This window comes from Halomicronema sp. CCY15110, from assembly GCF_016888165.1.
In the GTDB taxonomy this organism is placed as follows: Bacteria; Cyanobacteriota; Cyanobacteriia; order Phormidesmidales; family Phormidesmidaceae; genus Halomicronema.
Window position 1 is genome coordinate 1 of record NZ_JACSWC010000317.1, and the last position, 42,536, is coordinate 42,536.

Here is a 42,536-nt window from a genome sequence, read left to right on the forward strand (position 1 = left end):
GATTCTCCATCTCGATGACCCCATGTTTTCTGGCAGCATCCTACTACAACATGACTTGTGTGTACTTAGTAGCCCAGGTTTGGGAGAGGGGTTTGGGGTGAGGGCAAACGTAGGGTGCATTAGCGAAGCAATGCACCGCTAATTTTTAGGGTCATCCTGATTGTGTAGAGCTAGTTAAAAACAGCTTGTCGAAGCTGGGCAAGCGCTTGTTTCAGACTCATCAGGTCACGGCTGCAAATCGCATAAATCTCATCCGCGTCGATGTTGAAATAGTCGTGGGCTAGGATGTTGCGAATGCCTTTGACACTTTCCCAGTCAACACTGGAGTCTGCCGCCAGCAATTCATCACCAGCGGTTTTCTCGATGCGGCGGATGTTTTCGCTGATGGCGATCAGCATCATGCTAATGCCATCGAGGCGATCGAGCCCCTCGTCGTCGCGGGTAAAGTCGGCGGGTGACTGAATGCTGGTAAAGCGCCGCTCAATGCGCCGGATCGCTTCTTCGATTTCCAAAAATAATTCCAGCAGCAGCGAACGGTTATACATACCGGGCCTCTTGGTCGATTCGGGCCTTGAGGTAGGGGTTCATGCTGGGGCGATAGCGAATCACATCGACCGATTTGCCAAACAGGGATTCCAATTCGGTTTTGAGGCGTACCCGCTGGAGCAGGTCGGGCGTCATATGTACCACGATGTCGATATCGCTGTTGGGGGTCGCTTCACCCCGGGCGACGGAGCCAAAAATGCCGATGCGAGTCACGCCATAGCGCTCTTGCCAATCGGCTCGGCGCTGTTGTAACTGCTGCAAAATATCGGCTTGGGTGGTGGCGTTAACGCTCATGGCTGGCTCAGGCGATCGCTGTTTCTATCTTACTCAACGACCTAAATCCTCTACCGCGATCGCGACTGCCCCTAATCCTCCAGACCGTAACCGCGATCGCTCTCAAAACCCGCACGATCGCCCTCACAATATCGGCCCCACCGTCCTGGCGGCCACCTGAGGAATGGTCGGGGCCGCAGCTATGCAGGCGAGTTGCGACTCCAAAGCCCCAGGCGGTGGCAGCCTTCCAGAAAGGCGACCCTCAAAAAGTTGCTGTTCGCAGTCAGATCTTTCTCGGACTGCTTGCGCCAGCTAGCCAGAGCATCTATCGGTTCAATGCCGTGTTCATCTCGGAGGATCCTGACCTGCTCTAACCAATCCTTGGCATCGTTGCTACAGCATTTTGCTTGATAGCGTTCTTCAATGCCGTAAACGTCTTGCCAAGTGTCCAACTCTTCACTGATGGTGCTGGGGCCAAAGGAGAGCTGCACGTCTGAAGCAGCGAGGTTATCGACATCTGGGTTGCTGAAGTCGATGGAGATTTCAATACTGTCACCATCAGTGGTGTATGGGTAGAAAAACTTTCGGCGACGGGTCACTCCGGCTGGATCTTTGGGCGTAAAGGCCGTGTCTTTTGTGCCTTTATAACTGCTGTTGCAGTGATGACAAGCTGGGACAAGATTACGGAAATTAATTGAGTTAAATGGGTAAAGACCTTTAGGAAGATAGTGATCGTAGGCTTCCCGTTTGCTGTGGTAAATCCCAAAGACATCGCTAATGCCACAAAACGGGCATTTTCCTGCTTTGTTGACCGTCATAAAATTATGGTAGTGGTCATCGATTTCACCGATTTTTTCCCGGAGTGCCGCAAGGTTCAAGAGCTTTTGAGAGTAAAGCCCCTTAAAGAATGAGGCGAGCTTGTCATGCAGAGTGGGATAAGTGGTCTTGATGTCGGCATAGCGTACCAGGGGAAGAGCTGAATCTTTGGCACAGACTCTTTCGATGTTGTTATTGGCCTGATACCACTGTTGGAACTTGTCAATTTCTTCAGGGGTCAGCGGAGCAAACAAGTTATAGATGCGTTCGACATGGCCGTTAAAGAAATCTGCGCCTGCTGCATCGGAGTAGTGAAAGGCTTCTATGACTTCTTTGAGTTCGGCATTGCCGTCGAATAAGTCAAAGCCAAAAGGGTTGCCCTCAGGAGCTTTGCACCAAACTTCAAAAAAGATGTAGTCGATGAAGGACTGCATCTTTTCCATCGAATGGGGCACGTAGGTATAGGCAAACAGCACTAGTCCTGAGCCTCCATGCGATCGAGAATGGTTTTGATCAGCAGCATTTTCTCCACAGAGTCGCCGAGTTGCTGGTTGATTTCAGTGATCAGTTGTTCTTTGTCCTCGTTGGGTCTCGTCGACCTTTCTCTAAATTGCCCAAGTTCATCCTGAGCACGACGACCGATGGTTTCACGTTTGCTGAATGTATTCATCGTGATCTTGTTGATGGAAGCGCCAAAGGTGTTGTAATCAGGGTGGTTAACTGACACGATGCCATTTGTCTTGTCAAACACCAGAACCTTTTCCGGCTTACTGTCGGAGATCACGAAGGGCGTGTGGGTGGTGATGAGCATTTCTTGCCGATCGGCGTCGCCGAAGCTGTCGTAGAGGCGAGTGACAAAGTTGGCCCGCCAGTCGGGGTTGAAGTGGGTTTCGGGTTCATCCAGCAGAAACAGGCTGTGGGTGTTTTTGAACAGCAGGCAAAGCCCCAGGGTGTGCAGCAACTGGTGTTCACCATCGGAGAACGATTTTAGCAACACCGGCTCAGCCACATCGGTTTTGGTCAGCCAGACGTTCTTAAAGCGGATGATGCGCTCATCGGCGGCAAGGGTGGGAACGCTCTCGCTGACATAGAGGCTATCGGATTGGTACAGGTCTGCCTTTAGCTGGTCGCTGACGGAGTAGAGATTGAGCGTTAGCAATACTTGAAATGCTTGGAATAAACTTATGGGGGAGCCATTGATTGCAAAGTCAAAGTTTTCTCGGAATGCCTGACGGGTGGCGTCATTAACGTAATAGTCAAGGTAGAGAGTGTCGGTAGCAGCATCGACAAACCAGCAGGTAGCGCAGCGTTTGAGGCGCGGAATGATTTTGAGTTTGTCAGCTCGCTCTTTAAGAGATTCATTGTCGTTAGAGTCATCGCCGTCAGAGTCATCGCTGTCAAAGTCATCGCCGTCGAGTAGTTGTACTACGTTGACCCGGTAGCGATAGCCACCAACTCCATCGTCAACCGAATCAAGAGCTGGATGATTTCGGACAATATCTTCTACTGACTGCTGCTGGCTTGCGCTCTGGCTGCCAAAGGCCCATATCTGATCGATGTCTAACTCAAAGCTGAGCTGGATGACGATGCGAAACTCTCGCAAGGCTTCAATGCCGATGTCTTCCTGAAAGGGGCTCAAAGCCGCTGCTTCCTGGAGGAGAAGGTTGCAGAGTAAAATCGCCTGACTAAAGCCACTGTCAAGATAGACGAGACGCGATTCAGGCCTGTCGGAATAGGACAAATCCTGGGTCAGCGCTCGCCAATATTCGTCGAACTGGATGAAGCGCATTTTGAAAAATGGCAGGCTGAGAATTTCGTTCTCTCCGGAGGAGTAGCCAAGAACATACTCTGGCAATAGTGTGTACCGCAGCTTTCGACCCGCTTTCAATTCCTCCCAAGCTTCCTGACGTGTATTCCACAAAGTCCAGGCTGGGGCTTGCTCGGGCTGTTTAATGATTCTGATGCGGACTTGATCGTCTTCGCGATCCAGGTCTGGGGGCGGTGGCATGAGGTATTCAATCTCAAAGCCGTCTGGACTGGCTTGTTCGCTCCGAAAGCCGTTGGGATTGGCCTGCGCTTCATAGATGAAACTGTCCGGCTTGTCTTCGAGGTAGATGCACTCTAGATGGTAAAAAATGGCCGCGAGTGCCTCCAGCAGATTGGATTTGCCGCTGCCGTTGCGGCCAGCCAGGATAAAGGGTGCGAAGCCTCGCTCGTCTTGCAAGGCCCACTCAGTGCGAAAGTAATGTTCAAACCCGGCTTGCAGGCTGCGAAAGCCCTGATGAGCAGTAATTTTTAGGCGTAGTAGCTTCATGGATGCCAATCGGGGAAGGCCATACCGGGAGCAACAGCATCGGTCATCACTTATCTGCTGCCTTGATTAGGACACAGTTGTTGGCATCGTCGTAGCTTTGTGCCAGGCGACCACTTTTCAGGGATTCAAATATCCATGCTTTGAGGTGGTCATATTCCGCCGCACCTAATTCCACCGTACGCAATTCCTCTGTGTCCTCCTTTGGCTCCTCTGCGTTGTTCTCTAGCTCCTCTGCCAGTTTCCACAAGCGCTGCTGGGCAGCTTCCATAAAGTCCTGGGTAGAAAAAGGCGCGTTATTCAGGTGGTCAATCCAAGCCGCTAGCCACTGGTTGATTAGATCCTGGCGGCCCTTGGCGGAATGGAGGGTGGTCAGCTCTGGGGGAGCGGGCAGAGTGAAGGTCTCGGTTGCGGGCGGTGGTTCGCTGGTGTCGGGAGGTTCTGTTGCGGTGGTGTCGGTATCTTCAGAAGGTAAGGGAACCCGTGATAGATCCAGATCTCCTTTGAAGGCTTTTTGGCTGAGTGCGCCGTAGAGGTTTTCGAGATCGGTAAGACTTTGCTGGTAAGAAGTTTTAATGCTTTCAACTTTTTCGACTATAGTGGCAAATTCGTCTTGTAGCTCAATGGGTGGAATGGGAAAAGGTATCCGATTCATCGCACCAACATTGAAGTGCTTTTGAATGCCGCCAACCTCCTTTGATGCGACAAGAGCTATGCCCCTTTCCGAATTTAAGAGACTAGCTAAGTAGTGTGGATTGAGAACTCCTATTTTGGGCCTTACAAGGATAAGATCAATACAATTCGCTCCATCCAGTTCACGTGGAACAACAGCCGCAGTTCCTGTTTTACCAGTTCTGACAATAACTACATCGCCAGCACGCAAAATCGATTTCGCTAGTGGCCCTTCATTTGCCTGTTCAGAGAAGAAAACCAAGTTGTCAAGTTCGATTCGATTTGGCTTGATATTGAGCGATCTGAGTGCAATCACACCTTCTTCTACATAGTAAGAGGCTGGCTTGACTACAACGCCCACTGTGAGCCGAGTACTGTACGCTTTTCCAGTAAGCATTATCCATCCCTTCTCATTGCGAACTGGATCGCCGAACATCTCTAGGAAGACGCTTTTGAGTAGGTCGTCGAGTTGTTGCAGGTGTTGTTTGCGCTCGGCAATTAGCCCTTCCACCTTGCCAAGCACGTAAGCAATCCGCTTTTGGTCATCCAGCAATGGGAGAGGAATTTCTATTTTCGCTAAGGATTTAGAATTTAGCGTTTTCCCCATTACAGCCTGGTTAGAGCCGATAAGCTTGGCAACTTGTAGAGCAAAGAAAAGATAGTCTCTATTAAGTTGGTCTTTATCCTTAATTAATAGCGCGGCTATAGCTTCATTCGTATACAGATCGCAGCCTGCGAAGGCCATCTTGCCTATCGTTAACTTGAAGCTAAATAGCAATGTTCCTTTTGGAATTTTTCTGCACCGCTTTTGCTCAACTGCATAATCAGTGATTTCTTCTTTGGTTTCACAAACCACTTTTGAATTGAGATCGGAAATGGATACCCATTTATTTCCTTTTCCCCAATATTTTGCTTCCTTACGCGCCGGAGTACGACCAATAACAATATTACAGAGCTCAGAAAGAGATTTTGCTGGATAACTCATCCAATCATCTCCTTCAACTCAAGCAGTTCCCGCAGCATCCCACTTTGTACCTTGGCTAGATCCTCGTCGCCGATTTCACCCACCTCAGCCTGAATCAGCCTTTCCAAGATCACCTCTGGGGCTTCATAGATCTCCTCTTTATACACTTCTTCCTTGTAGCGGCTTAAACTCAGGTCATAGCCCTCAGCTTCAATATCGGCACGGGGCACGAAAAAGCATTTGCTTTCATCTGTAATTGTTCGGTCAGTATCCGTCTCTGGGTTGCGGGCTTGAAACTTGGCGACAATATCTTGCAAATCGCCATAGCCCTCTTGCTTGGTGCGTTTGTCATCCAGCGAGTAGCCGTCGCTCGCCATCTCGTAAAACCACACCTGCTCCGTGGCGGGCTCGGTGACCTTCTCTTTCGGTCCCCACACCTTGGTAAACAGCAAGATGGCGGTGCTGACCCCGGCATAGGGCTTAAACACACCGCTGGGCAGGGTGATCACGGCTTTGAGCTCGCAGCGCTCCACCAGCAGCTTCCGCAGATCCTTGAACGCCTTGCCCGAGCCAAACAGCACCCCCTGGGGCACAATCACACAGGCCTTGCCGCCTTTTTTCAGCAGGCGGTAAATATTCTCGACAAACAGCAGCTCTGTCTTGGTGGTCGAGAGGGTCAGGTTTTCGTTGATGTCGCCCTTGTCGATGCTGCCGGTAAACGGCGGGTTGGCCATGACGATGTCATATTCCCCCGCTTCGTCATAGCTTTTGCTCAGGGTGTCTTGATAGTCGATGTGGGGCTCGTCGATGCCGTGCATCATCAGGTTCATCAGGCCCAGGCGCACCATCGTGCCGTCGATGTCATAGCCATAGAGGCAGTTTTGCAGCATGGTTTGCGCGTCTTCGGTGAGGGCTGCCGCTACTGAGGTGCGGGTAAAGCCGTCTTCATCGGGGGCCAGATCCGTGGTCCCGGCTCGGATGGCGAGCTGGGTGACAATGTACTGATACGCCCCCAACAAAAATCCGCCAGAGCCACAGGCCGGGTCGGCAATTTTGTGGCCCAGCTGCGGCTGCACCAGTTCGGCCATCAGCTTGATGATGTGGCGCGGGGTGCGAAACTGACCGTTCTTGCCCGCGCTGGCAATCTCCGACAGCAGCATTTCATAGACATCCCCCTGGATATCTTGAAACGCCTGACCGTGTTCCTGGGAGTCTCGCTCCATGATGGCGAAGATCTGGTCGATGGTCTTCACCGCTTCCACCAGCAGCGTCGGTTTCGGGATGATGAACACCGCATTCTTCATATGATGGGAGAAGTTAGACTCCTCTCCATTCAGATCCTTCAGAAAGGGAAACACTTTGAGCTGAACATGCTGCAGCATACGATCAGCCGGACTGTAGAACTTAAATCGGTTCCAGCGAAGTTCGTCTTTTTCGATCGCGTGTTTCTCTGCTTCCTCAAGCTTCCGACGTTTTTCGTCCTCAGAATCGTTTTCATTCAGTTTTGCTCGGTGCTCTGGCGGAATCCAGGTGCCTGCAAATTTTGAGGTGTAAGATTCGCCAGTCCATTCAGCATCGGCCTGCTTTTTGAGATCGAGCTCATCTACCCGCTTCATGAACAGCAGGTAGGTGATCTGCTCGATGGCCGTGAGCGGGTTAGAAATGCCCCCCGACCAGAACTTATCCCAAAGCTGGTCGATTTGGCTTTTGAGTTCAGGGTTGTTTTGCAGCATGGCTTGAATTCTGAAAGGTTAGGGCCTTTCCGTCAAGCGGCCAGCCGCTCGGTGAGCTGTAAGATTTCGGTAATTTCCGCCGGGCTAAAGACGCCCCGAATGCCCTGGGGATGAATCACCGTAAACGGCGCGCTGATCAGATCCTTCTTCTCTACCGTCTCGCGATCGATGATGAAGGTCTTCAGCAAGTTCAGAAACTCCAGTTGACGGCTGCTCAGGTTGCTGTGCTGCTGGATGAACTGATCAAACGCCTCGCTAACCGAGTCCGGAAAGCTCTGTAGCGTTTCCAGGCCGAGGATGTGGCGGATGAACTGGATGAATCGCGCCTTGCGATTTTGATACACCTGGCGCAGCAGGTCTTCAGTGATGTGGGGATGCTCCGCGTGGAGGAGAGTGGCCAGGGCGTCGGCTTCCTCGGGGGCGATCGCCTCACCGTTTTTGAGCTTCATCAGCACCGGGTTACTTGCCGTCAGCTCAGCAATCACGGCTTCCACCATTTCCCGATAGCGGCTAATGCTGACCGATTCGTGCTGGGGGCCAAACTCCACCCGTTCCTTGTTGTGTAGCTCATCCACCAGGTTGAGATAGACCGGCCCAGCGCTGGTACTCGACTCGCGGAACTTCATCAGTGGCCCCAAGCGATCGTTGAGCTGATCGAGCGCCCGTTCCCGTTCTTGCTCACTGCCCTCGGCCCAGTAGCGGTTGGTTTGGGCGGCGCGAATCAGGTCTTCCTCTGCTTTCACAAAATTGACCGACAGCGGCAGCTCCCCAATGCGCTGCACAATGCTCTCCCGCAAGTTTTCGGCCTCTGCCGGGTCATCCTGGAGTCTGGCTAACCCGTAAGCCACCAGGTCACGCTCAAAGCGCATTGCCTTAAAGTCCACCTCAGAGACCGTGCGAAACAGCGGCTTGATGGTAGTCCGCAGGAACTCCAGCTTGGGATGGTTTAGGGTGACCCAAAAATTTTCCTCGTCGAGGCGGGCCAGAGCCGCAGCGGCATCCCTGATGACGACAGAGTTCGGGGGCAGCGCCGCAATCTGCTGACGGAGCTTGGCCACTTCCTGTTCGGCGATCGCGGCCAGGGTGCGATCGTTCGCAGCTTCAATCTTGTCGAGTCGCAGCCCCACCAACTGCACCGGCAAAGGCAGCTGGGGCTTCAGCTCCTTGCCTTTCGGCTGTAGCTTGAAATACTCGAAATTATCCCAGCAATCGAGAATCAAGAACACCTCTTTGGCCGGACACCAGGGCTTCGGTTTGCGGGCCTCCAGCAACCGCGTACCGCGCCCAATCATCTGCCAAAACTTGGTGAAAGAGTAGACCGGCTTAGCAAACACCAGATTGACGATTTCCCGCACGTCAATGCCGGTATCCAGCATGTCCACACTGATGGCCACGCGAGGCATGTCGTTGTTGGTGAACTGGTCTAGCAGCCCGCCTTTGCCGTAAACTCTAGGATCTTCCGAGACCAGTACCTTGGCCAACTCGCCTTTGTACTGCGGATACAGCTCGTCAAAAATTTCCTCCATGCGCCGGGCATGGGCTTTGGAAGAGCAGAAAAATATCGTCTTACCGGGCAGCACCCCGTTGGGATCTTTGATGCACTCCTCCATGAATTCCTTGACGATCAGGGTGTTGGTGCCCTTGTTGATCACCTGCTTTTCAAGCTGCGAGCCTTCAAAGTTAATTTCCTCGACTTCCTGGCCTTCTAGCAGTAGCTTCTTCTGGTCTTCCAGCGAGATCGTGCGCTTGCTGATGCCCTCCATCTGAAACTTGGTCTGAATCTTCATGACCTGAAAGTTGCACAGGTAAGGAGGAACGTTATTGACCGCTTCTTCAAAGGTGTAGGCAAAGGTGGGCAGACCATCCTCGCAGTGAAAGAGCTGAAAGGTGTTGTGGTCAATGATGTCGGTGGGGGTGGCCGTCAGCCCCAGGGTGATGGTTTTGAAATAGTTCAGGACTTCCTGATAGGTGTTGTAAATCGAGCGATGGCTTTCATCCACCACAATCAAGTCGAAAAAATGGGGCGATAGCGGCTGTAACCCATCCCGAATGATGTTGAGCATCGTGGGATAGGTCGAGACGTAGATGCGGCGGTCTTTGGCAATCAGTTTCTCGCCCACCTTGGGCCAGCGCGGCTCGTGGGGCAAATGTTCCTTAAAGGCAGCCAGCGCCTGTTCCCGCAGCGCAATGCGATCGACCAAAAACAACACTTTTTCAGCATGGCCAGCACGCATCAGGGCATCGACCAGGGCAATACAGGTGCGCGTTTTGCCAGTGCCGGTCGCCATCACCAGCAGAAAGTTGCGTTGCTGCCGGTCAATGCCTTCCAAAACGGCACGGATAGCGCGGATTTGATAGTCGCGACCGGCAATGTCGGTATTGATCAGCTCGTGGGTCAGATGTCTTCGGTTACGGCGGATATATTGGAACCGCTCAAGGTCATCGCGCGTGGGAAAACCGACCACCTTTCGAGGCGGATAGTTGTCCAAGTCCCAAAAGTAGATATCGTGACCGTTGGTGTAAAAACAGAACGGCAGTTCCCCGCCCTGTTGCTGCTGGATGTTGTAGCAATATTGCTTGGCCTGCTCACGACCAATCGCGGCGTCTTTGCTCGATTTCTTAGCTTCGATAACGGCCAGGGGTTTGCCATCTTTGCCGAGCAATACATAATCGCTGAATTGATGTCCCTGGTAGGACGCTCCCGTTTCGGCAGTCTTTCCAGACGGAGATGTCAGGATGTCAAATTCTTGAACAACCTGCATCGGATCTTTGACGTTCCAACCCGATTGGGCCAGAAGTTCATCAATCAACTCTATGCGGGTCTGCTTTTCACTGTTCATCCGCTCTATCGTTCGCTGAAATCAATCCGAGACGCAAACACCCTTGAGACAGTCATGGTGATGGCCGAGCAGCCCTTTTGGGTCTGTGGTTATAAGATTCCCAGGATCAACGTCTAACATTGATTCAAAGAAATCGACCATTCCGACACCCAATCTTTTTCTGTGTGGCGGTATTTCTCAATAGTTTATGTTCCTGACATCTTTACAGAGCACAGCGGTGGCCTAGCGCGCCAATGCCATCACCCAATGCGTTTAGAGTGCCCCACCTCTTCAGAATGAAACGCCAACCGTGAGCGACTGCAGCGCGATCGCTCTACAAAGCCAGTATCCATCTGCCCTACGTGGAGTTAGAGCCAGCCGCCATCAGCACCTCCCACCACGACCGCCTTACACTAGAGAGCAGTGAACCCGGCCTTGGTTCAGCCCATCACGAGGTAACCCATGATTGCTCAACCTCAACTGACACAGCGCCACACCCCCGCCGCCTACCTCGAATTCGAGACCCAGGCCGCCACCCGCCACGAATACATCAACGGAGACATTGTCCCAATGACCGGGGGCACGCCCAATCACAATCAAATTTTGCTAAACCTGGCCGGTGCTCTCAACTTTGCGCTGAGACGGCAACCCTATCGAGTATTTGCAGCTGACCAGCGCCTGTGGATACCGGTGCCCAAAATTTATACCTATCCCGATGTCATGGTGATTGCCGGGGAGTTGGCCTACCAGCCAGGACGACGCGACACCGTAATGAACCCCAGTGTCATTATCGAAGTGCTGTCTAAATCGACCAGAGAGTATGACCGAGGGGATAAATTTGCCGCCTATCGGACCCTGCCGAGCTTTCAAGAATATCTCTTGGTCGATCAGTATGCTTGTCACGTCGAGAGTTATGTCAAAGCTGGGGAAAAACGGTGGATCTTTCAGGAATACGATCGCATGGAAGCTACGGTGACCTTAGAGAGTTGTGATTTTGCGATCGCCCTACAAGACATCTACGACAAGGTTGAGTTTGACACCCCTGCCCCCGCAGCCGCCGAGGACACCTCAGATCGCTAACAGTATCGGCAACCGTCATGAGTTACCTGTCTCACTCTTTACTTGCTCCCCTTCTCCCAATTTTGGGAGAAGGGGCTGGGGGATGAGGGCATGACGAAGTGATGAGGGCACGACGCCTAATTTCTGCCCACCAAGCCACCAAACCCGAACAACAGCAATATCAGAGGCTTGCGCCATGAGAGAGGAATACGATTTCACTGCATCCGTGCCCAATCCCTACGCAAAGAAGCTGAAGCAGCAAGTCACCATTCGCTTAGAGGAAGACGTGGTGGATTACTTTAAGGCCCTGGCCGAAGAAACGGACATTCCCTATCAGACCCTGATCAACCTCTATCTGAAAGACTGCATGAAGGCCCAACGCAAGCCGTCGCTGGAATGGGTGAGTTAGCACTCGACAGCCCAAGTCTCGATACTGATCGGAAGTCCCTCTCCCAAATCTGGGCTACTAGGTACACATAAGTCCTGAAGCTTTTGCTGTGCAGGCTTTCCCTTCATCCCCCAACCCCTTCTCTCAGAACGGGCGGAGAAGAGCTGGAAAATCTTGACTGGCCTCCCCCTCGCCCATTTTTGGGAGAGGGGGACTGAGGGGGTGAGGGCCGAGGATGTGCAAACTTATACACCGAGCAGTATTAGAAACTGACAAGGACTGAGAACTCTGAGAGGTGCGTTGAGCGTCATGCCGAGAAAGCGATCGCGGTTGCCGCGGGCATCGTTGCAGTGCTCATGCTCATGGATGCTTGGGGGCATGTTTTCCACTGGTATCGCATCTGGGCTAACGATGGCGTATATTGCTCGACCGCTGATGAGGCAGGCGGCAACCATTTTCTGTATGGCGATGACTGCTCAAAGTCAGCCCCCTCACCAGCGATCGCGGCTGTCTTTCAGGGTGTCTTTGGAGCGTCTTTCCGGTGTCTCCGAGACGTTGCCCAAAGACGGCTAAAGACGCCCAAAGACAGAGCATAGACGCCCTAAAGACGGGGCGTAGACAGGCGATATCGCGGCGGTGTCTCTGCGGTCATGACGACCACGCCTCGCGTCACCAGTTGCGCCAGCAGAGCTTCCAGATCGGGCAGGCTCATGTGGTTCTTAAACAGTCGCTTTTGCTGCTTAATGGCCCCAGCGGTCAGGGGGGATTCTGACTTGCTGAGCACTTCCCGAATGAGGGCGATCGCCTCATCGGGATTCTGCACCGCATCATTCTGCTTGTCATTGGTCGGGCAGGGCAACACATCTTTCAGCACCAGCTGGGAGAGCGGCACTTGGGAGAGGCAAGGCCCGTTATTTTCCCAAAGTTGCCAGTAGCCCTCTAACGCTAAGATTCCGGCTTCTTGTTCAGTCGTCAGGCGCAAATCAGTGAGCTTACAAAAGGCTTTGATCATCTGCGCTTTCTTGCGCTTGCCACAGCCCACGACAGAGAAGTTTTTTAGCAAGTCCTCATCAATGCCCAGTGGCCCCGCGTTCCCTGATTGGGTGAGGATGCCAACCAAACTACCGACGGCAGCGCCAGAGGTGACACATTCCACGACGAAGCCAGCCAGGCGAGCGGCGATCGCTTTGTGTCCCTTCGTCTTAAGGCTTTGCAGAATGCCGATCGCCTCATCAATGATGAACCACTCGCGAGCGCTGTCCTTGCCTTCTAAATGACTCAACAGTGAGGACTCCCACTGATCCAGCAGCCAGGTCATCTGCTCTCCCAATTGCGGCCCTCCCACCCGGTAGCCTTGCCAATGCTGCGGTACCCGGTCGGTGGCTTTGCTGGTCACGTACCAGACCCGTTGCTCACTACCAATGAGATGCTTCAGGGTTTCGCTCTTGCCCTCACGAGTGCGACCGACCATGAACAGGTGAGGCGCGGCGTCATCCAGTTGAGCGATCGCACGGGGTAGTTTCGCACCGTCGCCATTCTCCGGTGCTGGGGTCTTGTTCCCAGATGTCGGTTCCTGAGTCTGCCCCGCTTGGGGGCTCATCTTTTTTTCTGGAGTGGCCACCCCCATCGCGATCGCTCTACGTTTGATGTCGAGCAAATCATCTTGAGTCAGATAGTCACCCAGCTTGGTAAATTTGCCCTGACTCACTTCGAGGTCGATGGCGTCCGCTTCCCGACTGGCAGACATCACAGAGCCAATCAGAATGACGCCCGCAAAGCCCCCCATTGCGGCAATACCCCAGGTACCCGCCACCACCGTCCCAATGGGCCACAGCAGGCCCGCCGTAGCGGCGGCAATCTGCCCATAGCTTGTGTGTGAGAGCCAGCAGCGAGTAATGGCGCGGTTTTTCGTTGCGAGTAGCAACTGTTCTTTGGTCATGGTTCAAATCCTGAAACGACAAAGCCCCTGCGGTGAGGGGCTGAAGACATGGCGCTACATCACTTTGCGGATATAGCGCCAAAGGAATACATAGGCGGCTAAACCAAACAGGGTGAACCCCGCGATCGCGATATTGCCCCAGGCCACGGCTCCCCAGGTGGGCGCGAACCGAAACACAGCAAAATCCACATTCAAGGCAGGCCAGAACCGAGCGCAGGCAGTGGCGTCGATGGCATAACCACCACAAGCGACCGTGCAAGCGACCCGCATCTTTTGATTCCATTCTTCGGTCTGTTCTTCGGCAGGCGTATCCAGCAACAACAGTGGCCAGACTTCGGCAGCCTGCACCGCTGCCAGGGTGAGAATGCCAAAAATCAGCCCGGTGATTTTGGCGAGAATGCCGACCCATCGAAACAGCCAAAACCCGCTAATGGCATTGGTGATCACGGTTGAGTAAGGGGCGATATTTTGGCACAACGCCACAAATACCACGCCGCCAAAGCCAATCAGAATCAGCCAGCCAATCAGGGTGTCTACTTTTTTCGGGTCGTTGTGTTGTTCCGATTTATTGGTGGTTACCATCCCAAAAAGCTCCTAATCACGGCGGTGTTATTGGTGCGGGCGAAGTCGTCTAATCGGCCATCGGCGGCGACGATCGCAGTTGTGCCCTGAGCATCACAAACGGCGCTGCCAGCGGTGAGGTTAGAGACCGTCATGCCCGGTTGTAATGGCTTGTCAGAGAGCACACAAGCTCTGCTGTTAAGGCGTGTTTCTGCTAGTTGGGATTCTGCCAGCAGGCGATCCTGTTGGATCTGGGCATTCACTTGAGCGTTAGCGGTGAACTGCTGGAGCTGCTGTCGATCAGCCCGCTCTGAGTCGAATGCCGTGGCGATCGCCCCGATCACCAGCACGGCAGCGGGAAAGGCCAGCAACATCATGGGATTACGCATGGTCATTCCCTCCAAATAGGTCGGCTAAGGTGTCAGCAGCACTGCTCTGAGTCGGTTTGGGTGTTGATGATGGTTTCGCCGGACGGCGACCACTCCCCCGATACATCTGAACCAACAGCCCGACAATTACCAGCAGCACAGCTGCACCCAGAACCATGGCCAGCCATGGACTCGCGCCGGGCGGTTGGGGTGTCACGGTCTGGATGGTTTGCCCGGCTTGGCTAATGTCGCCACTATCAGGGGTGACGGTGAACTGGGCGACTTGTCGCTGTGGCACTTGCGACGTGTAAACCAGGGGGACGATCGCGCCCCCCAATTTGCATAGGCCGTGGGCATCGAGGTACAGGTAGGCATCTTCTGTAGCCATCGGTGGAAATGTTTGTAGCGTCCGTTGTTCACCATCGGATAGGGTGACAGTCCAGAACACCCACTCACCCTTCTGGATTGGCACGAGCTGAGAGCAGGCCGGGCGAAAGGCGATATCGTCATGGGTCGCCGGTGACAGCGTTTGCTGACTCGGAATGGTCACGCCCCCAAATTCGATGTCATTGGCGATCGCGGGTGAACTGGCCAGAGCGATCGCCCCGGCGATGAGTAAAGCCAGGCGGAGTCGTTTCATAATTGAGTGGTTCCATGTGTGAATGTGGACGGCCCCCGGTACGGCGTCCAAACTGAACCGGGGGTTCAAAGCAATATCGACAGCAGCGCGATCGCCAACGTTAAGCGGCGTTGCCATCGGTTGGGGGCTTTCCCAGTTGGGCGGCAGCGTCCCCCAAGGCGTTCGCCTTCATGGTGGAAATGGTTTGTTTGATATCCGTGATCGCTGCTGCCATCTCCGTCACGGCCAGATCACTCAGGAGAGCGTCAGCCCGAGCTGCTGTGGTATTGGTGTGCTGCTCAATCGCGGTCAGATTGTCTTGAGCGGCGGCCAGGTCGAAGCGCTGTCGCTGTCGGGCGGGCAGGGTGGAATGACGCAGCGCTAGGGAAGTGGACTGGGGGGCGATCACCTCGGTGGTGTCTTCGTCACCGTCCAGCAGCTCCGCCTCTAGCACCTGGTCTTCCGGCGCAGCCGTGACCGGAATTTTGGGCGCATATTCAGCAATCAGCGACATCTCATCTTCGCTGTAGAGCGTGCGGCGACCATCAGCCGGGTCAGGACTGCCTAACGGCTCCCCTAACTGTTTCTCAACTTTGCGACGGTACTTGTTCACCGCCTGGATGGTGCAGCCCAGGCGCTTGGCAATATCGGCACTTGAGTACATAGCTTCCTTTTCTGAAACGTTTCTGAAACGATTCCGAATCGTTTCTTGAATTCGATAATAGCAACTTTCTAGCAACTTTCTAGGGCTTTCAAAGCAACTTAAAAGGAGCTAGCGATATAATACGAAGTTTAGGTAGTTGCGACGATGCAGCTATCAAGTAACATTTGGGGCAATGGAATCAATGATTGAAGTGGCCAAAAGAGTACATGTGACCTTGCCCGATACCGTTCATGCTGATCTCGAAGCGTGGGCAGAGGCGCGTGATCAGAAAATTGCAACTGTTGCAGCGATCGCGATTGAGATGTACTTAGAAAGCCTGAAGTCCAGAGGTGAGGTTCCCTTCACGCCAAACTCACCGAAAACAGACGGCGATCGCAATTAAGACTCTGGGGGTTCCCGCTTCGGCCCAGGCCCAGCGGTCGGGCCACCCCCGCCAGCGGTCAAGCCAATTCGGGCCGTTCAGCACTAGGGCTAGCGGTCAGCATGGTGTCTTCCCCCCGTCAGCCCCCAGCATTCCTCGCTAGCTCTGGCCTCAGCACCCGATTGTCTTGAGCAAAGTTGGTGTCCCTAACCCGGCACCGCCCTCTAGCGCCTCCCGTGCCCCGCTGAGCGTGGGCCACAGGCTACATACATCAGGTGTTGCGCCCGTGGCGCTCTGATTGCTTCGGCTTGCCCTTGACGGCGCGCTTTGGGCGTGGGAATCAGGAAGGTAGGGGGGCGGCGGCTTCGGTGTGCGAGTGGCGCGGGTTCGCGGTTCGCTCCGCCCCCAGGAAAATTAACGCTATCACGCCCAAGCTTCTACGCCGCAAGGGACAGCGCCTCACGTCCCCCCTGTACTGATTCGAGACGATAGCAGTCAATTCTCATGGTGTGTCGGCCCGGCAATGCCCGGCCTCCGTAGCCTTTATCTTGGCGGCGCTTCCCTACGGTCAGCCCCGCGATCCGAACCGGGGAGAACAGCGGATGCTTGGTGGCTCATGGTCGGCGCGGGGTGCCCGGTGGGGCGGCCTGGGCGCTGCTACCAGGGCAGCCGGTTTCCTTCGGTACGGCTTCCCTGGCTGGGTGGCTGTGGCAGTGTCAGCAGTTCTGGGGCGTTTCTCCACAGCAGCCCCAAGCGTCCCTCTGGCAGGCGTTTTACAGCGGTTATCTTGCCCATTGTCAGGCTTTGCAGCGCCATCACAGCCTGTGGGGTTTCGTCGCTCAGCGTCACCACGCCGCCTTGTGTGGGCCGCGCATAGGCGTTGCTCAGGTGTGGGTTTGTCGTCGTTAGTGTCAGTTGCTTTCCGGTCATTGTTCTGGGGCGTTTAGTTTGTGGTTCCCAGTGCCCTTGCAGGGTGCCTTATCAAGTCCGTTGCCCTGCTGAGTTGGGTGGGTGTTTCCCCCGTCGGGGTTGGGTTGCCATTGCCCTCGCTGGCGTCTGCTGCCGTTGCTCGGTTGCTGCTGTCGATCGCCCAGCTCTCACCTTTACTCCGGTCGGTTTCCGCTTGGGGGGCTGGTGGTGGTTTGCGCCGTTCGTGCGGTTGCCCCCGCTGGCAGGTTTCCGGCTTCGGTTCCGGTGCCTCGCGCTTTGCGCTTCACCCCCCGCTTGCCTTATGTGTCGCCCTTCGCGCCTCTCACCTCCCCCGTTCACCTGTACTTATTATAGCTTTTAAGCTATGCGTTGTCATGGCCGCAATGTGTTTATTCTTCTTTTATTTTAGGGCTTTTTGGCTTCTGCCTTCATCCAAGCTTCATGTTGTCTATGCCTTAAAAGCTATGGATTTATAGTACAATTGGTCTAGCGAGCGAGAGGCAAGAGCATGGTTACACCGGGCAACATTCTTTATTCAGCCGCCGCAGTCAGACGGATGTTAGGGCTTTCTAAATCGGCTCAGGTCACAATCCGCGAGTTCTTCAAAGTGGTTTGGGTTTGGGTGAAAGGACAGCGCCCCACCTTCATTAGCAAGCGCTTGTTTAAGCAGCACTTTGCCGAGTGGCGCAAGGCTCAGAGCAGAGCTTTGCAGGTCACGCAGCGGTTAGACCGTCCCAATACCTACACCGTCCGCAATGAGTCCAATGGCACTACATACCCCCTTGAGACTCGCTCAAATGGCGTGTTTTGCACCTGTGACGACTTCAATAATCAGCTTGAGTTTTGGGGCCGAGGCTGTTGTAAGCACGGTTACGCAGTTTTAGCCCATCTTGGTTTCGGCTCACTCCGCGACTACATGACCGCGAAGAAAGTTATCCCACTACGCCGAGCCAGTGAGCCAGCCGCCATTTATGCGGCTTAGGTTTGCCGCCCTGGGCATGGCGTAAAACTGCCCCCCGTGACCGACCACACGGGACAAACCCCAGAACATACAAGGACACTTTCATGAAAAAGAAAGCATCGATCGACAAATTCCAATTGCTGACGGATAAGCTCTTAAGCCTGATGGAGCAGGGCGTTAAGCCTTGGGAGAAGCCTTGGCACTCCGCAGGCTACGGCAACGCGATTACCGGGCATCAGTACCAGGGAACAAACCCGCTGTTAGCGGCGATTGACTGTTTGATTCACGACTACTCCAGCCCGTTGTTTATCGGCTTTGCCCAGGCCAAAGAGCAGGGATGGCAGATCCGTAAGGGCAGTAAAGCCACCTGGCTGTTATGGGGAGGCACCGCCTGTAAGGAAGTCACCAACGAGGACACCGGAGAAACTGAGAAACGGTATTTCAACTCATTCCGATGGCTGAACGTGTTCAACCTGGATTGTGTTGATGACAGCGAGAGCGATCGCAAGATCGCGGATGTCATTCAGGCGCAAGGCTTAGTCAATACCAACGCCGAGCCGAGGCTTGAAGATGCCGAAGCGCTGATCGCCGCTCAGAATGCCGTGGTGAAGTTTGGCGGCAATATGGCCTGTTATTCATCCAGTGCCGACAAAATCCAGATGCCCCGGTATGAGGACTTCACCGGAGCCGAAGCCTACTACGCCACCTTCATCCACGAGCTTTCCCACTGGACAGGACACCCCAGCCGCTTAGACCGCAAGTTGGGCAATCAGTTTGGCTCACAAGCCTATGCCTATGAAGAACTGATCGCCGAGCTTAGCGCTGCATTCGTCTGTAACGAGATTGGGATGAGTAGCGAACTCGAAAACCATGCCAGTTACTTAGACAACTGGTTGCAGGTTTTGAAGTCTGACAAGAGAGCCTTCATTAAAGCCGCAGGACAGGCACAGAAAGCCGCAGGTTTACTGCTGACCAATGCCGAGATGAAAGCAGAGCCAGTCCCCGCAGCCGCTTAGGTTTGCCGCCCTGAGCATGGCGTTAAAAGGCTCAAAAGTTAACCCCCTGTCATGCCGACCAAAGCCCGACAGGGGAACCCCAGAACATGAGGTAATCACATTATGAACGCATTTCTAGTTAAGGAACCCACAGAGCTTGCTTACGAGCGAGAGCAAGAGCAACGCGAGGCCCAAGACGAGGCCCAGATTGAGCAGTGGGGATGGGACAGCCTAGAGCTTTCCGAGATTCTCAAACGTTGGGGCATCCAAACCGTTCTCGCAGAATTGAAAGCCCAGCACGAGCGAGAAAACCGCTCACAGCTTGAGTATCGCATTCTTAGCCCTGCCTACCTCTCAGGCGGTTACGACGACCCTAACCCCTGTAGCTGTGAGGACTTGTTTTAGATGAAAACTGACTCAAACCGTCATCAATTCACGCTGACCATCACGATCGACATCGAATATCGACACGACTACCTCACCCCAGAAAAGATCATCAGCAAGATAGGCAACGCCATCTACCAGGCTGAGGATCATCCAGATTGGGGCATTCCTGACCTCGACTACACCAGCAGCGACCCGGAACCGCTAGAGATTCCATACCCAGAAGACTAAGCCACAGCGATCGCTCTGACTAGGGCGATCTCCCCCAGCCTACCTCAGAACAATCAGACAATCATGCTTCACTTCTGCACCACACCACCCAGGCTCTCAGGTTGGGACAAACGCCGATTCAATGACCTGTCACCAGAGGCAAAGAAGATTCTTGCAGGTTGGGCAAAAGCCTACTTTTATCCGACCAGCATTACCAGAGCCAACGGCAACAAAGGCTGGATATTTGCCCTGGAGCAAACCACCGCACTCCTAGACGACGACGGAGAGCCGATAGAAAGCCACATCAGGACACGCTCAATCCTGATTGAGCGCAAGACCCACAAAGTCAAGCACTACGGCTCCATCAAACTGCAAATCCTGAAGCACTAAAACCCATTAAGGAGCCACCACCATGCAACCCAAAACCGTAACCTACACCGCTTACTGCCAAGAATCCGACTGTGACGGCAGTTACCAGTACACGGAGCAGCGAGTTTGGACACTGGGTTATTGCAGCCCTGAAGTGATCTGGATTCTCTCAGCCCGTGAGCATTGCAATTGGGACATGATCCCAATCTCGACCCATTGCGACCTGGCCACCAAAGCTCCCGGCCCTGGCATCCAAACCGACCCCGACAGCCTTAAACGCATCGGCAAATTGCTGACCATGCACTAAACCCCAGGGCGATCGCGCCGCGACTCCGCAGGAGTATCGCCCCGATAAGCCGTGATCACCCCCAACACACCCCAGAACAGTTAGGAGTTACCGACCATGTTTAAGAAGGCGACGAAACACCAAGCCCGCTTGAGACTAGCTCTATGCGGCCCCAGTGGTAGCGGCAAGACATACAGCGCCCTCAATATTGCTCACCACTTAGGCAGCAGCATTGCTCTGGTTGACACCGAACACGGCAGCGCCAGCAAGTACGCTGATCGCTTTGATTTCGACGTGTGCGAGTTGACCGACTTCCACCCAAACCAATACATCGAAGCCATCCGCGAAGCAGGCAAGGCCGAGTATGAAGTGATTGTGATCGACAGCCTCAGTCATGCATGGTTTTGGGAACTGAACGAAACCAGCAACGCCAAGAATAGCTTTACCGCATGGGGCAAAGTTCGCCCCCTAGAACGCGCCTTGATCGACGCCATGTTGAGCAGTCCGGCCCATGTCATAGTCACCATGCGGACAAAGACCGAATGGGTTTTAGTGGATAGCCCCCGCAACGGCAAGCCGATGCCCGAAAGAGTTGGCACCGCACCCATTCAGGCATCCGGCATTGAGTATGAATTTGACATCGCTGGAGAGCTTGACCTCAACCACATGCTCACGATTTCCAAGAGCCGATGTCCCGCTCTGACCCGCACAACCCACGCTAACCCCGGTGAGAATTTAGCGGACACCATGCTGATGTGGTTGAGCGATGGAGCCCCGATGGAAGAAAGCGTAGAGAGTCGCGCTAATCGAGTCAAAGAAGCCCGTGAAGCGGTTGGTCTTGATCAAGAGTCTGTACGCAATTTAATCAAGGCTGAATTTCATGGGCGCACCAGTCCTCGACAGCTTTCCTCCCAAGACTGCGATTGCCTCATTGCACTGATTCAGCAAGCCACAGCTTAAACCGACCAGGTGGGGGCATCGATGCCCCCACCTGAGTACCAGCAGAGCACTAAAGAGGTAACTAGATGCTATCTTTAGCCTACTGTTTCACTACAGAAGCTATGACCCGGACGGCAGAGCAAGCCAAGGCACTGATTGACGCCATCGCCCAAGAAGCTCAAAAACAATGGGGAGAGGATTGGCTAGCCTCCCTGGTTTCTGCCTACTGCGAGATTGAAAGTGCCGAAACTGGCAAGCTAATCAAGCCCGTGCAGCGACGATCTCAGTTAGGTCGAACATTTGAGAGCGGCAACCCCACAACTGAAACCCTGATGCGATTAGTCCAGGCGGTTGGAGGTCAACTAGAGCTAGTGTTTATTCGCAGAGAAGTCAAACGATTTTAAAGGGCGGCAGCAGAACCGATTTAATCTACCTCACTCCTCATCAGTGTCCACCCGACCTCCTGCGACCCGTTGAGCCAGCAGCATCATGAGCCACGCTAATTCTTTATCGTCCATCGCTTCAATCCGCTCTTGCAAGCTGGCCTCAGTTTTGCGTCCATAAATTTCAGTCATTAATTCTTCTGGCAACTGCCCCCGAATCCTGGCGATCTTCTCCAAGCCGTCCAGGTCGGGGGCATTTTTGGCATTCTCCCAATTGTGAACTGTGGACTGAGACACCCCTAGCAATTCCGAAAAATCCCGCTGCGATCGCTTGCCTCTAGCCTCTTTGACCGCCTCGGCATATCGCTTCAATACAACCTCATCCATTTCAGAGAATCCTTCTGCAACTACCGAAAACACACCCAGGTCAATCAATTTTCGCAGCATAAACTAAAAATTTAAGCAATCAATCAATTGCGTAATATACTACTGATTGATTGATTGAAAGGAAACTATCAATGGATAAATTAAGCCGCAGTAAAAAGCCCCTCCGTCAGAACGTGACGATCCGGTTGCAGCCCGGCATCTGGGCTGCAACCAAGGTTTCGGCAGCCCAGGAGGGACGCCCCGCTAGTGACCTGGTCGAAGAAGCTCTAGCCGCGTATTTACAAAATCTGGCAGTCATTCCAGCAGCCTAAAAAAATCCCGTTCTGGCGGCAACCAGAGCGGGACGTTTCGTGCTTTACACACTTTCACCTTCCATCATGAAACACCTCAGAACCGACAGAGGCAGTAGGCGGATAGCAATACTGCTCAGGACGACGGCAATGCGATACCTGGCGCAGCAGCGAAGGAGGAGCCATGCCGAGAATTAACGCGCCCTTCTATGCGCTGACTTGGAAGCAGGCCCAGCGCGACTACCAGGACGGCATTCTTACCACCAGAGGGCTGATATTTACCTACTTCCGAACCAAGCTCAAACCCGGCTCAGGCTTGGCCGTAGACGTGGATAACCTGTGTCGGGAGTTGGGCGTACATCAGGCGACCTACTATCGCGCTATCGGAGCGCTACAGGCAGCAGGCAGGCTTGATCTCAACAAAGGCAAGATGGTCGTTGCCATCCCTGAAGTCCTTGCTCCACATGACGTTTCGCAGATGTGCGAATGGGAGTCGCAAGGTTGCGAAAATGACTCGCAGATGTGCGAATGGGAGTCGCAAAGTTGCGAAAATGACTCGCAGATGTGCGAATGGGAGTCGCAAAGTTGCGAAAATGAGGAGGGCTGTGGAAAATCCTCAGAAGCCTTGCAGGTTAACGCTTTTGACGCCTGGAATTGGGTCAAAGCCGATGTACCAAACAGATCAACAGATCTTTTAAAAGAACAAACAGATCTAACAGAGGATTGTTTTGTTCTCGGAATTGACAGGGAAGGTATTGGTACATCCAGGTTTGGCGTTGAAGCGGGGTCTGTTGTTTCTCCAGATCAAGCGCTGGAGCAGTTTTCAGGGTTTATCCAAGACTCAGGAGTCAGACCGAACAAAACCATTCAAGACACGTTAGCGGCGCTGATAGAACACAAAGGAGTTGCGGCGGCGGCGCGGCTGGTGGAAAACGCCCTCAGTGCCCTGGAAGAACAACGCGATCGCGGCAAAATTCGTAACCCCGGTGGCTTCCTGAGATCCGCACTACAGCGAGGTTTCACCAGTAATGAGGCGAAGCGCAAGGCCAAGGGCAGGCCCCCGGCGAAGCCCCCAGAGCCACCCGATTCCCTGAAGTTGGCCCAGGTCATTGACGCCTCTCTGTGGAATGGCGATCGCACCTACGCCCGAGAGCGGCTAAATGCTGAGTGGCATGCCGGATGGCATGACCTGATCGAGGAACTGGTCACGACTTTGCGCCCCGATTGGGGCTTTCAAGTCATCGACGGGGAGGTGGTGTAATGCCCATGCAGCGTCATCTTTACCCCCAGAACTGGAACGCCATCGCCTACCAGGTCAAACAAGAGGCCGAGTGGAAGTGTGAGAAGTGTGGCCGTGAGTGCCGCCGTTCTGGGGAGCCTGCTAGTGAGTTCACCGAGCGGATTGCCACCGGTCGGTTAAGTGAATGCCCGGTCGTCGCCGAGTTTCTGGAGAAACCCACCCGGTTTGTCCTCACCGTCGCCCACCTCGACCACCGACCCGAGAACTGCGAACGGTCGAACCTAAAAGCTTTGTGTGCCCCGTGCCACTGTCGCTATGACCTGAGCCAGATGGCTCGCAAGAAAGCCCTGAAGCTGGAGCGCGAAGGGCAGTTGAACCTATTTGGAGCCTGAGCAATGGCCATTTTTCTGAGTGAAGACGAAGCACAGCGCTTGAGAGAGCTGAACCCCCAGACCGCCGCTGACGTGATCGCCTGGGCCGAGCGGCTGCGCCTGGAGCTCGGACTGCTGGAAAACATCTTGGCCGGACACGCCACGGTCAAACGATTTGAGCAAGGAGAGCCAGTTTTGTCGCTCACCGAGGAAGGGATTACCCGCGTCGAACATGACCTATTACACAGAGTTCTCAGGGAGCCGTAAACCATGCAACCAGCAACTCGTAGGGTGCATTCGCGCAGCAATGCACCAACGCCAGATTCATCTTCAGAACCACGGCCCATGTCAATATCCCCCGCCGCACTGAAAACCGGCGACCGGGTGAAAGTCACACGCCCCCGTCAGCCGAATGATGATTTATTCGAGCAGACCTTAGAAGTCGCCAGAATCAATACTCAGGATGCTTTCAGTGCTTATTTAAACGACCCCGCCGCCGACTGGGAAGCCATCAAGGCCGGTGAAAAAGTCTGTCGGCCTACTCGCAGCCTGTATACCAACGAAGTGGAGTGGGTTGCTCATCCGTCGGCGTTCCGGCCCCGTGCTCCAGAGCTGAAGTTTCGACCGGGCGATCGCGTGATGGAAGATTCCAATAGTGACCACTGGCTTCCAGAACACCGCCTAGATTGCCTGGTCCGCCACGGCACCTTCATCGACTACCGACCGATGGCGGGATGTGGCGACCATCTGTACTGTCTGGTCACTTGGGACGATGAAGGCGAAGGGTACGCCCTAGAGTCAGCATTAACGCACTCTGCGATCGCTGACTCGCGCCCACCAGGCCCACCCATCTACAGGCAACCCGCCCTGCTGCCAGAAGTAGAGTCCTACGAGATTCACGCCTATGAGGTGGATGGTGCAGCGCCAGCGCCGCTACCCCCAAAACCGCCTTTCAAAGCGGGAGATCGTGTACAGACCGACTACACCAAGCACAACCGGAAAGCTAACCCACTGGGCCTATCTGGAGTCATTGAGGGGACAGTCGGCGTTATCCAGAAGGTGGAGCTGCACCATGACCAATACTTTGAATGCTGGGTCAAGTTTGAGGGCCAAGCATCAGAGATCGCGGTGTCCCCGCAGTTCCTGATCTTTGTTTGCCCCCTGCTGTCAGGGTTTAAAGCGGGCGACCGGGTTCAGTTTTCCGGCATCGCTGGCACCATCGAGGTCGATCAGTCCGGCGTCTGGATTCGTGAAGATGGCGCAGGTCGCATGTTACTGAATCGAGGCGCACTGAAGATCTTGAAAAAGTTACCCCCAGAGCATAAGGCCAGGAAACAGGCCCAGGCCAAAGGCAAACGCCGCCCCGCGTCTGGTTGGATTGAAACCCGTGAGGGCAATCAACAGCGCAAAACTCCCAGCATCAGCCACTACTACTGCTTTGAACAGCAAGGTAAGCGCACCCGCAAATACATCCCCGCCGCCAAGGTTGCCACCGTGCAGCAGCTCGTCAGCGATCGCCGCCCTATTGCCGAAATTTTGGAGGTACTATGACCGCACCGCAACCCCTGCTACAGCGTATTGCCACCCTGGAAGCGCAACTGGCGGCAATCCTCAAAATTACGGGCCTCTCGGTCGAAGATTGGGTCAGTCCCCACAAGGCCGAATCGTTGATCAGCCTGAGCCGACACCAGATCAAGCAACTGGTAGACCGGGCCGAAACTGCCAGGGCTACTGAGCAGCGCTGCACCCTGCAATTGGGGACGCACTATCGATTTGTGCCCCCCACCGGAAACCTACAAATCAACTGGCAGCGCTGGGAAGCCGTTCTAGCCATGCCACCTGAGCAATGGGAGGGTTTGGAGTAGGCTTAGTTTTGCAGCAGACGCGATCGCCTCCGAATTATGGCTTGAAACACCTGATGTGCCGTTCACCCAATTCTTATAAACCCTTGCTTTGTCTGGAGTGTGTTGGTCGCTCAAGCGGAACCATCCAATTGACTTGAATACCCCTGAAAACCAGGGCAAACAAGTTAATTCTGTATTGCAAAACCATTCAGTTTTGAGACTTCGGTTCTTGAGTCAATTCTTGTTGTAGCCAAACTCTCTAGTATGCAAAACACATTTCCACCAATTTTCCCTTGCGATGATGACTTGGTCGTTAATAGTTGATTTGAATATATCCAATATCGAATATCTAAAGTTGTTTTTGATATGTTCAAAACTCAATCCCTTTAGCTCAATATTTCCTCCATGACCCGTATTTATGTACGTTCCCCAACGCCCAAGCAGCATTTGATCGCCATAGGCAGAGCCAACATACATTTTCCCATTAGAAGAGTCGGTTATCAGGTAAACACCTTTTTGATTTTTTAAGGCTGTCTTCCAACCTTCCTTGGTGAGCACTCTGCTCATCTCTTCCCAGGAAATATTGACGTGGTCGTATCCGGGAAAGATATCGTTATCGAAGATATCTGGCAAGATTTGTACTACTTCACACTCATCGATTACGGACTTAGCTAGTCTGATCATCGTTTGCGATTTATTCTTAAACTTTACGATCAATCGACCAAAGTATTTTTCAAACTCTGAGAGCGCTTCATACTCGTAACCAACTGCATTGAGCTTATTGAGGTCTTTCGTGATTCGTCCAACATGGAAGAGTAGCCACAAATTATCTTTGCCGAGCCTTATAAAGCCCACTGTCACCTGTCCTTCTTTAAAGGATTTTTTTCTTTGATAATTCCAATATTGCCCTGACAATAAAATGTCAGTATTTCCATCCTTAAATATTTCGATAGGGTTCCAATTACCCTCAAACATCAGATTAAAACGGATCTTCACATTGTCAAGGTTGCCTAAGTTCAAAATGTCATTAAGGAATATTTTACTTTGTTCTTTTTTCATGTGTCTCTATGAGATAGATTCGGTTTGACAAGCAATTCGACAAAACCGAGCCAAGTAAGGTTACTGGCCGCCCTTCACAACTCGCTCCCAGACCTCCTGATATTCTCGCTCCGACATGGCCCCGTGGTAGGTCTGAGTGTGGACGCTGACCGAATGCCCCATCCACTTGGCCGCGATCGCCACTGGCACCCCCACCCGTGCCAACCGAATCGCATAGGCATGGCGCAACGCATAGGGAATATGGGGCACATCCCAGCGCTTAAACGCCTTGCTGGTGCGCTCTCCCAAGCGTTTGTTGGGCGTCCCCTCCCTGGCCGTGGGCGCATGCACATCCCAGAGCCGAAACGCCTCGACCCATTCCGCCTTGCAGGGATACACGACCCTGCGGCCCGTCTTGCCCCGCAGCACCACCAGCACATCGTCACCGCCCAATCGTGAGCAATCCAGGTGATACACCTCATGGGGCCGGATGCCGTAGGTTGCGCTAACCCCATACACCCACTGCACCATCGGGCTGGCAATTTGCTCCCAGGTTTGCTCGATTAGCTCGTCAGTGGGCAACTCATTCGGGTCAAACGCCTCGGGCCTGTAGTTGCCCGCCAACCCCGTCCAATCAATTTCCAAACCAGCGTAGCGCCCCAACTCCTTCAGACACCTCACACAGGCTTTCCGTGCCCTAGAATTCGGTGTCGTGCCCTGTCTACAGGCTTCCGTTAGCAATGCGGCTGTAATGGGCTGCTGACAGTCAATCAACCGCGTGTAGGGTTCGTAGTCGTTGCGGATAGTCGTATCCTTCACCGTTTCCCCCTTCCACGCCAGAAACGCCTCGACCCACTCATGAGCCGTTTTAGGTTTTCTGGACTCACCACCACTGGACTTCCCCCAATCCGCCCAGTCAAATCGCTCAAACAGCAAATCGCTTTCAAGCTTAGCTGCCTTGGCCTGAGCAATTTTCAGCCCCGCCGCTGTCACTTTGCAGCCCGTAGCAATCCACTGCTGCCGCACTTTGCCAGTAGTTTTATCAGGTAGCCGAGCCCGTAGACTATAACTACCACCCCGCCGCCAGATCGAAACCTTCGTGTAAGCGGCTGACTCTCGTTCTAGTAGCTGGTCACCTGGACTCAATTTGGACTCAAAAATCTAACGACTATCACAATATTCGCAGCAAATAGTGTAAATAGCGAACGCTAGAACAACGGAGAGGGTGGGATTCGAACCCACGGTCCTTTTGGGACATCCGATTTCAAGTCGGACGCATTCGACCACTCTGCCACCTCTCCAGGCTTTGCTATTGTAAAACATCCTTTTCCACAATGAGATGCTTGCTGCGATCAATTTACGTCGCCACTGCTCCCCAGAAGTACTGACACAGCGATTAAGTTTGGCGTTTGTTCAGCGCTTTCATCAGGTCCTGACGTTCGGTGGCGGTGAGGCCAAACAATAAAAATCGAGCTTGTTTCACCAATAGGGCCACGGTTAAGCCCAAGCAGAGTCCTAGCCCGATCGCGGCGAGACGGTTAAACGCGAGGCCATATCGCAACGCTGCCCAGGTAAAGTAGTCAGCGAGTTGCTGCCAGGTGCCACGCAGACTCCAGACACTCATCGCCCCCACTGAGGCCCATAAGGCTAGAGTGATTAGCCACCAACGCTTGAGCCAGCGGCGGCGCAGCGCCAGCATTTGATCAAGGTTCTGTGATGCGGGGTCAATCGACACGATTCAGCTTCAGAGGTTTTCTTCGGCGGGTTGTGGCGGTTCCGTAAGCCCCACGATCGCTTTCCCCGATTTCACTCGCCACCAAGCGAGGAGGGTACTGGCGACAAAAATACTGGAGTAAGCACCGGCCAAGAAGCCTGCAATCAAGGCCAGAGCAAAGAATTTGAGCGTTTCACCGCCAAACAGGACGATCGCGATCAACGGCAAAATGGTCGTCAAAGTGGTGTTGATCGAGCGAGTCAAGGTTTGATTGACGCCATCATCGACGAGGTCGTTGATATGACGTTCGGGGTGCAACTTGATATTTTCGCGAATGCGATCGTAAATGACGACGGTATCGTTCACCGAGAAACCGACAATCGTGAGCAAAGCGACGATAAATAGACTGTTGACCTCAACTTTAAGCAACAGCCCGAGCCAAGCAAATAGCCCCATGGCGATGATCACGTCGTGCAACAACGCCACAATTGCCAGCAGCGCATAGTCTAATTGGAAACGCAAACTCAGATAAATGACAATGCCCGCAAACGAGACGATGAGCGCCAATAAGCCAGACGCAAATAGCTGCTGACCCACCAGCGGCCCCACCGAATCGATCTGCACCGAGCGGTTGTCGAGGGGGCCAATCTCGTCGTCTAAAGCCGTGCGGAGGGTGGCTTCTTCATCCACATTGAGGTTGCGGGTCCGAATCGAAACACTTTGCCCTTCGGTGCCCGTAACCTGAATCACCCCGGTTTCTAAGCCCTGGTCAGCCAGGAGCGATCGCACATCTGCCGAATCAATGGGGGCGCTACAATCAGCCGCACCACAATCACGGCTGACTTGGATCCGGGTACCCCCGACAAAATCCAGGCCAGGCCGCAGCGGCGCGCCAAACTGTTGCCAGCTAATAATCATGCCGATCAGGCTAGCCGCCAGAAAAATGCCAGAAATCAACCACCAAAATGATCGCTGTCGAATAACGTCTAACTTCATGGCTTCGCAGGTGCAGTGGACAGGCCGGGACAAAAGAGGGCAGGTTTGCGGAATTGGGGCAGGCTCAAGGAAAAGAGCAGCAGTGTGCGGCTGCACGTCACCGCGGTAAACAGACTAATCACCACGCCAATCGCCAACGTGAGGGCAAAGCCTTTCACTAAACCAGCGCCAAACCAAAATAGGGCAGCGCAGGCAATCAGTGTGGTGACGCTACTATCGAGAATGCTGGAAAACGCGCGGTAAAAGCCTGATTCCACTGAACGATAGAGGGTTTTGCCGCTGCGCAACTCTTCGCGGGTGCGCTCAAAAATCAGGACATTCGCATCGACGGCCATGCCAATACTGAGGATGAAACCCGCAATCCCCGGCAAAGTCAACGTCACGCCAAAGACGTTGAAAGCGGCCAAGGTCAGCAGGGCATAAACGACCAGCGCCATGTCTGCCAGCACACCGGGCAGGCGATAGTAAACCGCCATAAAGATCAACACCAGCACGAGGCCGACAATGGCAGCGTACAGACTGCGGCGAATACTATCTTGACCTAAGGTGGGGCCGACGGTGCGAGTTTCCACCACGGCGACGGGTAGCGGCAGCGCCCCACCGCGCAGTTGAATGGCTAAATCGCTGGCGGAATCCGCATTAAAGTTGCCCGAAACCACGGCACTGCCGCCGGTAATGCCCGTCTCGGCATATTGCACATCAACACTGGGGGCACTGATCAGGCGATCGTCAAGAAAAATGCCAATACTGCGTCCCGTACCGGCGATATCGCGACTGATTTCGGCAAACCGATTCGCGCCAGCAGAATCGAACTGAATGACGACTTCCCACTGATTGCCACTCTGACGCGGTCTAGCAAAGGCATCCGTCAAGGCTTGGCCGGTCAAATCGGCAGGCGCAAAGAGGTCGCGAATGGCGCGATTGCTGTCTTGAATGGCTTGCTGAACGGACTGAATCTGCTGCTGAATCTCGTCTTCAGTGGCGGCAGTGCCCGGTTCACCCGTGGCTGACTCTAGCAGGGTTTGTGAACCCGTATTAGCCGCTTCTTGCAGCGCCAGCAGTTCCAGCTGATGTTGCTGCAAAATCTGGTTTTCAATCTGGAACTGCTGTTCCGTGCCTGAGCTCTGGGGGCGAAACTCGAGCTGGGCAGTCTCGCCTAACACCCGCTGGGCCTGTTCGGGATCGCTGACCCCTGGCAACTGCACTAGCAGCTGATTCTGCCCTAATTGCTGGACTGAGGTTTCGGATACGCCCAACTCGTTCACCCGGTCAGAAATGACTCGCTGTACCGCTTCCATATCCTGCTCGGTGATGGTCGGCACTTTATCGGTGGTTTCGACCTGGAGGGTTAACTGAGTGCCGCCCCGCAGGTCTAACCCGAGTCGAGTGGGAATGGTGCTAATCACGAAGATTGCGCCAATGACCAAACCTAAAATCATTGCCAGCAGCAACCGTTGTCTGCCCATGGTGTCCTTAAATTTGCAGTGCCATCATTTTCTCAACCGCTTCCTCAATTTGGCGAGGTTGCACGATTGTCAGACTCTCTAGTTTACCGTTGTACGGGGTCGGAATGTCTTGGGAAGACAGCCGCAGCACCGGGGCGTCCAGTTCGTCAAAGAAGCGATCGCTAATCGACGCCACAATTTCCGCGCCAATCCCCCCCGTCTTCATACATTCTTCGACCACGATGACCCGGTGGGTTTTCTTAATCGACGCCCCAATGGTGTCGAAGTCTATCGGCTTCAGCGAAATCAGGTCGATGATTTCTGGATCAAAGCCTTTTTGTTCCAGCTTTTTCGCCGCTTGAGTGACGTGGTGCCGCATCCGAGAATAGGTCAGAATTGTCACATCCTTGCCGGGACGGACAATTTCGGCCTGATCCAGCGGGACCAGGTATTCGTGATCGGGCAGGTTTTCTTTCAAGTTGTAGAGCAGCACATGCTCAAAAAAGAGGACAGGGTTATTATCCCGAATCGCTGATTTGAGCAAGCCTTTGGCATTGTAGGGGGTGGAACAGGCCACGATTTTGAGTCCAGGAACGGCTTGGAAATAGGCTTCCAAGCGCTGAGAGTGTTCAGCGCCGAGCTGCCGACCGACGCCACCGGGGCCGCGAATGACCATGGGGATTTTGTAATTGCCGCCGGAGGTATAGCGCAGCATTCCCGCGTTGTTGGCAATTTGGTTAAACGCTAGCAGCAAGAATCCCATGTTCATGCCTTCGATGATGGGCCGCAAGCCCGTCATCGCTGCGCCAACCGCCATGCCCGTAAAGCTGTTTTCAGCGATGGGGGTGTCGAGAACGCGGAACTCGCCATATTTTTCGTACAGCCCTTTGGTGACTTTGTAAGAGCCGCCGTAAACGCCAACATCTTCACCGAGAACGAACACCGTATCGTCGCGGTCCATTTCTTCGTCAACGGCTTCGCGCAGGGCATTGAATAGGAGTGTTTCTGCCATAGGATTGTGATTTGGAAAATTAGAGGTCGAGGGGATGAAAACTGCTGGGTGGGGCGATCGCACTTGGCCGGGAGCGGTGGCGTTATCGCCTAATTCTCCGCAAAGATGTAGCGTCGGAGTTCGCTGGGATCCGGTTCCGGACTTTGCTCGGCAAAGGTCACGGCGTCATCCACGACCTGTTGAATGCGATCGCGGATGGCCTTCAGCTCTTCGGCCTTCACCAAATCTTGTCCCAACAGGTATGTTTCAAACCGCTTGAGCGGATCCCGAGACAGCCATTCCTCCTTCTCTTCTTTGGAACGCAGTTCGTCGGGGTCAGCCAGAGAATGACCCCGGAAGCGATACGTCAAGCACTCAATCAAGGTCGGTCCTTCGCCCGCGCGGGCGCGGCTGATCGCCGTTTTTGCCGCATCTCGCACCGCCAACACATCCATGCCATCGACTTCCACACCCGGCATCCCAAAGACACTGGCTTTCTTATAAATTTCCGTTTGAGAACTCGCCCGCTCATGGGCCATGCCGATCGCCCACTTATTGTTCTCCACCACAAAGATGATGGGCAAGTTCCACAACGCCGCCATGTTGAGGCATTCAAAGAACTGGCCGTTGTTGCTAGTGCCATCCCCAAAGAAACAAGCCGACACCTGGTCAGCGTTAGGGTCACCTAAGGCCACCCGGCGATAGTGCGCTTGATAGGCCGCCCCCAAAGCCACCGGAATCCCTTCGCCAATAAAGGCAAAGCCACCCAGCAGGTTGTGTTCCTCAGAAAACAGGTGCATAGAGCCGCCGCGCCCCTTGCTACACCCAGTCTCTTTGCCAAATAACTCAGCCATGACATTATTCGCCGGCACACCAGCACTCAGGGCATGAACGTGATCGCGGTAGGTGCTACAAACATAGTCATCCGATCGCAAGGACGTAATCACCCCAGACGAAACCGCTTCTTGCCCGTTGTAGAGATGGACAAAGCCGAACATGCGACCCCGATAGTACATTTCGGCGCATTTATCTTCAAAATAACGACCGAGCACCATGTCCTCGTAGACTGTGAGCCCTTCTTCGCGGGTCACAAGGGCATCGGCAGCATCAAATACAGGTAGGGTCCGTTCCTGGGCCATGAGCTTGACGTATCCTTACGGCAGTTCCAACTTTACACAATAAACAAAATCGGTCAGTAGTTGGTCATCGTCTATGGACTGACGCTACTGGCAGGCAAGATTTCACCAGGGAAAGGAGGGCGATCGCCCATCCTTGATAAGCTCAACAATTCTATACCGATCGACACCGACATCCTTCCCTAGATTGGTGATGAGTGCTTGAGAATAGAAAAATTAGCGGCCTTAAATTATAGATTGGACTGTTAAGAACTCAATAACCGACCTATCATGAGGGACGTTTATTTCGAGCCGGTGGCCAGCCGATAACTTTATACTCAGGGCATTCACTGCGGGCACAGCGGGCAGTCGCCGATAGCACGTCGGAAAAGACGCGATGAATTGACGGTAAGCGGGCATATAACAAGATGACAGTGCGAATTCCACTGGATTACTACCGAATACTGGGCTTACCGATACAGGCCACCCCAGAACAACTGAAACAGGCCCATCGCGATCGCACGCTGCAATTGCCCCGGCGGGAATATTCGGAAATTGCGATCGAGTCGCGCAAGTCCCTAATTGACGAAGCCTATCGCTCGCTGGCGGATGAAGAGCAGCGCCAGAGCTACGACGCCCAATTTTTGGCTCGGACCTACACCCCAGGGGCGTTAGACGCCTTTAAATCGGCTCAGGGTGAGGGCGAGGCCGCTGAGTTTAATCCTCAAGTCGGCGAGGAAACGCTGCGATCGCTGGCGGCGGATAATACCCCCACCCCGACCCCTGAGCCCTACACACCCACCGTTGAAATTAGCAACGACCAATTCGTGGGGGCGCTGCTGATCCTGCTCGAGTTGGGCGAATACGAACAGGCCATTCGACTGGGGCGGCCCTTTATGAGCAATGGCAGTGACACCTTGGTCGATGGGCGCTACGGCGATCCGGCCCGGGTCAAAGGCGATGTGGTGCTGTCCCTCGCCCTGGCCTGCTTAGAGCTGGGACGTGAGCAGTGGCAGCAAAATCAGTATGAAAACGCTGCCGAATCGCTGGATACGGGGCTGACACTACTGGTGCAAGAAGATAACTTTCCCGCCATTCAGGCTGAATTGCGCTCCGATTTGGATAAGTTGCGGCCTTATCGGGTTTTGGAATTGGTGGCAAGACCGTTAGAGCAGACTGCTGAACGTCGCCAAGGCTTTCAACTGTTGAAGGCGATGCTGCAAGACCGGGGCGGCATTGATGGAGCGGGGGACGATCGCTCCGGCCTCTCCACCGATGATTTTCTCCGCTTTATTCAGCAACTGCGCGGCTACCTGACTGCCGCTGAGCAGCAAGAAATTTTTGAAAAAGAAGCCCGCCGACCTTCAGCAGTGGCGACCTATTTAGCGGTATATGCCCTACTGGCGCGCGGCTTCTCCTTTCATCAGCCTGCGCTAGTGCGTCGCGCCAAACAGCTTTTGCAACAGGTCGGCACCCGGCAAGACGTGCATTTAGAACAGGCCGTGTGCGCTTTGCTGCTGGGCCAAGCCGAGGAGGCCGGTCATGCCCTCGAACGCAGTCAAGAATATGAACCCCTGGCCTTTATCCGTGAGCATTCTCAAGGCGCACCTGATTTACTGCCGGGACTTTGCCTCTATGCAGAACGTTGGCTGCGAGAAGAGGTGTTCACCCACTTTCGAGATTTGACCGACCAGCAAACCGCCCTGAAAGATTACTTTGCCGATGCGCAAGTGCAGTCGTTTTTAGAGACGATGCCCGTCGCGCCAGCGTCACCGCCGTCTACCCCCGCCCCCTTTTACACCAGTGAGCGTCCCGATCTGTCGCTGGCTGCCAATGCGGCCTTACCCCAGTCGGCCTTTGCGGCGACCGCCATGTCGGGGGCAGGGGCAGCCCCCGAGGCGACGACCGATGCCACCTTGGCCCAAGGGCTCACCTTTGTGGATGAAAAACTAGCCACAGCGGGCGCAGCGGCAACGCTGGGGACGAGCGGGGAGACTGATTTAAGTGTCGCTGAGCGGGTTTCTCAACTGTCTCCAGACGGGCAATTGCAAAGTCCCCAGTCACCCCCCCGCTCGACCGGGGCATCCAGCAATGGCTATCGGCCATCGGCTCAGGTGGTGTCTCCCACTCCGGCCCCATCGCCCCGATCAGCGCCGCCCAATCCATCCCCACCGTCGCGATCGCCTCGTTGGGGTCGCCTGGCGGTGGTGGTCATTGTCGGACTCCTGGCGATGGGCACTCTGGGCATGGTGACGGTACGAGCGCTTGCCTGGATTGGCGGCTTATTCTCCGGCCCCAGAATCCAGCAACCCGCCCTCAACATCAGTTTGTCGACCCCCCCGATTAGCTTGCCAGAGGCGGCCCCGCCGGAAGCCACCATTGGCGTCACCGATATTGCGGAACGCACCATCACCAGTTGGTTAGAGGCCAAGCGCCTCGCCATGGGGCCAGAGCACAACACCGCCGTGCTAGAAACGGTATTGGTCGATCCCGTCCTCTCCCAGTGGCAAAATCGGGCGGCGGGCGGCGAACGCGACAACTGGTATTACACTTTTGAGCACTCGGTCAACGTCATCAGCGTCGAGCCCGATGATCCGACCGCTGAAGCCATTACTGTCGAGGCCGAAGTCAATGAAGTCGCGGAGTTCTTTGAATTGGGAGCCCGTAATGACGCCCTGTCCTACGATACGAATCTCACCATGCGGTACGAACTCGTGCGCGAGGGCGACGACTGGTACGTGCAGGATATGGTGCAGGTGGGCGAATAGTCACGGCGGCACTTATTCGCGATCGCTGCGTCTATGGTCAGGGCTCAACTACGGGATGAAGTTTCGCGATCGCTCCCCAACAAGAGTGGTACATTCGACCATTTTGCGGTATGTTGAGCGCTTGTGTGTCAAAGCTAAGACGGTGATCCCGCTAATCAGCGGGCGTCATTTATTCGCTTGATCACGGGTATTGTAATGTTGCCGACCTACTGAACTTTGAGGATATGCAAGTCGACAGCCCGCTGGCGTCATCGTCGCCCTCGATTCTAGAAACCCTAGCCACGCCCAGCCTCCCGTCGCAGGACTGTCCCCGCCGGGTTCGGACTGATTTAGATTTGCTGATTTTGGCGATCGAAGCCCTCGATGTCGCCGGGTCAGAAGCCCTCCTCAAAGTTTCTGAGCAGCTCGGCTTACAGCCCGTCATTCCAGGGCGGGTGAAACTCTGGCTCATCCGGGGTACGAATCCGATGCGACGCCAAAGCCAGCGTGACCCGCTATCTATCGACCAAGCCAAAGCCCTGACCCTGGTGATTTGTTACCTGGCAAAGCGATTGACCGTACTCATTCGCCAACTTTTACTGGGCTACCAGCAGTTGCAAGATCAAAATCTCGCCCTCGAACATCACTTCCGTCTAGCGGAATATTTACAGCGATTTCGGAGTCTGTTTCGGGCGCGGATGAACCCGAAACGGGCCGGCGTAATTGCCTACGACACCGATGAAAAGCTGGATGAATTAGCCATTGTGCTACTCACCCGACTACTGTTTTGTACTGGCACTCAAGGGCCGCAGCGCCTGTGGAATAGTCTGTTTGATGGAGAAGTCGTATGACGGCACAGCGTCAATACATTTTGCCGAACTGCAATTTGATTGTGGAAGGTCTGGTGACTGGGGAAGAGTCCGACCCCACATCCCCCCTCACTGTGGTGCTGAACTCGGAATGTTCCTTTCCGGGGACATCTGATCGCCTCAGCGGGGGACGAGAATTTTTGAATGCGCTGGTCAAAACCGTCAGTGACTATGCCCAATCTTTGCTCAGTGGCGTGCCCTACCCGCTCGCTACGGCCCCCACTGCCGACCAGCCCGTCGTCCTCCAACCAACGGACGATCATCGCCATCAGTTAGTCGCGACGTTGACTGACAACACCGGGGCTGAAACTCAGCAAACAATCGCCCTTAATGCAGTCCAGCTTTTTGACCTGGTGGAAGCCGTTGATCAGCTCTTGACCGACACTTTCACCTTGCCTGACATGGCCTTGCAAGTCGCGCCCCTCCATCGCCGCCATGCCCGCCCAGCCGAACCGGCGGCGCAGCGGTTGATTCCCGCTGCGGTGGGGGTCTCGACGTTGGCAGTGGCGTCGATGTTGCTCTTTATGCTGCCCGTGCCCGAGTTTGAGCCCCAGCGTAGCGATCGCGAAGAGCAATCCGAACTGGTCGACCCAGACTCAGCCAGTGTGCCCGAAAGGGGTGCCGCCGCGCCCGGCTCTGATGATGCCGACGGCGCGACTGCCGATCCGGCTGGTGAGACGACGACGACCGATGCCGAAACCGCGACTGATGCGGACACCGAAGCAACCGCCCAGCCTGACGAACTCGCCGGTAGTGAAGAGATAGCCAATCCCGTGGCGGCGGGGATTGCCTTGGGACGACTCGCGACAGCACCCGCGATCGCTGACGACGATCTGCTCACCGACCTCGAAGCGGAAGTCACAAACACCCTCGAAGCGGCCTTGGAAGAGCTAGCGGACGACGGCGGCTTAGCCTTTGATGAGGCGCTAATCTATCGCATCGCCGTGTCTACGGACGGCGACATTCTGGGTTACAAATACGAAAATGACGCCGCTCTAGAAAATATTGACCGTACGCCGCTACCCCAGCTGACCTTCATCCCTATTGATGTTGAGCAGGCGATCGATGAGCCCGTCGCCCAATTTCGCCTGACTTTACAACCCGACGGCATGGTGGAACTGGAACCCGTCGAGGCGACCGATCCGGAGTAAATCGGCGGGGCTTAGGCATGAAGATTCCATCAGTTGGAACCGCCGTCTTGGCTATCCACTGGCAGGTACAGCGTTGCTTTGGCCAAAATTGGTATGTCGCCCTGATCCCTGAGTTCACCGTAGGGTCGCTTAATTGGTCGCTCAGCGAGCTGATTTAGACAGCAGCCAAGCAGAGACCCCGCCGCCAATGAATCCAAATAAATGTCCTTCCCAAGAGACGCCAGGTTGAGTGGGCAAGACTCCCCAGAGAAAGCTGCCGTAAAAAATAATCACCAGTAGGGAGGCGGTGACGGAAAAGGCACTGCGATCGAAATAACCGCGCAGCAGCAAGTAGCCAAAATAGCCAAACACCACGCCGCTAGCCCCGATGTGGATAGAGTTAGGCGCACCCACTAACCAGGTGCCCAGGCCACTCGCCAGAGCTGATAAGCCCGTCACGACCCAAAAATCTTCGGCTTGGCCCAGCATCACCAACCCTCCCAGGATAATGATGGGAAAGGTATTTGCTAAGAGATGGCCAAAATCACCATGCAAAAAGGGAGCCCACAAAATGCCCTGTAGCTCATCTAATTGGCGCGGGTAAATTCCATTCAGAATCAGCCGACCGTCAAATAGCCCCACATTTACCAGTTGAATGCCCCACAGCAAGACAACAATCGTGACTAAGTTCCATACAGGGTTGTAAGGCGATCGCGGAAGCAATTGCGGTGGCGGTGATGGCATAACCTTGAGAATCAGGGGTGAACAGGCGATTGGGTGTCGTTAGCAGAGCCGTCGGGGGAGCCGATGACTGGGGTCAATATCAGGTTGACTTATGTCAATAGTTTTTGACGGACAACCCAGAGCGCCTTAGAAGTTTAAAGTAACCATGTTTGATGCTGGAAGGCACCCACCTCTCAGCATACTAAGTTCAGCCTGTCCGTGATTATTACTGAATTGCTAGCGGTATTGTCGGTTTCAGCCGCAGCGGGTTTGCGCATTGCCTTACCGCTGTTACTGATTGGCCTGCTGTCCGACGAGCTGTGGTCGCACATGCCGGGGTTATCGCAACTTCCCCCGACGGTTGTGGTCGGGGCGCTGGTGAGTTGGGCCCTGGCAGAACTGATCTTTTCGACCCAGCCGTTGATGCAGCGGTTGGTTCGTAGTGTGGGGTTGTTACTCAGTCCTATCGTGGGCGCGATCGCGGGTATTGCCGTGGCACGGACTTTCCAGATTGCCGATGCCCTGGTGATCGTTTTAGGCCTGCTTGGTGGGCTATTAGCCCTGGTCATTCACCTGGTGCAAGTAGGCTGGATCTATCGCCTCAAGCGTCCCAAAGTGTGGGTCATTTTTGCCGAAGATTTTCTCTGCGTCTGCTTAGTCTTGTTTGCGTTTGATGCGCCCGAACAAGGGGGCCTCATCGCTCTATTGCTGCTTTGGCTCGCCCTGAGAACCTCACAAACCTGGCGACAGTGGTACCTGAAGCAACCCAACCCAGGCGATCGCCCGCCCAAACGACTGAGACGCGAACCTGATTAACCTGACAAGGGAATTTCTGATGACTGGGCTGGCAATGAGCAGAGCCGCAATTCTCAGAGTCGCAGGGCGGCGACCCCATCGCTCACAGTGGGCTGTCGTCAAAATTTTTCTGAATATTTTTTAATGCAAACGCTGCAGTCGACTCGCTAGCATGCTAATTAACAGTCTGATAGTCAAGATCACCGATGTCCTGACCACGCCCCCAAGGACGTTCTCATCATGTTTAAACCCTCGTTTCTCTGTCCACTGGCCATTTGCAGCCGTTTCATGATTGTGCTGGCCCTTTGGGCGCTGTTTTTAGTCGGGGCCAACGATATCCGGCGGGCCGCCGATGGCCAACAAGCGCTATACGAAGACATTAAACGCTTAGCCGTTTACAGTTTGGTGTTCAACCGCGAACCCTAGGCTGCGGCCACCATGTCCCGCTTAGGGATCGGCGAGAACATAACATCCCGGTTGAGGTCAGTGCATGGGTAGCTGGGTAGCTGGGTGAATGAGGGTTGGGACTGCCCCTTCTTCGGCATGGGTACGGTGTAGGCTGAGCGTATCTCTGACTAGTTGTCCAGCAGACGAGGAGCATTCCCCGCAATGCCAGCGGCTTAGGCCTCATCCTCGCCACGGTGCTCAGCGGTGGGGGCATGGTCGTTAGGGGAGCCGTCAATAACTAATGTACGCAGGCGGTTGAGCGCGGCGGCGAGTTCTAGCGCCCGGAAACCGACAAATTCGCCACTTAGGCGATCGCTTAAGCAATCCAAGCCATGGGTCGCAATGTCGCCGAGCACCCGATCTAGTGCGGCCGTCAGCGATCGCTGACCATCAAAATAGTATTGCTGGGCGTACACCATGGCAGCGGCGATCGCCTTCAGTTGCCCAGGTTCGACCAGCTGTTCAACGGCTGAGAGATCAATTTCATGGAGGCCGAGCCTAATTTCATCCGTAGTGCGAGTTTTCAGATTCACCGCGCGTTTGCCTTTGCGCGCATCGATGCTGTCAGGCGCCACGACTCGCAGCGAAATGTCGCCAAAGGTCGCTCCCCCCTCAGCTTGGCGATTATTTTGATCCGCCCTGGCGATCGCCCGCGCCTGCGCCGTCACCTCCTCAGGACGGTAATTATCCAGAGCGATCACGGTATCCGCCACATCAAAATAATCACCACTGCCCCCCATCACCAAAATGGTGGAAACCCCATGATCGGTGTACAACTGGCGCACTTTATCCACAAAGGGGGTGATGGGTTCTTGGGCCTTCGTGATCAATTCCTGCATCCGGCGATCGCGAATCATAAAATTGGTCGCCGAGGTATCTTCATCAATCAACAGCACGGCGGCTCCGGCCTCAACTGCCTCGATGATGCTAGCCGCCTGCGACGTGCTGCCACTGGCGTCTTGAGTCGAAAATTGTACGGTCGATCGCCCCTGCGGCAAGTGATTGATAAAGGGTGAAATATTCACCCCGACGACGCTGCGGCCATCCTCAGCGCGCACCTTCATCGCCGCCGCATCCGTCACGACCCGCTCCCGACCATCACCGGGAATGTGATTATAAACGCCCGCCTCGATCGCCCGCAGCAGGGTCGATTTGCCATGATAACCACCCCCCACAATCAACGTCACCCCTTGGGGAATGCCCAGGCCAGTCACCATTGCACCATCCGGCAAGCGCAAACTTGTCTGCAACGAAGGGGGTGACTGAAAGGGAACGGCATCTTGGCGTAACGGTCGATCATCCACTCCGCTCTGGCGAGGCAGCACCGCCCCATCGGCAATAAACGCCACCAGACAGCGATCGCGTAACTGATGGCGCAAATAGTCGGCGGCCTCGGCACAGTCGCAGTGGGCTTGCAGTGCGGCGGCATCCAGTTGGGCATAAAACAGCGTTTGGTCAATCAACTCTGGCAACTGCTCACACAACAGGATGGCCGCCTGTCGCCCCGCAATCCGCCGCCCAAACGCAGGCAACCCCACCGCCAAGCGCAGTTCCACCATCTGCTCAGAAATGTGCGCCGCACTGCGCGGCAAAATCGCCTGAGAGGGCCGCACAATCTCAATCAACCCACTTTTGCCAGAGCCCGTAGCCCGCCCCACTGTCTGAATCTGCCGATCAAATTGGCGGATGAGGTAATCTTCCAGCGCGATGCGACGCGGCGAGGAATCATATAGCGAACTGGGAAACTGCGCGATCGCCTGCGGCACCTCAACTCGTACCCGACTTGGTGCCGCAAACGGATCGCCCTGCACATAGTCAATATGCAGCGTGAAATCAGCTAGCGAATGGCTGCCCCGTAAGGACTTGTAGGCTTTATAGCTTTGCCCATCCAGGGCGTGCAAGAGATCGCGTAAATGGTTGACTGACATGAAATTTGCAAGCACAAGCAACTTAAAAGTGGCACCCCTGATCAAAATCACACCTTCGTGGGATGTCAATCACCCAGTTGTCGGACGAAGATCAATCAAAGAATTTAGTCGTATCACTGGAATTTGCCAACTTTCCGTTGATATTAATACTGCACCCACAAACTATCGCGCCAATGTTCTCTGTATCGCCTTTATCTGCCCAAGTCCAAACAGTCTCCAAACAGCTCCGAATCGCGCCATTTCGGCGTCCTCTGGCGGCGGCACTGGGTTGTAGCTTAATTGTCGGTTCGCTCATGGCGACCATGGGGACAGCGATCGCTAATCCCGCCCCAGCTCCTTTAGCAGACGGTGTCTATGTGTTTGGCGAAAGCCCCACAGCACATCAACCCGGCACAACTTATATGGTGATGCAGGTTTCTGGACATGACATCAACGGCGGATTTTATCAGCCCGCCTCTTCATTTGACTGCTTTTATGGTGAAACAAACAGTACAAACATGACCCTCACGGTCATCGACAGCTACGCGCAGACGAAACATCCTTTAGCGATGACCCTCGAAACTGCAACTACAGTTGCCTCAGAAAATGCCACCGCTAGCCAATGGGTGCCAACGGGCTTTCATCGTCTTGCCGATGTAACCGCGACGGATCGACAAGTCCTTCAAACTTGCACCAACCTTTAGCAGTCTACGGAGAGACGCCACACATCTCTGTATTTTATGAATTAATGAACGGAGCACTACGGCTTTGGTGGTAGTGCTCCGTTTTGTATTACGACACTGGCAAGAAGATTGGAACATCTGCCTCCCAGAGGTCAAGTTTGGCTCTTGCCCGTAAATGACTTGTGTAAGCGATTGCGCTCGATGTACCAAGCGGTGGTTTCGCACGCTAAGGTGCCACGGTCAGGAATGCGTCG

At 54.4% G+C, this 42,536-nt stretch carries 47 protein-coding genes and 1 tRNA gene; 25 read left to right on the forward strand and 23 right to left on the reverse strand.

Annotation, left to right across the window (positions count from 1 at the left end):
- Positions 1 to 170: 170 nt before the first annotated feature.
- Both JUK32_RS14335 and JUK32_RS14340 read right to left on the reverse strand, forming a co-directional pair.
- The gene (locus JUK32_RS14335) at positions 171 to 545 is read right to left on the reverse strand and encodes a DUF86 domain-containing protein (RefSeq protein WP_204139544.1); all 375 of its coding nucleotides are present in this window, start codon (positions 543 to 545) and stop codon (positions 171 to 173) included.
- The gene (locus JUK32_RS14340) at positions 538 to 840 is read right to left on the reverse strand and encodes a nucleotidyltransferase family protein (RefSeq protein WP_204139545.1); all 303 of its coding nucleotides are present in this window, start codon (positions 838 to 840) and stop codon (positions 538 to 540) included. The genes JUK32_RS14335 and JUK32_RS14340 overlap by 8 nt, the downstream gene beginning before the upstream one ends.
- Here JUK32_RS14340 and JUK32_RS14345 point away from each other — a divergent pair.
- The gene (locus JUK32_RS14345) at positions 839 to 1,000 is read left to right on the forward strand and encodes a hypothetical protein (protein WP_204139546.1); all 162 of its coding nucleotides are present in this window, start codon (positions 839 to 841) and stop codon (positions 998 to 1,000) included. The two genes, JUK32_RS14340 and JUK32_RS14345, sit on opposite strands and share 2 nt — an antisense overlap.
- A gap of 19 nt (positions 1,001 to 1,019) precedes the next feature.
- Here JUK32_RS14345 and JUK32_RS14350 read toward each other — a convergent pair whose 3' ends face one another.
- The 5 genes from JUK32_RS14350 to JUK32_RS14370 are packed head-to-tail and all read right to left on the reverse strand — an operon-like array spanning position 1,020 to position 10,155.
- Positions 1,020 to 2,078, reverse strand: a complete 1,059-nt coding sequence (locus JUK32_RS14350) for an HNH endonuclease (protein WP_204139547.1) — start codon at positions 2,076 to 2,078, stop codon at positions 1,020 to 1,022.
- Positions 2,079 to 2,110: 32 nt separating this feature from the next.
- Complete coding sequence (locus tag JUK32_RS14355) at positions 2,111 to 3,949, reverse strand: restriction system-associated AAA family ATPase (protein ID WP_204139548.1); 1,839 nt, start codon at positions 3,947 to 3,949, stop codon at positions 2,111 to 2,113.
- 46 nt (positions 3,950 to 3,995) lie between these two features.
- Positions 3,996 to 5,603 (reverse strand): restriction endonuclease subunit S, encoded by a 1,608-nt coding sequence (locus JUK32_RS14360; protein ID WP_204139549.1) that lies wholly within the window; start codon positions 5,601 to 5,603, stop codon positions 3,996 to 3,998.
- The gene (locus tag JUK32_RS14365) at positions 5,600 to 7,315 is read right to left on the reverse strand and encodes a type I restriction-modification system subunit M (protein WP_204139550.1); all 1,716 of its coding nucleotides are present in this window, start codon (positions 7,313 to 7,315) and stop codon (positions 5,600 to 5,602) included. Before JUK32_RS14365 ends, JUK32_RS14360 begins: the two co-directional genes overlap by 4 nt.
- 32 nt (positions 7,316 to 7,347) lie before the next feature.
- Positions 7,348 to 10,155 carry a DEAD/DEAH box helicase family protein gene (locus JUK32_RS14370; RefSeq protein ID WP_204139551.1) on the reverse strand — a complete coding sequence of 936 codons (2,808 nt, stop codon included), beginning with the start codon at positions 10,153 to 10,155 and terminating at the stop codon, positions 7,348 to 7,350.
- A gap of 441 nt (positions 10,156 to 10,596) precedes the next feature.
- Between JUK32_RS14370 and JUK32_RS14375 the strand changes: the two genes are divergently transcribed.
- Both JUK32_RS14375 and JUK32_RS14380 read left to right on the forward strand, forming a co-directional pair.
- The gene (locus tag JUK32_RS14375) at positions 10,597 to 11,214 is read left to right on the forward strand and encodes a Uma2 family endonuclease (RefSeq protein ID WP_204139552.1); all 618 of its coding nucleotides are present in this window, start codon (positions 10,597 to 10,599) and stop codon (positions 11,212 to 11,214) included.
- A gap of 175 nt (positions 11,215 to 11,389) precedes the next feature.
- Entirely contained in the window at positions 11,390 to 11,602 is a 213-nt protein-coding gene (locus JUK32_RS14380; RefSeq protein ID WP_204139553.1) for a BrnA antitoxin family protein, read from the forward strand.
- Positions 11,603 to 12,182: 580 nt separating this feature from the next.
- Here JUK32_RS14380 and JUK32_RS14385 read toward each other — a convergent pair.
- Genes JUK32_RS14385 through JUK32_RS14405 form a run of 5 tightly spaced genes read right to left on the reverse strand, consistent with a single transcriptional unit; the run spans position 12,183 to position 15,732 of the window.
- Positions 12,183 to 13,520 carry a hypothetical protein gene (locus tag JUK32_RS14385; protein ID WP_204139554.1) on the reverse strand — a complete coding sequence of 446 codons (1,338 nt, stop codon included), beginning with the start codon at positions 13,518 to 13,520 and terminating at the stop codon, positions 12,183 to 12,185.
- A gap of 54 nt (positions 13,521 to 13,574) precedes the next feature.
- Positions 13,575 to 14,102: a hypothetical protein gene (locus JUK32_RS14390; protein WP_204139555.1), complete on the reverse strand. Its 528-nt coding sequence runs from the start codon at positions 14,100 to 14,102 to the stop codon at positions 13,575 to 13,577.
- Positions 14,096 to 14,470: a hypothetical protein gene (locus JUK32_RS14395; RefSeq protein ID WP_204139556.1), complete on the reverse strand. Its 375-nt coding sequence runs from the start codon at positions 14,468 to 14,470 to the stop codon at positions 14,096 to 14,098. Before JUK32_RS14395 ends, JUK32_RS14390 begins: the two co-directional genes overlap by 7 nt.
- Positions 14,463 to 15,206, reverse strand: a complete 744-nt coding sequence (locus tag JUK32_RS14400) for a hypothetical protein (protein WP_204139557.1) — start codon at positions 15,204 to 15,206, stop codon at positions 14,463 to 14,465. The genes JUK32_RS14395 and JUK32_RS14400 overlap by 8 nt, the downstream gene beginning before the upstream one ends.
- The gene (locus tag JUK32_RS14405; protein ID WP_204139558.1) at positions 15,190 to 15,732 is read right to left on the reverse strand and encodes a hypothetical protein; all 543 of its coding nucleotides are present in this window, start codon (positions 15,730 to 15,732) and stop codon (positions 15,190 to 15,192) included. The genes JUK32_RS14400 and JUK32_RS14405 overlap by 17 nt, the downstream gene beginning before the upstream one ends.
- A gap of 172 nt (positions 15,733 to 15,904) precedes the next feature.
- On the opposite strand from JUK32_RS14405, the gene JUK32_RS14410 reads away from it, so the two are divergent.
- The 10 genes from JUK32_RS14410 to JUK32_RS14455 all read left to right on the forward strand — a co-directional run bounded on the left by JUK32_RS14410 (position 15,905) and on the right by JUK32_RS14455 (position 21,571).
- Positions 15,905 to 16,114: a hypothetical protein gene (locus tag JUK32_RS14410; protein ID WP_204139559.1), complete on the forward strand. Its 210-nt coding sequence runs from the start codon at positions 15,905 to 15,907 to the stop codon at positions 16,112 to 16,114.
- Between the two features lie 588 nt (positions 16,115 to 16,702).
- On the forward strand, positions 16,703 to 17,002 hold the full coding sequence (locus JUK32_RS14415) for a hypothetical protein (protein ID WP_204139560.1): 300 nt from the start codon (positions 16,703 to 16,705) through the stop codon (positions 17,000 to 17,002).
- Between the two features lie 529 nt (positions 17,003 to 17,531).
- Complete coding sequence (locus JUK32_RS14420; RefSeq protein ID WP_204139561.1) at positions 17,532 to 18,005, forward strand: SWIM zinc finger family protein; 474 nt, start codon at positions 17,532 to 17,534, stop codon at positions 18,003 to 18,005.
- Between the two features lie 83 nt (positions 18,006 to 18,088).
- Positions 18,089 to 19,000, forward strand: coding sequence for an ArdC family protein (locus tag JUK32_RS14425; protein WP_204139562.1), 912 nt, complete (start codon positions 18,089 to 18,091; stop codon positions 18,998 to 19,000).
- Between the two features lie 102 nt (positions 19,001 to 19,102).
- Positions 19,103 to 19,384: a hypothetical protein gene (locus JUK32_RS14430; protein ID WP_204139563.1), complete on the forward strand. Its 282-nt coding sequence runs from the start codon at positions 19,103 to 19,105 to the stop codon at positions 19,382 to 19,384.
- Positions 19,385 to 19,594 (forward strand): hypothetical protein, encoded by a 210-nt coding sequence (locus tag JUK32_RS14435; protein WP_204139564.1) that lies wholly within the window; start codon positions 19,385 to 19,387, stop codon positions 19,592 to 19,594.
- Between the two features lie 63 nt (positions 19,595 to 19,657).
- Positions 19,658 to 19,963 carry a hypothetical protein gene (locus JUK32_RS14440; protein ID WP_204139565.1) on the forward strand — a complete coding sequence of 102 codons (306 nt, stop codon included), beginning with the start codon at positions 19,658 to 19,660 and terminating at the stop codon, positions 19,961 to 19,963.
- A gap of 22 nt (positions 19,964 to 19,985) precedes the next feature.
- The gene (locus tag JUK32_RS14445; RefSeq protein WP_204139566.1) at positions 19,986 to 20,249 is read left to right on the forward strand and encodes a hypothetical protein; all 264 of its coding nucleotides are present in this window, start codon (positions 19,986 to 19,988) and stop codon (positions 20,247 to 20,249) included.
- Between the two features lie 96 nt (positions 20,250 to 20,345).
- Entirely contained in the window at positions 20,346 to 21,188 is an 843-nt protein-coding gene (locus JUK32_RS14450) for an ATP-binding protein (protein WP_204139567.1), read from the forward strand.
- Between the two features lie 101 nt (positions 21,189 to 21,289).
- Entirely contained in the window at positions 21,290 to 21,571 is a 282-nt protein-coding gene (locus tag JUK32_RS14455) for a hypothetical protein (RefSeq protein WP_204139568.1), read from the forward strand.
- Positions 21,572 to 21,601: 30 nt separating this feature from the next.
- On the opposite strand, the gene JUK32_RS14460 is transcribed toward JUK32_RS14455, so the two are convergent.
- Positions 21,602 to 21,997: a helix-turn-helix domain-containing protein gene (locus tag JUK32_RS14460; protein WP_204139569.1), complete on the reverse strand. Its 396-nt coding sequence runs from the start codon at positions 21,995 to 21,997 to the stop codon at positions 21,602 to 21,604.
- A 71-nt stretch (positions 21,998 to 22,068) separates the two neighbouring features.
- Between JUK32_RS14460 and JUK32_RS14465 the strand changes: the two genes are divergently transcribed.
- The 6 genes from JUK32_RS14465 to JUK32_RS14490 all read left to right on the forward strand — a co-directional run bounded on the left by JUK32_RS14465 (position 22,069) and on the right by JUK32_RS14490 (position 25,703).
- Positions 22,069 to 22,248, forward strand: a complete 180-nt coding sequence (locus tag JUK32_RS14465) for a hypothetical protein (protein WP_204139570.1) — start codon at positions 22,069 to 22,071, stop codon at positions 22,246 to 22,248.
- Between the two features lie 163 nt (positions 22,249 to 22,411).
- The gene (locus JUK32_RS14470; protein ID WP_204139571.1) at positions 22,412 to 23,488 is read left to right on the forward strand and encodes a hypothetical protein; all 1,077 of its coding nucleotides are present in this window, start codon (positions 22,412 to 22,414) and stop codon (positions 23,486 to 23,488) included.
- Complete coding sequence (locus JUK32_RS14475; protein ID WP_204139572.1) at positions 23,488 to 23,859, forward strand: HNH endonuclease; 372 nt, start codon at positions 23,488 to 23,490, stop codon at positions 23,857 to 23,859. Before JUK32_RS14470 ends, JUK32_RS14475 begins: the two co-directional genes overlap by 1 nt.
- A 3-nt stretch (positions 23,860 to 23,862) precedes the next feature.
- The gene (locus JUK32_RS14480; RefSeq protein ID WP_204139573.1) at positions 23,863 to 24,105 is read left to right on the forward strand and encodes a hypothetical protein; all 243 of its coding nucleotides are present in this window, start codon (positions 23,863 to 23,865) and stop codon (positions 24,103 to 24,105) included.
- Between the two features lie 78 nt (positions 24,106 to 24,183).
- Entirely contained in the window at positions 24,184 to 25,389 is a 1,206-nt protein-coding gene (locus JUK32_RS14485; protein WP_204139574.1) for a hypothetical protein, read from the forward strand.
- Positions 25,386 to 25,703, forward strand: a complete 318-nt coding sequence (locus JUK32_RS14490) for a hypothetical protein (protein WP_204139575.1) — start codon at positions 25,386 to 25,388, stop codon at positions 25,701 to 25,703. Before JUK32_RS14485 ends, JUK32_RS14490 begins: the two co-directional genes overlap by 4 nt.
- 213 nt (positions 25,704 to 25,916) lie before the next feature.
- Here the strand turns inward: JUK32_RS14490 and JUK32_RS14495 are convergent, their stop codons facing one another.
- The 8 genes from JUK32_RS14495 to pdhA all read right to left on the reverse strand — a co-directional run bounded on the left by JUK32_RS14495 (position 25,917) and on the right by pdhA (position 33,005).
- Positions 25,917 to 26,741, reverse strand: a complete 825-nt coding sequence (locus tag JUK32_RS14495; RefSeq protein ID WP_204139576.1) for a GIY-YIG nuclease family protein — start codon at positions 26,739 to 26,741, stop codon at positions 25,917 to 25,919.
- A 60-nt stretch (positions 26,742 to 26,801) separates the two neighbouring features.
- A complete protein-coding gene (locus tag JUK32_RS14500) occupies positions 26,802 to 27,866 on the reverse strand; it encodes a tyrosine-type recombinase/integrase (RefSeq protein ID WP_204139577.1) in 1,065 nt (354 codons plus the stop codon).
- A gap of 71 nt (positions 27,867 to 27,937) precedes the next feature.
- Positions 27,938 to 28,021: transfer RNA gene (locus tag JUK32_RS14505), tRNA-Ser, on the reverse strand.
- 95 nt (positions 28,022 to 28,116) lie between these two features.
- On the reverse strand, positions 28,117 to 28,455 hold the full coding sequence (locus JUK32_RS14510; protein ID WP_305037841.1) for a hypothetical protein: 339 nt from the start codon (positions 28,453 to 28,455) through the stop codon (positions 28,117 to 28,119).
- A 9-nt stretch (positions 28,456 to 28,464) separates the two neighbouring features.
- A complete protein-coding gene (gene secF / locus JUK32_RS14515; protein ID WP_204139578.1) occupies positions 28,465 to 29,430 on the reverse strand; it encodes a protein translocase subunit SecF in 966 nt (321 codons plus the stop codon).
- Entirely contained in the window at positions 29,427 to 30,896 is a 1,470-nt protein-coding gene (gene secD, locus JUK32_RS14520; RefSeq protein WP_204139579.1) for a protein translocase subunit SecD, read from the reverse strand. The genes secF and secD overlap by 4 nt, the downstream gene beginning before the upstream one ends.
- A 7-nt stretch (positions 30,897 to 30,903) precedes the next feature.
- Complete coding sequence (locus JUK32_RS14525) at positions 30,904 to 31,887, reverse strand: alpha-ketoacid dehydrogenase subunit beta (RefSeq protein WP_204139580.1); 984 nt, start codon at positions 31,885 to 31,887, stop codon at positions 30,904 to 30,906.
- Positions 31,888 to 31,976: 89 nt separating this feature from the next.
- Positions 31,977 to 33,005 (reverse strand): pyruvate dehydrogenase (acetyl-transferring) E1 component subunit alpha, encoded by a 1,029-nt coding sequence (pdhA, locus tag JUK32_RS14530; RefSeq protein ID WP_204139581.1) that lies wholly within the window; start codon positions 33,003 to 33,005, stop codon positions 31,977 to 31,979.
- A gap of 404 nt (positions 33,006 to 33,409) precedes the next feature.
- On the opposite strand from pdhA, the gene JUK32_RS14535 reads away from it, so the two are divergent.
- From JUK32_RS14535 to JUK32_RS14545, 3 genes are all read left to right on the forward strand, one after another.
- Complete coding sequence (locus JUK32_RS14535; RefSeq protein WP_239112669.1) at positions 33,410 to 35,749, forward strand: IMS domain-containing protein; 2,340 nt, start codon at positions 33,410 to 33,412, stop codon at positions 35,747 to 35,749.
- A 224-nt stretch (positions 35,750 to 35,973) separates the two neighbouring features.
- Positions 35,974 to 36,579: a DUF3038 domain-containing protein gene (locus JUK32_RS14540; protein WP_204139582.1), complete on the forward strand. Its 606-nt coding sequence runs from the start codon at positions 35,974 to 35,976 to the stop codon at positions 36,577 to 36,579.
- Positions 36,576 to 37,748, forward strand: a complete 1,173-nt coding sequence (locus JUK32_RS14545) for a DUF4335 domain-containing protein (RefSeq protein WP_204139583.1) — start codon at positions 36,576 to 36,578, stop codon at positions 37,746 to 37,748. Before JUK32_RS14540 ends, JUK32_RS14545 begins: the two co-directional genes overlap by 4 nt.
- Before the next feature lie 141 nt (positions 37,749 to 37,889).
- Here the strand turns inward: JUK32_RS14545 and JUK32_RS14550 are convergent, their stop codons facing one another.
- Positions 37,890 to 38,471, reverse strand: a complete 582-nt coding sequence (locus JUK32_RS14550; protein ID WP_204139584.1) for a rhomboid family intramembrane serine protease — start codon at positions 38,469 to 38,471, stop codon at positions 37,890 to 37,892.
- Between the two features lie 204 nt (positions 38,472 to 38,675).
- Between JUK32_RS14550 and JUK32_RS14555 the strand changes: the two genes are divergently transcribed.
- A complete protein-coding gene (locus tag JUK32_RS14555; protein ID WP_375541571.1) occupies positions 38,676 to 39,266 on the forward strand; it encodes a DUF4126 domain-containing protein in 591 nt (196 codons plus the stop codon).
- Positions 39,267 to 39,485: 219 nt separating this feature from the next.
- A complete protein-coding gene (locus tag JUK32_RS14560) occupies positions 39,486 to 39,671 on the forward strand; it encodes a hypothetical protein (protein WP_204139585.1) in 186 nt (61 codons plus the stop codon).
- A 194-nt stretch (positions 39,672 to 39,865) separates the two neighbouring features.
- Here JUK32_RS14560 and JUK32_RS14565 read toward each other — a convergent pair whose 3' ends face one another.
- Complete coding sequence (locus JUK32_RS14565; protein ID WP_204139586.1) at positions 39,866 to 41,620, reverse strand: ABC-ATPase domain-containing protein; 1,755 nt, start codon at positions 41,618 to 41,620, stop codon at positions 39,866 to 39,868.
- A 62-nt stretch (positions 41,621 to 41,682) separates the two neighbouring features.
- Between JUK32_RS14565 and JUK32_RS14570 the strand changes: the two genes are divergently transcribed.
- A complete protein-coding gene (locus tag JUK32_RS14570; protein WP_204139587.1) occupies positions 41,683 to 42,303 on the forward strand; it encodes a hypothetical protein in 621 nt (206 codons plus the stop codon).
- Positions 42,304 to 42,536 lie beyond the last annotated feature (233 nt).

Bases quoted from the DNA above. Each gene is read 5' to 3' on its own strand.
- JUK32_RS14335 (WP_204139544.1), bottom strand. From the start codon at position 545: ATGTATAACCGTTCGCTGCTGCTGGAATTATTTTTGGAAATCGAAGAA.
- JUK32_RS14345 (WP_204139546.1), top strand. From the start codon at position 839: ATGGCTGGCTCAGGCGATCGCTGTTTCTATCTTACTCAACGACCTAAA.
- JUK32_RS14340 (WP_204139545.1), bottom strand. From the start codon at position 840: ATGAGCGTTAACGCCACCACCCAAGCCGATATTTTGCAGCAGTTACAA.
- JUK32_RS14350 (WP_204139547.1), bottom strand. From the start codon at position 2,078: ATGGAAAAGATGCAGTCCTTCATCGACTACATCTTTTTTGAAGTTTGG.
- JUK32_RS14355 (WP_204139548.1), bottom strand. From the start codon at position 3,949: ATGAAGCTACTACGCCTAAAAATTACTGCTCATCAGGGCTTTCGCAGC.
- JUK32_RS14360 (WP_204139549.1), bottom strand. From the start codon at position 5,603: ATGAGTTATCCAGCAAAATCTCTTTCTGAGCTCTGTAATATTGTTATT.
- JUK32_RS14365 (WP_204139550.1), bottom strand. From the start codon at position 7,315: ATGCTGCAAAACAACCCTGAACTCAAAAGCCAAATCGACCAGCTTTGG.
- JUK32_RS14370 (WP_204139551.1), bottom strand. From the start codon at position 10,155: ATGAACAGTGAAAAGCAGACCCGCATAGAGTTGATTGATGAACTTCTG.
- JUK32_RS14375 (WP_204139552.1), top strand. From the start codon at position 10,597: ATGATTGCTCAACCTCAACTGACACAGCGCCACACCCCCGCCGCCTAC.
- JUK32_RS14380 (WP_204139553.1), top strand. From the start codon at position 11,390: ATGAGAGAGGAATACGATTTCACTGCATCCGTGCCCAATCCCTACGCA.
- JUK32_RS14385 (WP_204139554.1), bottom strand. From the start codon at position 13,520: ATGACCAAAGAACAGTTGCTACTCGCAACGAAAAACCGCGCCATTACT.
- JUK32_RS14390 (WP_204139555.1), bottom strand. From the start codon at position 14,102: ATGGTAACCACCAATAAATCGGAACAACACAACGACCCGAAAAAAGTA.
- JUK32_RS14395 (WP_204139556.1), bottom strand. From the start codon at position 14,470: ATGCGTAATCCCATGATGTTGCTGGCCTTTCCCGCTGCCGTGCTGGTG.
- JUK32_RS14400 (WP_204139557.1), bottom strand. From the start codon at position 15,206: ATGGCAACGCCGCTTAACGTTGGCGATCGCGCTGCTGTCGATATTGCT.
- JUK32_RS14405 (WP_204139558.1), bottom strand. From the start codon at position 15,732: ATGTACTCAAGTGCCGATATTGCCAAGCGCCTGGGCTGCACCATCCAG.
- JUK32_RS14410 (WP_204139559.1), top strand. From the start codon at position 15,905: ATGGAATCAATGATTGAAGTGGCCAAAAGAGTACATGTGACCTTGCCC.
- JUK32_RS14420 (WP_204139561.1), top strand. From the start codon at position 17,532: ATGGTTACACCGGGCAACATTCTTTATTCAGCCGCCGCAGTCAGACGG.
- JUK32_RS14425 (WP_204139562.1), top strand. From the start codon at position 18,089: ATGAAAAAGAAAGCATCGATCGACAAATTCCAATTGCTGACGGATAAG.
- JUK32_RS14430 (WP_204139563.1), top strand. From the start codon at position 19,103: ATGAACGCATTTCTAGTTAAGGAACCCACAGAGCTTGCTTACGAGCGA.
- JUK32_RS14435 (WP_204139564.1), top strand. From the start codon at position 19,385: ATGAAAACTGACTCAAACCGTCATCAATTCACGCTGACCATCACGATC.
- JUK32_RS14440 (WP_204139565.1), top strand. From the start codon at position 19,658: ATGCTTCACTTCTGCACCACACCACCCAGGCTCTCAGGTTGGGACAAA.
- JUK32_RS14445 (WP_204139566.1), top strand. From the start codon at position 19,986: ATGCAACCCAAAACCGTAACCTACACCGCTTACTGCCAAGAATCCGAC.
- JUK32_RS14450 (WP_204139567.1), top strand. From the start codon at position 20,346: ATGTTTAAGAAGGCGACGAAACACCAAGCCCGCTTGAGACTAGCTCTA.
- JUK32_RS14455 (WP_204139568.1), top strand. From the start codon at position 21,290: ATGACCCGGACGGCAGAGCAAGCCAAGGCACTGATTGACGCCATCGCC.
- JUK32_RS14460 (WP_204139569.1), bottom strand. From the start codon at position 21,997: ATGCTGCGAAAATTGATTGACCTGGGTGTGTTTTCGGTAGTTGCAGAA.
- JUK32_RS14465 (WP_204139570.1), top strand. From the start codon at position 22,069: ATGGATAAATTAAGCCGCAGTAAAAAGCCCCTCCGTCAGAACGTGACG.
- JUK32_RS14470 (WP_204139571.1), top strand. From the start codon at position 22,412: ATGCCGAGAATTAACGCGCCCTTCTATGCGCTGACTTGGAAGCAGGCC.
- JUK32_RS14475 (WP_204139572.1), top strand. From the start codon at position 23,488: ATGCCCATGCAGCGTCATCTTTACCCCCAGAACTGGAACGCCATCGCC.
- JUK32_RS14480 (WP_204139573.1), top strand. From the start codon at position 23,863: ATGGCCATTTTTCTGAGTGAAGACGAAGCACAGCGCTTGAGAGAGCTG.
- JUK32_RS14485 (WP_204139574.1), top strand. From the start codon at position 24,184: ATGTCAATATCCCCCGCCGCACTGAAAACCGGCGACCGGGTGAAAGTC.
- JUK32_RS14490 (WP_204139575.1), top strand. From the start codon at position 25,386: ATGACCGCACCGCAACCCCTGCTACAGCGTATTGCCACCCTGGAAGCG.
- JUK32_RS14495 (WP_204139576.1), bottom strand. From the start codon at position 26,741: ATGAAAAAAGAACAAAGTAAAATATTCCTTAATGACATTTTGAACTTA.
- secF (WP_204139578.1), bottom strand. From the start codon at position 29,430: ATGAAGTTAGACGTTATTCGACAGCGATCATTTTGGTGGTTGATTTCT.
- secD (WP_204139579.1), bottom strand. From the start codon at position 30,896: ATGGGCAGACAACGGTTGCTGCTGGCAATGATTTTAGGTTTGGTCATT.
- JUK32_RS14525 (WP_204139580.1), bottom strand. From the start codon at position 31,887: ATGGCAGAAACACTCCTATTCAATGCCCTGCGCGAAGCCGTTGACGAA.
- pdhA (WP_204139581.1), bottom strand. From the start codon at position 33,005: ATGGCCCAGGAACGGACCCTACCTGTATTTGATGCTGCCGATGCCCTT.
- JUK32_RS14535 (WP_239112669.1), top strand. From the start codon at position 33,410: ATGACAGTGCGAATTCCACTGGATTACTACCGAATACTGGGCTTACCG.
- JUK32_RS14540 (WP_204139582.1), top strand. From the start codon at position 35,974: ATGCAAGTCGACAGCCCGCTGGCGTCATCGTCGCCCTCGATTCTAGAA.
- JUK32_RS14545 (WP_204139583.1), top strand. From the start codon at position 36,576: ATGACGGCACAGCGTCAATACATTTTGCCGAACTGCAATTTGATTGTG.
- JUK32_RS14550 (WP_204139584.1), bottom strand. From the start codon at position 38,471: ATGCCATCACCGCCACCGCAATTGCTTCCGCGATCGCCTTACAACCCT.
- JUK32_RS14560 (WP_204139585.1), top strand. From the start codon at position 39,486: ATGTTTAAACCCTCGTTTCTCTGTCCACTGGCCATTTGCAGCCGTTTC.
- JUK32_RS14565 (WP_204139586.1), bottom strand. From the start codon at position 41,620: ATGTCAGTCAACCATTTACGCGATCTCTTGCACGCCCTGGATGGGCAA.
- JUK32_RS14570 (WP_204139587.1), top strand. From the start codon at position 41,683: ATGTCAATCACCCAGTTGTCGGACGAAGATCAATCAAAGAATTTAGTC.